This is a genomic window from Streptococcus sp. 3.1 (genome assembly GCF_016648915.1).
GTDB classification, from domain to species: domain Bacteria; phylum Bacillota; class Bacilli; order Lactobacillales; family Streptococcaceae; genus Streptococcus; species Streptococcus salivarius_E.
Genome location: NZ_JACLQV010000011.1, coordinates 1 through 57,671, shown reverse-complemented (window position 1 = coordinate 57,671; position 57,671 = coordinate 1). Strand labels below are relative to the sequence as shown.

Genomic DNA, 57,671 nt, shown 5'->3' with positions numbered 1-57,671 from the left:
AAGTTTCAAGGGATATGATAGATCTACAGATAAACTTCTCCTGCCATTTATAAATGCTTTTTTGCTGTCTATGACACCCCTCTTCTAAAAAAATAAAAAGACAACGACCATTTCTAGCCTTTGTCTTTTTGTGATTCATAAGCTATCGCTTATTTTTTCAATTCCCAAATTTCTTTAGCGTATTCTGTAATCGTATCATCTGAAGTGAACTTATGAGATTTAGCAATATTTGCCAAGCTCATGCGTGCCCACTTGTCATGATCACGATAAAGCGCATCGATTTTCTCTTGAGCTTCTACATAAGCGGCGAAGTCTTCCAAGAGGAAGTACTCATCGTTGTGGGTGATGAGGGCTTCATAGATTTCAGTACCTTCAGCTTGAGCATTTGGAATCGTACCGTTAACAAAGGTATCAACGACACGACGAACGACTTGGTTATTCTCATAAACTGCACGAGAGTAGTAATCGTGACGTGCATAGTGTTCATAAACTTCGTCCTTGTCCATACCAAAGATGACAACATTCTCATCGCCTACTTCATCCTTGATTTCAATGTTGGCACCGTCAAGTGTTGCCAAGGTAATAGCACCAGTCATCATGAATTTCATGTTTGATGTACCAGATGCTTCTTTAGAAGCCAATGAGATTTGCTCAGAGACATCAGCTGCTGGAATGATAAGTTCCGCAAGACTGACACGGTAGTTTTCAAGGAAGACAACTTTAAGTTTTCCTTGAAGGCTTTCATCATTGTTAACAAGATTGGCAACTTCGTTGATGAGTTTAATAACTGATTTTGCGAAGTGATAACCAGGGGCAGCTTTGGCACCAAAGATGAATACACGAGGTACCATGTCTTTATCTGGATTATCTTTAAGATCCCAATAAAGCTTGATGATGTGAAGAAGGTTAAGCAATTGACGTTTGTAAGCGTGAAGACGTTTTACTTGAACATCAAAGATAGCATCTGTAGACACTTCTACACCTGTTGTTTCCTTGATATAGTCTGCCAAACGTTGTTTAGCAGTCTTCTTAACTTGATAGAACTGGTTCAAGACTTCCTTGTCATCCAAGTAAGTTGTAAGGTTTTCAAGCTCATGGATATCGTTACGCCAACCGTCACCAATCACGTCATCAATTGCTGCTGAAAGTTCTGGAGCTGCAATTTGTGTCCAACGACGTTGAACGATACCATTTGTCTTGTTATTGAATTTTTCAGGATAAATAGTATAGAAATCGTGAAGGGTATCTTCTTTAAGAAGTTCTGTGTGGAGTTTGGCAACCCCGTTGACTGAGTGACCACCAATAATCGCCAAGTTAGCCATATGCACTTGGTTATCCTTCACGATACGAGTGCGTTCGATAACATCTGCAGCAACACCACGTCCAGCCATTGCAGCTACATAACGGTTATCTATTTCCAAGATGATTTGGTAAACACGTGGAAGAACACGTTTGAAGAGCTGTTGATCCCATTTTTCAAGGGCTTCTTGAAGAATAGTGTGGTTAGTGTAGCTCATGGTCTTAACAGTCGCATTCCAAGCATCTTCCCATGAAAGACCGTATTCATCAAGGAGGAGACGCATGAATTCAGCTGGTGCAACCGCAGGGTGAGTATCATTGATGTGAACAGATACCTTTTCGTGGATATCTTTCAATGGCAAGCCCATCTTGAGGTATGATTTGATAATGGTTTGGAGACCTGCACTTGTCATGAAGTATTCCTGAACCAAACGCAATTCTTTACCTTCAATCGTTGTATCATCTGGATAAAGAATGGCTGTAATATCTTTCACACGACGTCGAGCTTCAAGAGTAGGGTAATCCAATTCGTATTCTTCAGGAATTTCAACATCCCAAAGACGAAGGTTGTTAATCACACCATTTTGATAACCGATTTGTGGCACATCGTAAGGCACAGCACGAAGAACTTGAGCATTCTTATAAGTTGGAACAAAACGACCATCTTCGTCACTTTCAAGGACAACATCACCAAAGAGTTTTACATAGACAATATCATGGTCTTTACGCGTTTCCCAAACATTTCCTGTTGAACCAAACCAACCATCTGGTAGCTCTACTTGGTAACCGTCAACAATACGTTGTTTGAACAGTCCATAACGGTAACGAAGACCATTACCAAAACCTGGATAACCAGTAGTTGCAAGCGAATCCATGAAGGCAGCAGCCAAACGACCAAGACCGCCGTTACCAAGTGCCATATCATGCTCAGCTTCTACTACTTCACGGAAGTCGATGTCAAGTTCTGCGAAACCTTCTTTAACAAGGTCAAGAATACCAAGGTTGAGGAGGTTAGTTTCCAACATACGACCTGGAAGGAATTCGATTGAGAAGTAGAAAGCAATCTTTTCTTGATTGTCTGAAAGCGCATGGTTACGTTCAATCCATGTGTCAGTGTAATACTTACGAATCAAACCAGCCAAGGCTGTGAAAATTTCAGTTGGTGTAGCCTTAGCCACTTTAATCAACTGCTCATGATGGAGCGTGTCTTTAAAATCACGGATAAATTGTTCTTTTGTTAAATTTTCGACTTGCATAGAAATCCTTTCTTATACTTCTATACCTTTGATACACATCTTATAGAGTGAATATTCAGATAAGAGGGAATTGGAAATTTTCCTCAAACTTCCAAACCTTGCCAATCAAGATTCGAAACAGATATTTCAAAATCTTTATTTACAAAACTGTCAAAACAGTCAGGTTTATTATAACATGATTAGAGTTAGTCTTCTATTCAGATTTTTAGATATCTTCTCTTTCATTGCTTTATCAGCAAGATTGAGAGATGCTATCCTGACTTTTGTCAAGATTATATAGAAGCGTTTTCAAACGCTTTACACGAAGATAACTTTTCCCTTGCGAGAAAAGTTATCTTTGCAATTATACTAATTGTTTGTACAAATCAACATATGCCAAACTTGCTGTATCCCATGAGAAGTCACGTGTCATAGCATTGTGCTGGAGTTGTTTCCAAGCATCAGCATTCTTTTCGTAAACATCGAGAGCTTTTTCAAGGGTTTGAACCATCCAGTAACCTGAGAAGTTACCAAATGAGAATCCTGTACCTGAGCCTGTCACAGGGTTGTATGGTTCAACAGTATCACGAAGACCACCAACCTCGCTAACCACTGGCAAGGTACCATAACGCATAGACATCATTTGAGAGAGGCCACATGGTTCAAAGGCTGAAGGCATAAGGAAAATGTCACAACCAGCATAAATTTGTTGAGCCAACTCTAGGTTGAAAGTAATGTTGGCAGACATTTTTTCTGGGTAAGCGTGACCGAACCAAGAGAAAGAATTCTCATAGTCGCTGTAACCAGTACCCAAAAGAACAATCTGAACATCATGTTGCAAGATGTTGTGAAGTTCGTTGACAACCAAATCGAAACCTTTTTGGTCAGTCAAACGTGACACAATACCAATCAATGGAACGTCTTCACGAACTGGGAGACCAACACGTTCTTGAAGAGCTGCCTTGTCTTTGGCTTTACCTGACAAATCATCCACTGAGAAATGATAAGGAATGTGAGCATCTGTTTCTGGATCAAGGAGGTCCGTATCGATACCATTAACAATACCAGACAACTTACCAGATTCCATGCGCATGATTTGATCAAGACCTTTACCAAATTCAGGTGTTTGAATTTCACTAGCGTATGATGGAGAAACTGTTGTTACACGGTCTGCGTAAAGAACAGCTGCTTTCATCCAGTTGAGGCAGTCATTCCAACGGAGAGTACCATCAGCATAACGCTCGTAACCAACACCAAAGATTTCCCAAAGCATACCACTGTCAAATTGACCTTGGAACTCAATATTATGGATAGTGAAGACTGTCTTAATACCTTGGTAAGCTTGAATCCAATGGTATTTTTCCTTAAGAAGGAATGGAATCATGGCTGTGTGGTAGTCATGAACATGGAGAATATCTGGAATAAAGTCCACTTTTTCCATCAACTCAAGGGCAGCCATTTGGAAGAAGCCAAAACGCTCACCATCATCCCACTCACCGTATACCGTACCACGGTTGAAATACTGTTCATTATCAATGAAGAAGAAGGTCACACCATCACGTACAATTTTCTTGATGCCGACATATTGACGACGCCAACCAACATTTGTATAGAAGAAGCCAAGGTCTTCAACCTGATCGCCAAACTTAGCCGATACCACATCATAATATGGGAGAATGACGGCAACTTCGTGACCATTTTTGACTAGAGATTTAGGAAGAGCACCGATAACGTCACCCAAACCACCAGTCTTAGCGAAAGGTGCACCTTCAGCAGCTACAAATAAAATTTTCATCGTACAATATCCTCTGTTACAACGCTACCTTTTTTGATGACAACTGGGTTGTTTTCTGTACCGCGAATAGTAACACCTTCAGCGATTTCAACACCTTTATCCACAATCGCATACTCAACTGTAGCGCCTTTACCAACTGTAACACGTGGGAAGAGAACTGAGTAGCTCACGCTTGAACCCTCTGCCAAATCTACATTACGTGAAACCACTGAGTGTTCCACTTTACCACGTACAATAGAACCTGATGCAAACTGAGACACTTTAACTTCAGAAGAAGCTGCATAGTATGTTGGCTCTTCATTTTTAACTTTTGTATAAACTTTTTGGTTTGGTGCAAAAAGTTTATAGAATTTTTCTGATTCCAACATATCCAAGTTAGCATCAAAGTATGCTTTAACTGAGTGAATATTTGAAAGGTAACCAGTGTATTCGTAGGCAAAACCATTTTCAGAAACTGCCAAATCACGAAGCACATAACGAAGTTTACGTGGTTCTTCTTTAGCTGCTTCTTCTTCCAATTTTTCAATCAAATATGGAGTATCCACAACGAAGATGTCTGTTGACATGTTGTAGGCTTCTTTGTCTCCACCTTGGAAGAGCTCATGGCTAAGCACTTTGTCAGATTCATCAATTTCTAAAACACTGTTTACATCTGAGATTTGTTCTTTAGGAAGTTTTTTGTAGACAACAGTAATTTTTTGTCTTGTTGAATTGTGAAGGTGCAAGACTTGGTTAAGATCAATGTTGACCAAAACATCACTGTTAAGCGCTACCGTTTGGTCTGACCCTGAACGTTTAAGGTAAGTCAAGATTTGACTATAGTATTCTTTATCAACCGTTGAACTTTCAACTGGGGTGTTGTAAATACCAAGGTAGTAGTGGCTGAGGAGTGTTGACAAGCCCCACTCACGACCTGAACGAATGTGGTCGAAGACAGAACTGATGTTTTCGTTTTGGAAGATACCGAAGACGCTACGGATACCAGCGTTAGCCAAGTTAGACAATGGGAAGTCGATGAGGCGATATTTTCCACCAAATGGTAGGCTGGCAATAGGACGGTGTTCAGTCAAACCATCCATGTCATGGAACCCTACGGTATTTCCTAGAATTGCAGAATATTTATCAATCTTCATCTTTTGGTACCCCCACTACTTCATTGTATCCTACGACTTGCACTTCTTCTGTACCGTCAATTTCCACACCATCGGAAACGTGTGCCCCTTCACCGATAATAGCACGTTTAATTTTTGCGCCTTTACCAATAACTGCACCACTCATAATCACTGAATCTTCAACGACTGCCCCCTCACGAATTTGTGTATTTGTTGCAAGCACAGAATGTTTAACAGTTCCATCAACCAAACAACCATCAACAACAAGTGAATCTTCAACATGAGCATGCTCACCCAAGAAGTTTGGTGGAGCAATCATGTTACGTGAATAAATTTTCCATTGACGGTTACGGCTATCCAAAGCATTTTCAGGAGAGATATACTCCATATTTGCTTCCCAAAGGGATTCGATAGTACCTACGTCTTTCCAATAGCCTTCAAATTCATAAGCAAAGACGCTTTCACCTGTTTCAAGATAAGCTGGGATAACGTTCTTACCAAAGTCTGACATATCAACTGCGCTCTTTTCAGCTGAAACTAACATATTGCGAAGACGTTTCCAGTCAAAGATGTAAATACCCATTGATGCTTTCGTAGATTTAGGATTTTCAGGTTTTTCTTCGAACTCAACAATACGGTTATTAGCATCAGTGTTCATGATACCGAAACGGCTAGCTTCTTTAAGTGGCACATCAAGAACGGCGACAGTAAGACTTGCGTTGTTGTCCTTGTGAGATTGGAGCATATCGTCATAGTCCATCTTGTAAATATGGTCACCAGATAAAATCAAAACATATTCAGGATTGATGCTATCGATATAGTCAATGTTTTGATAAATAGCGTGGCTAGTACCTTCAAACCAACGATTACCTTCACTAGCTGAGTAAGGTTGAAGAATTGATACACCAGAGTTAACACCATCCAAGCCCCAACTTGAACCATTACCGATATGATTGTTCAAAGCAAGTGGCTGATACTGTGTAATGACACCTACATTGTTAATTCCTGAATTGGCACAATTTGACAAACCAAAATCAATAATACGATAGCGTCCACCAAATTGAACAGCTGGTTTGGCAATACTTTGGGTCAATTTTCCAAGACGAGTTCCTTGCCCACCAGCAAGGATCAAAGCCAACATTTCATTTTTCATGAATAGTCCCCCTCATGATTTTTAGTTCCATCCTCAAAAGGATGTGAAACAATCAGTCGAAACTGATTATGACAATTAAAGTAAGTTCCTCAGTGTGGCAATAGTTTGGGCATCAAACAGCTTCTTTCAACCGTGATTTCCTTGCTATCACCACTGAAAAACAAATCGTGTACACGTTTAAGTCTACCCTTTATTTCAAGCGACGTTTAACACGCCAGATACTTGCTCCAAGAGCTGGCAATGTGAAGCTAAGGGTATTTTCATAATCCTTCCATTTCGCCTTTTGGGTACGAGTTTCAGGATTTCCTTTTTTCCAGACACCACCGAATTCTTCCATCTCAGTGTTAAGCACTTCTTGATAAATACCAGCGACTGGCAATCCAATAGTGAAGTCTTGACGTTCCACTGGAGCTAGGTTGAAGACACAGACAAGAAAGTCACCCTTATCGCCTTTGTCATCCTTACGAATGAAGGAAAGCACACTTTCAGCACGGTTATCCGCGTCAATGATTTCAATACCATCGTAAGAATCATCAATCTGCCAGAGAGATTTATGGTCCTTGTAGAAACCATTCATATGGCTAGTGAAAGCCTGCATCTTCTGGTTCATCTCATCTTCAAGATTATTCCATTCAAGTTGGTAATCAAATTTCCACTCTAAGAACTGACCAAATTCAGATCCCATGAAGAGCAATTTCTTACCTGGGTGACAGAGTTGATAAGTATAGAGGTTACGTAGGCCAGCAAACTGATTGTAGCGATCCCCCCACATCTTATGCATCATACTCTTCTTACCATGAACTACTTCATCATGTGAGAATGGCAGAACATAGTTTTCATTGAAGCAATACATGAAACTAAAGGTCATCAGATTGAAATCATACTGACGGTAAACTGGATCTTCTTCGTAGAATTTGAGGATATCGTTCATCCAACCCATATTCCATTTGAAGTCGAAACCTAGTCCACCCTCTTCAATCGGTTGTGTAATTGGTGTTGCTGCAGTTGATTCTTCCGCAACCATCATGACATCTGGATAGCGTTTTTTAATCTCACGATTGAGTTTTTGAAGGAAGCCATAGCCTTCCAAGTTACGGTTACCACCGTCCTTGTTTGGCATCCATGGACCCTCATCATAGTCCAAATAGAGCATGTTTGAAACTGCATCCACTCGGATACCATCGATATGATAATTTTCAATCCAGTAAAGAGCACTTGAAATAAGGAAAGACTGTACTTGATTTTTTCCTAAGTCAAAGTTCAACGCTCCCCAACGATAGTTATGAGCTCGATCGTGATCCTGATATTCGAAAGTTGGTGTACCATCAAAGTAGGCTAAAGCATCGTCATTCTGTGTATAGTGACCTGGGACCCAGTCTACCAAGACACCGATATTATTCTGGTGACATGCTTCAACAAAATCTTGAAAATCTTCTGGTGTACCATAGGTATGCTCAAAAGCAAAGTAACCCATGAGCTGGTAACCCCAACTCATCCCAAGAGGGTGAGCCATGAGTGGCATGAATTCCACGTGGGTATAGTTCATCTCAACCAAATATGGAATCAACTCTTCTTTCAATTCTTTGAAAGTATAAGGTTGACCATCCTCTTTTAGTTTCCAAGATGATGCATGAGCTTCATAGATATTAACCGGACGTTTTTGGAAACCAAAGCGTTTACGACGACCCATCCAAAGGCCATCCTTCCACTTCTTAGTTTTCTTCTTACGAATCACAGCTCCTGTTCCTGGACGTGGTTCCAAGTAAGTAGCGAAAGGATCCATCTTTTCGACGACTTGACCTCCCTTACGTTTCACCAAGAACTTATAGAGTTGTCCTTCTTGAGGGAGGGCTGAACTTACCTCCCAAACACCGATATGGTTTTTGGTCATATCCAGAGGTTCATCAAACCAACCTGTGAAATCTCCAATTACCTGAATCTGCTCAGCATGAGGGGCCCACACACGGAAGACAAATCCTTCTTCTCCCTCCAATTCATGCACACCCAGATAATTCTGAAGGTGGAAGTTCTCACCTGTTCCAAACGTGTACATGGCTTCATCGAGATTCATACCATCACTCCTTTCTAAAACTAGCCTTGATAGATCTAACTATCAAGAAATTAAAACATTGAAATATATGTAAATACACTAGAAAACCCTTCAGATTGATAGGGCTCACAAGCGAATAAAACTGCTTGTGTAAGCGTTTCCTGTATTATAACATTTTTTGACTGCCTTGTCAGTAAATCTCCAAATCTTTTTTCATATTATTGAACACAAAAGTCTTACGTAATTTTCCAGAAATGTGCAATTCAACAATACCTGAATCGTACTCCGCTTTTGCGACATAGAGATTATCGTAAATATCTGCATATGAACGATATGACAATTCTGGTACGGTTTGCTTACGCTCAATTAATTTGGCAACTTTAGCAACCAAGTCTTTCTTAAGGGTCACTTGATTCCAATCCACCTGATTAACGGCATCAGGAGCATTGTAGCTATTCATGGCACGCTTAACATCCGATTCCGTGTAGTTTCCGTCTTCACCTGTTGCAACCATCTTACTACGCTGGAATTCTTGTCCCAACTGCATGAAACACATCCCTTGCATACTTAGATTAAGAGCATTTGCCAAGTAGATACGTTTTTCAATATCTTCTGGCGAATCATGTGGATGCAAATGATGCATAAGATCATTCAAATTGTAATTGTCATGAGCTTCAATATAGTTGAGAACCTGACCCGGCATGAGGTAGTTTACAAAACCACGGCTACCAAGCAGACTCTTGGCGATCTGGTCTTCCAATGGGGCTCCAGACACATAACCGTTACTGATGTGTCCATAGACTTCTGCCCCTTTAACGGCGTCACGCGCATTGTCATTGAAAAATCCGATTCTAGGCATCAAGGCTGCATTATCCTTCTTGCCCTTTTGATCCACAGGAAGACCAATTCCCATATCCCATCCTTCACCATATAGAAGAATCCTAGGATCAATATCATCCATGGCCGAACGAATGGCATTCATAGTAGCAACATCATGCAAACCCATAAGGTCAAAACGGAAACCATCCACTCCAAATTCTTCTGCCCAATAGGTCAAAGAATCAATCATATACTTACGGTACATTTCCTTTTCACTGGCTGTTTCATTTCCACATCCTGACCCGTCTTGGAAAGACCCATTGTCATGCATACGGTAGTAATAGGCCGGCACAGACAGTTGGAAGGGAGAGCTGTAAGAAGAGTAAGTATGGTTATAAACCACATCCATGATGACCCCAATGCCTGCCTCATGGTAGGCCTGAATCATCTTCTTAAGCTCTAAAATTGGTGCCACGGGATTCTTTTGATCAGCAGCAAATTGACGATCTGGGACATTATAATTCTCAGGATCATACCCCCAGTTATAGAGAAGCTTCCCATCTTTATCGTAGGTTTTATGGTGATCAAAGACCGGTTGCAACTGGACATAATTGTAACCCATGCGTTTGAGGTAATCAAAACCAGTCACATCTCCTTGGGCATTTTTAGTCCCTTTCTGACAGGCACCCAGGTATGTCCCTCTATAGGACTTCTTAACACCAGACGTCTCTGAGATTGAGAAATCACGGAGGTGCATTTCACAGATAACGGATGAGCAAGCATTTTCATTACGCCAGCTCGCTTTTTGCTTCGTAACCTTTTCATACCCTCTTGGTACAAGTCGCTTAGGATCGACCACTAAACTTTTTTTATTATCTAAGCTAAGGGCGATGCTATAAGGGTCTCTCGTATCCTGATAGAAGCTTTCCTCATGATAAACACGAAACTGGTAGGCTACCCCATCCAAATCCTTTTTGACAGTGGTACTCCAAACACCGTGAGTATTCATCTCATGACGATCCTTATTGACACTGGTTCCTCGGCTCATCTTAATGACCTTAGGATTTTTACTGCCCTTTTTAAAAAGTAAGAGCTGCACACGACGAGCTAGTGGTGACCAAAGGCGAAACTCTGTAGCCCCTTTTTCATACTTATGCCCTAACCAACCTTGAAAACCCCACTTTTGATCAAATTCCTGTCTACGAAGAGCCATATCAAAGGCATGCTGGTCGCGACCTTCAAAACTATGGCTAGTCAAGGCTGCCTGTTTAGAATAATAAACCGTTGGATCACCTTCAACTATCCAAATAGCATTGGGAGCATCCCCTAGGAAGCGTCGGACACGATAATCATGTGTTTGCCTCGACCAGTCTTCCGTTTTGACCAAAAGATTGACAGAATCAATAAAACGATTGGAGGGAGAAGTAACCTGACCAACAAGGCCAAAATCATCCTCACGTGAAAAATGGGCCTCTTCGCCCCAATAACCATCTAGCCACTTCCACATACTATATCGGGAATAGTCGCCATGCATACTATGAAAATGAACGGTTAATAAATTGTCCATTTTTTAACTCCTTAGTTTTTATTACTCACTTTTTCTCCTATTATAGCAGAAAAAGTTCGTTTTGTAAGCGTTCTTATGGAATATTTTGCAATTTTTTGGTCTATTTTGAACATAAAAAAGAATGAGAAAACAAATAGCAAAATACTCATTTTTCTCATTTCTTTTGTCTGTTCTAATTCCTTTCAAAACCAGTCTTATGACTCTTTTCAGTTCATTATTCTTGAGTCATCAAAACCTTACGGGGTTTGGTGCCTTCAGCCGGTCCGATAACACCGGCTTCTTCCAATTCTTCCATTAAACGAGTGGCACGGTTGAAACCAACTGACAGACGTCGCTGAATCATGGAAGCACTGGCTTTTTGTGTTTCAAGGACCAAAGCCTTAGCTTCTTCAAAGAGAGGGTCTCCTTCTGAGCTACCACCATTGGCAGACGAACCTCCACCAAAATCATTCTCAGAAACTTCACCAGGGTCAAAGCTCTCATCGTAGTCAGCAGAAGCCTGATCCTTGATAAAGGTCACAATACGTTCCACGTCATCATCAGAAATAAAGGAACCTTGTAGACGAACAGGGTGGTTCTCATCAATCGGTTTGAAAAGCATATCCCCACGTCCGAGTAGCTTTTCTGCCCCATTTTCATCTAAAATGGTACGACTATCTGTTCCCGAAGACACCGCAAAGGCCACACGAGAAGGCACATTGGCCTTAATTAAACCAGAGATAACATCAACCGACGGACGTTGAGTGGCGAGAATCATGTGAATTCCCGCAGCACGCGCTTTTTGTCCCAGACGAATGATGGCATCTTCCACTTCCTTACTGGCTACCATCATCAAGTCAGCCAGCTCATCAACGATAACCACAATTAAAGGCAGGGGAATCTGTTTTTCTTGGGATTGGGCATTCCAATCTTCAACCTTGGCATTGTAGCCAGCAATGTTACGTACGCCAAACTTACTAAAGAGTTCGTAACGATTTTCCATCTCATCTACCACTTTTTGAAGAGCCTTGGCAGCCTTACGTGGGTTAGTTACCACAGGGATAAGGAGATGAGGAATATCATTGTAAACAGAGAGCTCAACCATCTTAGGATCGACCATGAGGAACTTAACCTGGTCAGGACGAGCCTTCATAAGAATACTAGAGATAATTCCGTTAACCGCAACCGATTTACCAGAACCTGTTGACCCAGCCACCAACAAGTGAGGCATCCGTCCCAAATCAAAGCTACGAGCCGAGCCATCAACTGCCTTACCGAGAGGAACTTCCAAGAGCTTATTAGGATCCGTCTTGGACTGTTCCCAAAGTTCACGGAAAGAAACCGTCGCAATCTCAGAGTTAGGCACTTCGATCCCAACCAAAGATTTTCCAGGAATAGGGGCCTCAATACGGACATCTTTCGCAGCTAGAGCCAGAGCCAAGTCATCCGCTAGATTTGAAATGCGGTTAACACGAACCCCGACAGCAGGCTTGACCTCGTACTTGGTCACTGACGGTCCAATTTCGGCTCGCTCAACCTTGACGTCAATATTGAAACTCTTGAAAGTATCCTCTAAGATTCGAATATTCTTACGAACGATGTTTTTCTCTTTAGATTGACTCTTAGGCTTATCAGGTGCAAAGAGGTCTATCTGAGGTAATTTATACTGTAAGAGCTCCTTCGGTGTGAAATCAACCTCGACAGGTGCATCATCTCCCTCAACAACCATAGATGGCGGAAACTCCTCGGTTGGCACATCCTCTGGATAAGGTGCATAATCTTCTTGGAAATCCTCATAATCCTCTGGAGGGAGATTATCATAGTAGTCCTCAGAGGCATAATCACTGATTTCAGGTTCAGGTGCAAAAATCTCAGTTTCTTGTGGTAACTCCTCTGCGGCATCATCTAAGATTTCTCCCGTCTCCTCGTCAACAGTTAAATCAGCCAGACGCTCAGCTTCGGCACGTTCTTCCGCCTCACGTTCTTTCTGAGCCTGACGTTCTGCCTTCTTTTCCTGACGTTGAGCCGTCCGTTCCAAACGCTTCTCAGCCCCTTTCTGCCAAGCTTCCTTAGTATACTCCATGATATCCAAGACATCCCAAGGGCTAAGAATGAAAGCACCCAAGAGAATGATCAATACGCCAATCATGAAGCTACCGATATTTGAAAAGAGGAAGGAAATCGGTTGGTATAGGAGAGCCCCTAACATACCACCACCCGCAAAACGAGCTACTTGCACACTGACCAGTTCCCCAAAAAGCAAGTCCTTGGTACCAGGGAAAATATCCAAACCACTCATGCGTTCTAGACTAAAGAGATAGGCGTGAAACTCCAACAAGAGACCCGCGAAGATCATCCAAAATCCTGTTACGTAGTTACTATGTTTACGTAACCATTTAAAGCCAAAGAGATAAACATAGATAGCAAAAATTAAAGGATAAGCCATACTCCCCACAAATACTCGAAAGAGATTATAGAGGGTAACCCCAAAGAAACCCAATCGAAAGACTGGGAAAATTAAAACAAAGGCAAAAAAGAAGGTCCATAGCATTCGCTTAATCGCCTTCTGTCTGTCTAATTCTGCTTTTGTAAGCCGCTTCTTACTGTTCTTAGAAGCAGTCCCTTTTTTCGTTTTTTTCGTTGTAGCCATAGGTGTATTATACCACGTTTTTAGACATGAAAAAAGAGAGACAGGTCTCTCCTTAGTTTGAAGACAAAGTATTCTTTTGAGACTTTCCTTCTTTTGACATTATTCTTCAATTAATGATGTTGAGTGAACCGGACGATTCTTACCATCCGGATCAATATATTGGATAGCTTGGTTGATAGCGATAGGAGCTTCACCCATTCCCACAGCAATCAAATCAATCTTACCCTCATATTCTGCCGCATCACCAATAGCATAAACACCTTCTTGTGAGGTTTCAAACTGCGCATTAACAGTAACGCTAGAGCGTTTGTAATCAACATTCCAGTTACGAAGGTTTTTATTGTTGGTTGAGAAGCCAAAGCTAACAATAAGGGCATCAAGTGGTAATTCCACAAACTCATCTGACTTAACTTTTTGAACGGTCAAACTTTGGGCAAGACCATTTTCACCCTTAATTTCAAGTGGCACATAAGGCGTCATCACATTAACTGACGATTGATGAAGAAGCTCTACACTATGCTCATGGGCACGAAAGGCATCACGACGGTGAATCAAAGTCACGCTCTCAGCAATCCCATCCAAGTGATTAGCCCAGTCAACAGCTGAATCTCCACCACCAGCAATCACAACCTTCTTGCCGGCAAATTGGTCAAGACTATGCACATTATAGAACAAGTTATTGTCCGCATAATCTTCTTCATTGTCCACACCCAAAGGACGGGGAGCGAAGGCACCATTCCCACAAGCAATGACGATAGCCTTAGACAAGTGTTGGCCCTTACTAGTAGCAATTGTGAAGATGCCTTCTTTCTTTTCAAAGGTTTGCACTTCTTCTTTCAAATGAATGCTGACACGATCTTCAAAACGCTTAAGTTGAGTCAAGAGATTTTCTGTCAATTCCGCACCTGTCGTTTGCGGAAAGGCTGGAATATCGTAGATCTTCTTCTCTGGATAGAGAACGGCAGGTTGTCCACCAAGCTCTGACAGACTCTCAATAATATTAACAGTCATACCACGTAGACCGGCGTAAAAGGCAGCCCAAAGTCCTACTGGCCCACCACCGATAATGGTAATATCGTAAATCTTTTCTTCTGACATTTTATTTCCCTTCTGCTTTTATATCTTCTAAAATCTGACGTTCTTCATCCGTAAAGTCATAGTTTTCCAAGAGGTCTGGTCGACGCTCCCAGGTCTTACGCAAACTCTGTTCCATACGCCAACGTCGAATATTGACGTGGTGCCCTGACAAGAGAACATCTGGCACCTTCATGCCACGAAACTCAGCTGGGCGCGTGTACTGTGGAAATTCCAAAAGCCCTGATGAGAAACTATCATCCTTATGACTAGCTTCCTTACCTAAAACTTCAGGAATCAAGCGGACAGTCGCATCTACAATAGTCATTGCAGCCAACTCTCCCCCAGTTAAGACAAAATCTCCCAAGGAAATCTCATCCGTCACTAAGGTTTTGATGCGCTCATCATAGCCCTCATAGTGACCACAGATAAAGACCAATTCCTCTTCTTGCGCCAATTCTTCTGCATAGGCCTGATCAAAGGTACGACCCGCAGGATCTAAGAGAATAACGCGAGGTTTTGTGACGTCTAACTTGTCAAAGGTATCAAAAATTGGCTGGGCACGTAGCAACATACCTTGACCGCCACCGTAAGGTTCATCATCTACGTGACGAGCCTTCTCAGCATTTTCACGAAAATTGTGATAGTTGATTTCTAGAAGGCCCTTATCCTTTGCCTTACCAACAATGGAATGCTCTAAGGGAGCAAACATATCTGGAAATAGGGTCAAGATATCAATCTTCATCGTCTAATCCTTCCATGAGCTCAACCTCAATACGACCAGCTGCAACATCAACATCGAGAACTACAGGTGGGATGTATGGCAAGAGCAAATCTTTCTTACCTTTACGTTTTACTACCCAAACATCATTAGCACCCGGTTGGAGAATCTCTTTGACCTGACCAATCAAAGTATCACCTTCGTAAACATCAAGGCCAATGATTTCATGGTAGTAAAATTCCCCATCATCAAGGTCTGTTAGGTTTTCCTCAGCAATCTTGAGGTTACAACCCTTATACTTCTCCACATCATTGATATGGTAAAGCCCCTTAAACTTAACGATATCAAAGTTTTTATGTTTACGGTGACTCGCAATCTCAACATCCATGATGTAATTGTCTTTGTCATCAAAAAGGGCTAAGACACTCTTCTTCTTAAAACGCTCATCCGCAAAATCTGTTACAGACAAAACACGAAGTTCCCCCTGCAAGCCCTGTGTATTCACAATCTTTCCAACGTTATAGTATGTCATTGAATTTCCTTATTATATGTTTTCTTATTCAAATGAAACCACGACTCGACCAACTGCTTGGCATCGTCTGATAACCATCACAAAACAAACATTTTACATCAGGTCAAGGTCTTGTCATTTATGATTTTAAAGTGGTATAAAATGTCTGGCCTAGGCCAGTCAACCCCTCTATTTTATCAAAAAGGACACAAAAAAACCAGCTTTCTCTAGCTGGCACTTATAGTCCGTACGGGATTCGAACCCGTGTTACCGCCGTGAAAAGGCGGTGTCTTAACCCCTTGACCAACGGACCATAATCTGTGTCTCTACCCTCAAGTAGAACTGGGGTAGCTGGATTCGAACCAACGCATGAGGGAGTCAAAGTCCCTTGCCTTACCGCTTGGCTATACCCCAAAAGACTCTTATTATTCTACAGAAAAACTAGTTGGCTGTCAACACTTTTTTTAACTTTTTTCAAAAAAAGCAACCGGAAATACCGATTGCTAGGAGTTAGGAGATTTCATCATCTAAGCGAACTTAGATAGATGATATGAGGTCGCTTCAACCTCATATGAAAAAAGAAAAGTTTTAGGATGATTTCATTATATGTTTTGCTAGAAATAAAGTCAAAAGATTTGACTTGCAAAATCCGAGTTAGGGGTAAGAATTATGATAATCCTCCCTAGCCTCTAAATAACAAGGTTAGTTGATAACTTTATTCATCATCCTGTGAAACCAAATGATGTCTAAAGGCATAAACGACAGCCTGAGTACGGTCATCAACATTGAGTTTTCCTAGGATATTAGACACGTGCGTTTTAACGGTTTTCAATGAAATGAATAGCTCGTTAGCAATGGTCTGATTGTCATAACCCTTAGCCAAAAGCGCCAGGATATCACGTTCACGTGCCGTCAAGTCGTCGTGTAGGTCCGGATGGCTATCGTGGTATTTAATCTTATTGTCCACCTCAGTTTCGATAGCTTCTTCACCACGGTAAACCTTACGGATACTATTAAGAATCTCTGCCGCACTGCTAGTTTTAAGCATATAACCTTTAGCACCAGCTTCAATGACTGGATAAATTTTTTCATTGTCCAAATAGCTAGTCAAAACCAAAATCTTGGCCTCTGGCCATTCTTTGAGCAATTCCAAAGTCGCTTGAACACCATCTAATTCAGGCATGACAAGGTCCATTACGACGACATCTGGACGAAGTTCCAGGGCAAGGTCAACACCTTCTCGGCCATTGCTCGCTTCTCCAACCACTTCGACATCTCCTTGGAGATTCAGGAAACTCTTAAGGCCCAAACGGACCATCTCATGGTCATCGACCAAAATCACATTTATCTTATTCGACATTGTCTTCTCCTCTTAATATCGGCACACGAACATCAATAGATGTTCCTTTACCTTTAGCAGATAGGAACTGCACAGTTCCCGCCATTTCATCGACACGCTCCTGGATATTTTTCAGTCCATAACTCATCTCGTCAGTCGACGCATTTAAATCATAACCAACACCATTATCCAACATTTTCAATTGAATTTCCTGACTATTTTGATAGAGATAAACCTCTATCTGGCTAGCCTTGGCGTGTTTAAGAGTATTAGAGATAAACTCTTGGGCAATCCTAAAGAGATTATTTTCAATACGCTTAGGCACTTTCTTAACCATATCCTTGTAGACGACATGGATATTGGATTTATCGGTTAATTCCTTAAGAATCATCTGCAAGCCTTCTTGCAAGGTCTTGTTCTCAAGCTCTGTCGGACGAAGATGCAAAAGCAAGACACGCATATCATTTTGAGCATCCGTCAGCATGGCCTCAACCGCCTGAATTTGATTATGCAAATCTTCTTTACTTAGCTGGTCCGCCATCTGAGAGACACCAGAAAGAATCATACTAGCCGCAAAAAGTTCCTGACTAACGGTATCGTGAAGGTCACGAGCAATACGTCCTCGCTCCTTCTTAATAATATCACGGCTTTGAAGAGCCTGGGCATTCTCAGTTTTCTGCAAGTCCTTAGTCAATTTACGCATCTTATGAGATAAGCGCATCATATTCTTGTCTAACTCAATATCTCCTTGACGTTTGACTGGTTGATTATTGATAATGCGGCGCAAATCCTGATTGACTGATCGCATACTGTTATCATTGGCAATGGCCCAAAGAATATAAAGCAAAATGAGCAAACTCAGAACCACAAAAAACATGTTAAAAAGGAAATGGAAGACCTGAGACAGATTACCAAAAACCAATGAAAAGTTAAGGTTAAAGCTATCCATAACCACTAGGGTAACGCCAACCAGAACAACAACTGAATAAATCAGAATCAAAAATAGGTACTGTTTCTTCATTTGCGACGTACCTCCACTGGTCCAGCTCCCACATTGAGAATCAATTTCACTGTTCGATGAGCATGTTCATACTCCGCCCCCTGCAAGGTCAATCTTTCGTAACGGAGGTCGTACTCATCTTCATTGAAGAAGGTGACAGAGCTATAAATCGCTGATATATTGAGCTTGACGGAAACATCAATTGGTACCAAGATAGTCGTCGGACCATAAAGTTTCTGCAAAATCACAACATTATCTCGCCCCGAGACGATAACCTGGGTCAAATCAATCACATCTGTCCCAAAGAAACGGATGATATTGATATCATCAAAGTCATAACGATCACTGACAGGTTCCATCCGAGTTCCAATCCACTGATTTCGCACAGCCTGAGGATCCAAGTCGTCTTCCTTGAATTGAATAAGAGCGTAGCGATTCTTTTTCTTAACCTGTGAAAAATGGTTAATCATGACATAGGCCACACCCACCAAAATCGCAAGCACCACATAGATATTCCACATGGAAACCAGAAAAAGTGAGATTAAACAGATGGTCAAGACAAAGTCACTTTTGGATTCCTTATTAAAAAAGCGAACTGCCAACAAGGTTAAAACCAGTATGAAAATAAAACTGGTAATATCATTATTAAAAATGGTAATCAGGCCCAGAGTCAAAAGCAGGGCTTCCACCACTAAGAAAAAATTAAATTTGGTCATAAGGACCTCTCAAATAAAAGTATACAGGCTTCATTCTATCAAATTTTAAGGCAATTGACAAAAAGACCCAGTTTGAGCATTGAGTAATCAAGATAGAAAAGGGGCAGAAGAAAGCAAAAAAGTGCCTCCATTACAGGAAACACAGTCTTTCATTCAAAAATCTTAATCGTCAGTATCGTCCATTTTGCTTCTTATCATTAGCACTGTACTTCTGATTTCCTCCAGTATGACACGCTGCTCTGCTAATTCTTTCTTAAGCTCGGCTAATTTTCGTTCAGTCTGACGACCTGACCGCACAAAAATATTATTAAGAGAGCTAGTTAACAACCCTAGAGTGGCAATCCCACTAAACATGAGAATAACAGCGACTGCCTTACCTACAAGCGTTTTAGGGACGATATCTCCATAACCAACCGTAGTCACCGTTGCTACAGACCACCAAATAGCATCTATAAAATTATGGTGTTCTACTCGGGCAATAACAGCACTACTGATAAGAATAATAATACTATTAACCGAAAGTAGAAAATAAAAGCCATTTCTGCGATTGATACGATTGGAAATATGCTTGAGCTTGCTACTCAAACCAATTAAACGTGAGAGTTTGGCCAACCTGGCAAAGCGTCCCACTCTTGAAAAGCGGAGGAAGGTAAAGACTTCATTATAGGGAATAATAGCCAACAAGTCCAACACATGTGTTTTCACAAAGATTCGCTTACGAGGTGCTAAGGAGAAACGAATCGCATAATCAATGGCAAATATGAGCGTTATAGACTGATCTATCACTCTAAAAGGTCGCCTTCCAATTGAAATTAAGCCAACTAAATCAAAGATAACCAAGCCAATGGAAATCAGGGCCAGGACCGTTATGACAATATCGTAGGTAATGATATACCTTCTCAGTTTTCTACGGTTTCTCATAGCATCTCTCCTATATGTAATGTCTTCATTATAAAAGAATCTCTGACCTCTGGCAAGCAGGCTTTTTAGGCTATCGACAAGATCTCTAGGTAGCAAAAAAAGAGAGATTAAATAACCTCTCTTCATTATGTCTAAGTTTTTTAATCTATTGTAGTTCTGTGTGAGTAGCCTCTGTCGAGGTTTCAGTGCTTGAAGTTGTACTGTCAGTACTTGAGCTTGTTGATGACGAATGTGTCGTACTACTTGAGCTTGACTGAAGGTTTGAACTTGCTGTTGCAACCGAAACATAGAGAATCACTGTACCATCAACACTTGTACCAGCTTGTGGATCTTGATAAAGGACCTCCGTACTGCTAGGAACCTTATCCTTATCTAATTTGGCACCAGTATTATAGTCGTGGTACTCGATGCTACTACTTGAGATATTCTTACGATTCAAGGTTTGAATCGCTGTTGAAACCGTCAAACCAGTCACATCAGGCATGGTAACTGTCTTAGGAGTTGCCACACGGAACTTAATCTTAGCCTTACTATCCTTAGGATTGAAAGACTTGTTTTTCCCTGGACTTTGAGATAGGATTTCTCCCTCTTCAGCACTGTCATCTTCGACATGCTGAATATCAATTTGGTCCTCAGAAACACCATAATTCGAAGTCAAGTCCTCAATGGCATCCTTATAGTTTTTACCCTTGTAGTCTTTCAAAGCGAAACCTTTACTACCAGAAGAAACATAGACATCAATGCTTGATCCTTCTTTTCGTGTGGTTCCAGCTGTAGGATCGGTCTTGATGACCTTACCCGTATCGACAGAGTCATCTTCCACTTCTTTGACTTCTCCTACCTTAAATCCAGCACCCTCAATTTTAGTCTGAGCTGTGGACAACTCCTGACCGACCACATTAGGTACTTGGACATTATCAGGATTGGTAAAGACTAAATAGGCAAAGATGATAATACCAATAAAAACAAGTCCTAGGAAAACCTTGAGTAAGGTTGAGAAGAAGTTCTTCTTCTTTTTCTTCTTAGCTGGTGTCGTTTTTTTCCTTGGTTGTTTACTTGGAGCGGGTGTAGGCTCTGATGGTTCAGCAGCAACGGCTTTTTTCTCAAGACTTGCTGATGGAACTGGATCAACCTTCGGCAAGGTCTTGGTATCCGTCATATCATCAAAGACTACCTTGGCATCACGTCGATGACTAGGATGCAGACTCGTTACCAAGTCACGGCTCATTTCCAAAGTACTATTGTAACGATTTTCTAGTTTTTTGGCTGTTGCTCGAATAACCACGTTTTCCAAAGCTTGGGGAACGTTACGGTTCTCTGCCAAAATCGATGGTAGTGGTTTTTGGAAATGTTGGAGTGCAATGGTTACTGCACTATCGCCATCATAAGGAATATGACCTGTCAACATTTCAAAAAGCATAATACCCATAGCATAGATGTCACTTTGGATAGTCGCTTTAGATCCACGAGCCTGCTCTGGTGAGAGGTAGTGGACAGAACCCAACATAGAGTTCGTTTGAGTTAGACTAGTCTCTGCAAAGGCAACCGCAATTCCGAAGTCTGTGACCTTGGCTGTACCGTCCTTAGTTAAAAGAACGTTTTGCGGCTTAAGGTCACGGTGGATAATGCCCTTTTGATGGGCAAGAGTCATGGCGGAAAGGACCTCCCCCATGATACGCACAACATCTTGGTTAGAAAGTGGCGCATGGTCTTGAATGTATTTCTTCAAGTCCGAACCGTCCACATACTCCATCACCAAGAACTGCTGGCCGTCTTCTTCGCCAATATCTCGGATAGCAACGATATTAGGATGACTGAGTTCTGCCATGGCACGCGCTTCACGTTGGAAACGGGCCACAGCCACCTGATCAGTTTGGTAATTGGTACGAAGTACCTTAATAGCCACTTTTTCATTATCCAGAATCAGGTCATTAGCCAGATAAACATCCGCCATACCACCACGTCCGATAGATTTAAGGATTCGATAACGTCCAGCAAACAATTTGCCAACTTGGATCATTATCCTTCCTCACTTTCTACCTTAATGAGAGCAACGGTAATATTATCAAGACCACCTGCCTCATTGGCTGCAGCTACCAAACGACTCGTTTTTTCTTCGACGAAACCAGGGCTGTTGACAATATGAACAATCTGTTCGACTGAAATCATGTTGGTCAAACCATCTGAATTGGCCAAAATATAGTCCCCTGGTTCTAATTGTTGGACACCAAGGTCAGCTTCAATCGGAGCAGCTTGCCCAATAGATTGCGTAATGATATTACGTTGTGGGTGAACTGCTGCTTCTTCTTCGGTCAACTGACCAGCCTTGATAAGAGCATTGACCAAAGAATGGTCATTCGTCAATTGCTTATACTCACCATTACGGATAAGGGCAATACGTGAATCCCCAACATGGGCGAAAATCACAGCATTATCAACAAAGGCAAGAACCTCGATAGTTGTTCCCATGCCCTTATATTCTTCGTTTTGGCCAAGTTCATAAATTTTACGATTTTCTGCATCAATGGCAGCAATCATCCAATCACGAATCTGACTCAACTCACGAAAATCAGTGTTAATCCAGTCACGACCAAGGTCAGTCACTGACATCTCACTGGCAATATTTCCAGCACGGTGTCCGCCCATCCCGTCTGCAACAACGACAAGGGTAACACCAGCTTGGTTGACAAATTTATTAACAAAATCTTGGTTATTTGACCGTTTTTGGCCAATGTCCGTTAATAATGATATTTCCATAGTTTTCTTTCTGACTTGCGTCAGCATTTCCTCCTCTGTAACCCTAAGCTTTTTTACGCAACTGTGCGATGAAAAAACCATCAGTTAGATACTGTTCGGGGGTAATTGCCAAACAGCCATTGACCACGATGTCTTTACATGGATGGTCTAAGGCAACTTGCTCAAAATCAGGATGGCTCTCAAGAAAGGCTTGAATCACCTCTTGATTTTCTTCTGCTATGATGGTGCAAGTACTATATGTTATTATACCACCTTTTCGTAGGGTTTGACAAACGCTGGATAGGATATCCAACTGCACAGCCTTAAGGGACTCAAAGTCTTGGAGATCCTTGTTATATTTGATATCGGGTTTCCGACGAATGAGCCCAATTCCTGAACAAGGTGCATCCACTAAAATCTTGTCAAAACTATCAGCTGGAAAGACTTGATGTACCTGACTAGCATCCAGTTTCTGAGTCTTAACCTTATCAGCTAATCCAAGACGTTGTGCATTTTCTTCGATAAGAGCAAGCTTATGATCATAGAGGTCAAGCGCCGTCACATGTCCACTCGTCAAATAAGAGGCCATATGGACAGTCTTACCTCCAGGCGCCGCACAGGCATCCAGGATTTCTTCTTCACCTTGAATCCCTAAAGTTGGTGCAACCAGTTGACTGGTCTCATCCTGAATGGTCAACAAGCCCTCTTTAAAATAATCTGTCCCAGCAAAGTAACCTGAAGACTTAACAAGCCCGACTGGGGATAATACTGAACACTCAGCCCCAGTGGCCTCCGCAATCTCTTCCAAACGTGACGCATCCGTTACACGCACACTAGCCTTGTTTCTCACAAAAAGGCTTTGGAAAATAGCAAGGGCACGATCTTCTCCATACTGGTCGATAAGTTTTTTAACCAACCATACAGGTAGAGAATACTGAACAGAATAGCGTTTATTGACACGTTTGATTGTGCTTGGAGCTGGCAAAGGCTGGCTAGATAGTTTACGAAGAACCGCATTGACCAGCTTCTCAGCCCCCTTTTTATTGCCACGATTTTTGGCAATAGAAACGGCATCATTAACCACCGCATGAGCTGGAATCTTATCTAAATAGGCCAACTGATAGAGACTCAAAAGTAATAAGTCATAGACCCAAGGTTCAAGCTTGTCACGGTCCTCGATGACATGGGCTAGGACCCACTCCAACGTAATCTTACGAGCAACAGTTCCATAAACAATTTCCGTCACCAAGGCCTTGTCCTTATCTGTCAGATGCGACTTGCTCAGATGGGCATTGAGAGCAATATTTGAGTAAGCTCCTTCCTGGAAGACTTCTTCTAAGACTTCAAGTGCCTGTCCACGGGCTGTTTTTTTCCAATCATTGGCCAAATGCATCACCTACTTCAAGATTGCGTCCGACCCCATTAAGGAAATCAGCAATAGCCATACGGGGCTTTCCTGCAGGCTGAACTGTCTTAAGTGAAATGGCTCCCTGACCAGTCGCAACTACCAAACTCTTCTTGGTCTTTTCAATGATATGACCAGCCTGTCCTTGTCCTTCTGCCAAGTCTGCTTCATAAATCTTGAAACGTTTGCCGTCAAGCAAGGTATGTGCCACAGGCCATGGATACATGCCACGGATTTGATTGAAGATGTCACGAGCCGACTTATTCCAATCAAGTCTCTCCTCTTCTGGACTAATATTTGGCGAAAACGTTACCTGACTGGCATCTTGAGGAACAGGTTTGATTTCTCCAGCAATATAGGCAGGCAAGGTCTCAAGCAAAAGGTCACGACCCAAGACTGCCAATTTTTCAAACATGGTACCAACATTATCCTCGTCAAGAATTGGCAAGGCCTTTTGGCTAACCATGTCACCAGCGTCCATCTCCTTGACCATTTCCATAATTGTCACACCTGCTTCTGCATCCCCATTGATAATGGCATAATGAATAGGTGCCCCACCACGGTATTTTGGCAAGAGAGAAGCGTGGACATTCACCGCAAAATCCATGCTATTAAGCAACTTGCTTGGTAAAAATTGCCCATAAGCTGCAGTAACAATCCCATCAGCACCAAGCGCCATCAATTGCGCCATTTCTTCTGACCCTGACAATTTTTCCGGTTGATAAATTGGCAAGTCATGCGCCAAGGCTACTTCCTTGACCGGTGTCATGCGAATTTCTTTTTTACGGCCGACAGCACGGTCTGGTTGCGTCACCACAGCAACAATATCGTAACGCTCATCTGTCAAAAGTCCTTCCAGCACAGTCGCTGAAAAGGCAGGCGTTCCCATAAATACTAATTTTGTCATATTCTTCCTTTTCTAGATTAGGTAAAATTCTGAGGTTCGTGATCGATAATCAAACGCAGGTCCTTGTTTTCAGGTTCCTGAGTCATGTCAAGGACCCTATTAAGCGTTTCTTCCAAGTTATCCTCAAAACGGTATTTGATAATAATCTGATAATGATAAAGGTTATGTGTTCGAGCAATAGGCTTAGGCGTTGGCCCTAGGAAGGTCACCTTGTCTGACAAGTACTCTCTTAAATAAGCCATAACCTCATAGCTCTTGCGGACGACAAACTCTTCATCCTTGTGAGAAAGCGTGATTCCTACCGTATAAAAATATGGCGGATAGGCCAACTGACGTCGAATCCCCATCTCATAGGCATAGAAAGCTTCATAATCCTGTTGTTGCGCAAACCGAATGGCATAATGATTAGGATTATAGGTTTGAATAATAACTTCCCCTTCCTTGTCAGCACGACCAGCACGACCAGCCACCTGTGTCAAAAGCTGGAAGGTACGCTCAGCCGAACGAAAATCTGGTAAATTAAGCGATGTATCTGCATTCAAGACCCCTACCAAGGTAACATTTGGGAAATCCAAGCCCTTGGCAATCATCTGAGTCCCAAGCAAAATGTCAGCCTTACCATTTCCAAAAGTCTCTAAGAGTTTCTCGTGAGCACCTTTCTTACGTGTCGTATCAACATCCATACGAATCACTCTGGCTTCTGGCAAAAGTTCCGTTAACTGGTCATAAGCCTTCTGTGTCCCAGTCCCATAATAGCGAACCTGACGACTCTGACAGTTGGGACAGACATGTGGTATTGCTTTTTGAAAATCACAATAGTGACAATTCATGGTCTTAGTATCCATGTGCAAGGTCAGTGAAATATCACAATTCGGACAATCATCCACATAGCCACAGTCACGACACATGACAAAAGAGGAATACCCACGACGGTTCAACATCAATACGACTTGTTCCTTACGTGCCAAACGTTCCCTGATTTTTTCCAAAAGAGGTGGCGTAAAATCACTCGCCTCTTGACGGCCCACAAAATCCTTGAAGTCCACCACTTCCACCTGCGGAATTTTAGCATGAGGATTAGCCCTTTGTGTCAACTCAAGAAAATGGTAAACCCCTTTCTGAGCTCTCGCCCGTGTCTCAATAGAGGGTGTTGCTGACCCAAGGACAAGCACAGCTCCATGACTCTTAGCCCTAAGCAAGGCAACATCTCTTGCATGATAGCGAGGATTGGACTCTTGTTTATAAGTAGCCTCATGTTCCTCATCGATAATGATTGCCCCGATATTGTCCAAAGGAGCAAAGATAGCCGAACGCGCTCCTACCACAACCTTGGCCTGACCAGATTTAACCTTACGCCACTCGTCAAATTTCTCACCGTCTGACAAGCCTGAATGCATAATCGCCACCAAGTCCCCAAAACGCGAAATGAAACGATTGGTCATTTGGGGTGTTAGGGAAATCTCTGGCACTAAGACAATGGCGGTTTTTCCCATAGCCAGGGTCCTCTCGATAAGATGCAGGTAAACCTCTGTCTTACCTGATCCCGTCACTCCTTCCAATAAGAAAGGTTTGCCACCTTGTCCGATTTGGCGCGTCATTTCTTCAACCGCATGCGCCTGTTGAACATTAAGCTCAAGAAAATCCGTCTTCTCTACCTTTTCAAAGTAGCTGTCGGCACGATTGACCTCAACTTCAGTGATGACCAAGGCACCAGCTTCGATGAAAAACTTAACCACATCTCGTGAAAAAAGCTTGTGGAGGTCTGCCAACTTCCCTGCCTCACTCTTCTCTAACAAGAAGTCACGCATCTCCAAACGTCTCTTAGCCCGTTGTGAAATTGCCAAAGTCTCGAGAGTGCCCTTTTGAACACTATAGTGCTTCTCAGTCTTAATGTTCTGCTTATCCTTAGCAAGGTAATCAACCGTTACACGCCCAGACTGGACCAGACGAGGAATGGCTTGACGCTGCTCCTCTGACAACTGCGAGAAAAGAACATGATCCTGCCCCTGAAGAAAAGTCTGTTTATCTTCTTCACCTAGTTTATCAGTCGCCATGATAACCTTATCGTACTGAGAATTAAGGAGACCAGGTAGCATTGATTTCAAGATAGAAATCTTATAGGAAAAGACCGTATGTCGCATCTGATCAGCCAAGTCCAGTTGATCCTGATTAAGGACTGGCTCATAATCTAAAAGCTCAGCAATAGGTTTTAATTCAGGAAAGTCTCTTAAATCCTCCTGCTCCTCGAAGCCAATAACAAAGCCTTGCAATAGACGATTTCCTTTACCAAAAGGCACATGCACTCGCATACCAATGGCAATTTGACCTTGCATAGCTTCAGGGATAAGGTAACTATAAGGCCTGTCCGTCTGCATCAGAGGAACGTCTACAATAATTTGTGCTACTAAAACCATAAATTTCCTCCTGTCACTTCCTTAAGACCAGTATCTTTCAAGCTCAAGAAAAGCTGAGTTCTTGATTATCATCATAAAGAAGGAAGCTGAGACACTATGCCTCAGCTCCCCTCTCCTCATAAACCAAAGCATGACTTTGATTTTAGATTTTATCGCCTTCTTCTTTTTCTTTAGCGATTTGTTCTTTGATTTTACGTTCTTCTTCCTCAGCAGCAAGACGTGCTTGGATCACTTTCAAACGTGCTAATTCACGTTTAGATTCTGGATCTGGGTGAATAGTCACATTTCCAGTTTCAATTTCTTCAAGGGCTTGAAGGGTTGGTTTTACTGACGTAAACTCTTGAGTTGGTTCAGCACCAGCAGCCAATTCATGGGCACGTTTGGCTTGCAAAATAACCAATGAATATTTTGAAGGCACTTTATCCAAAAGTTTGTCAATAGAGGGTTTCAACATCATAATTCTATACCTATTTCTAATTTATTTGTCTGATAATTTCTTTTCTGAAATCATATTACGATAGCGGCCAATCACACGGTCAACGCGGAAGTGTTCTGCTTCAATAACACGTTTAACACGCTCAGCAGCTAGAGGCACTTCGTCATTAACAATGGCATAATCGTATTCGCTCATAAGAGCAATTTCTTCACGCGCACGCTCGATACGTTGAGCAATAACTTCCTCAGAATCTGTCCCACGACCAACCAAACGTTCTTGAAGCTCGTTTAAATCCGGTGGTGTCAAAAAGATGAAGACAGCATCTGGGACCTTTTTCTTAACCTGAAGGGCACCTTGAACCTCGATTTCAAGGAAAACATCAATACCTTTATCCAAGGTTTCATTGACATAAGTCAAAGGTGTTCCGTAGTAGTTACCTACATACTCAGCATATTCCAACATTTGACCATTACGAATAAGCTCTTCAAATTCCTCACGTGAACGGAAGAAATAATCCTTCCCATCAACTTCACCAGGACGCTGGGCACGTGTGGTCATTGACACTGAGTATTCAAATTTATGGTCAGGTGTTGAAAAAATTTCCTGACGAACAGTTCCTTTTCCGACACCAGAAGGTCCTGAAAAAACAATCAAAAGTCCACGTTCAGACATGTCTTCTCCTTAAACTAAGATTAAAAATCTTCTTATAACTCACCGTAAAAACAGGAACTAGGAGTTTCTTTCCACGGCTTAGGGGTTGTTCAGTGATTAAGTTACAGCTCACTTTTCAAAGCATGCGTTTTTCCTTACTATTTTACCAATAAAAGTGACTTTTTTCAAGGTGAGGACACCATTAAAAAGAGTGAATCCCTTTTCCCAGTACTCACTCTTTTTAAACACTCTTTTAAACCAAACCAGTCAAGAGACCTTGCATGAATTCTTCTGAATGGAACTCACCAATATCATCAATTTTCTCACCAAAACCAATTAACTTCACTGGAATATCCAACTCTTGGCGAATGGCTAGAACCACACCACCCTTGGCACTACCGTCCAACTTAGTCAAGACAAGGCCTGTAAGAGGTGTGATTTTTGAAAATTCCTTAGCCTGACTAAGGGCATTTTGACCTGTTGATGCATCCAAGGCCAAGAGGGTTTCATGAGGTGCTTCTGGAACCACACGTTTGATAATACGACCAATCTTTTCAAGCTCTGCCATAAGGTTGTCTTTATTTTGCAAACGACCCGCAGTATCAATCATAAGGACATCAACTCCTTCAGCAAGAGCCTTTTCCATACCGTCAAAGACCACTGAAGCTGGGTCAGCCTTCTCAGCACCAGTCACTACTGGCACATCAACACGACGTCCCCACTCAACCAACTGAGCAACCGCTCCTGCACGGAAGGTATCGGCAGCTACCAACATGACTTTTTTGCCTTCTTGTTTGTATTTATGCGCTAACTTACCGATAGACGTTGTCTTACCAACCCCGTTGACACCAACGAAAAGCATGACTGTCAAACCATCTTGGAAATTAATCTGCTCCTTATAGACGTCATCCTTCTCGTAAATGTCCACAAGTTTTTCGATAATCAAGCGTTGCAAATCTTCAGTCTTTTTGACATTTTCAAGGCGGGCTTCATAACGTAAGTCTTCCGTTAATTGCGTTGCAACATTAACACCAACATCGGAAAGAATCAGCATTTCTTCCAATTCTTCGAAGAACTCCTCATCAACACGACGGAAATTCGCAAAGAATTCATTCAAGCGAGCAGCAAAACCTGTACGCGTCTTCTTAAGGGTACGATTGTATTTTTCTTGTTCTGTTTCAGTTTTTGAAGCCTGAACTTCTTCAGGTTTTTCCTCAACTTTACGAGTTTGAACAGCCTCAAAAGTAACCGTTTCACCTTTTTCTGCAGCAGCAGCTACCTGAGCCTTTTTAGCATAGTAATCAGCCATGACATCTGCGAAGTGGTTATCCACAGCGACTTGGCTTTCTTCTGACTCTGATACGCCCTCTGATTCACTTGATGCCTGATTATCAACAGAAAGGTCTTCATCAGACGCTACTTCGCTTTCTTCAACAGATTCTGTAGACGAAATCTCTTCTACTTGAGTCTCTGACTCACTGAGCTGTTCTGCTTGACTTTCACTTGTTTCTTCACTTGTTGACAAGTCTTGATTATCAAGAGCCTCAGTTTCTGAAATTTCCTGTTTTGCTACAGTTTCCTGTGACTGGTTCTCCTCTTGTCCAAATAATCGATCAAATAGACCCATTTGGTTCTCCTTATTTCTCTAGAATATATTTGTGGATGGCCTCAGCCACTCCAGATTCCTCATTAGTTTTTGTCGTTACTGCCTTGGCAACAGCCTTAACCTTAGGAACAGCATTTGCCATAGCTACACCAAGACCAGCCCACTCCAACATGGTCAAGTCATTTTCCTCATCTCCCATAGCCATAACCTGACTTTTATCAAGGGCAAGATAATCAGACAAAAGTTTCAAGCCTACAGCTTTATGAACCCCTTTCGGCATGACTTCAAGGATAATCTCACGAGACTTAAAAACTTCAAAATTCTGGTATAGCTGTTTAGGTAGTTTTTGAATTTGGGCATTCAAAAATGCCTCCTCACAGACCGTAACTACCTTATTATAGACGATATTTTCAGGAATGTCATCAATACTCTCCACATCAACGAAGGTCAAGGTAGGGTTAGCCTGACGATAGAGAGAATGATTGCCTTTACTTGGCACACCATAGACAATGCCATCACTGATGACATCCATAGGGAGCCCTAGAGGTTCGAAGACAGCATAAATCTGCTTTAAATCTTCTCGACTCATCTCTTTCTTTATGAGAATATCCCCATTATTACGCTGAACCAAGCCACCATTGAAGGTCACACTATAGTGCTTATCATCCAACAAGCCCAAATCTTCCAAGATATGAGTAATAGCTGGCAGAGGACGACCAGTCGTAATGACCACATGAACTCCCTTAGCTTCTGCCGCCTTCAGAGCAGCTCTATTTTCAGCTGTTACTTGCTTATCCTTAGTAAAGAGGGTTCCATCTAGGTCCAAGGCTAGTAATTTAATCTCAGACATCTGAGCCCACCAATCCTTCCATGTAGTCAAAGACTGCACCATCTTTATGGTGACCAATCACCTCATCTGCTACTGCCTTAATCTCATCACGCGCATTTTCCGTAGCAACCGCACGACCCGCAAAGGTCAACATCTCCATATCATTGAGATTATCACCAAAGGCTACAACATCTGAAGCCTGACGCCCCAACTCTTGGCAAAGATGGTAAAGACCAAAGCCCTTGTCCACACCTTTAAGGATGATATCCATAGAATCAAAGCCAGTTGTCACAGCTGTCATATCCTCAAAAATCGTGTTGAGGTAGTCACCACGTTCCATGATGGTATCTCCTTGGAACTTAGCAGTTACCTTGAAAATATCATCTGTGACCGCTTCAAGGTCCGTTGCCATGACATTTTCATAGTAACGTTCCATGGCCTTAAGATAGGCTGGATCTGCATCATTTGGTGCATAGGCACCACGACGGCCTGACAAAAGAATTCCCTCACAAGTTGGCAGGGATAAAGTTGTATCTGCAATTTGCAAATAATCCTTAGGTTCTAGCTTGGACTCGAACAAGACCTCACCCTTGTACTGAACCAAGGCCCCATTTTCCGCAATAATCGCAATACGGTCCACAAACCCATCAAAAAGCTCCTCCAAGGCCAAGAGGGCTCGGCCAGAAGCTACGGTAAAAACATAATCTTTAGCTTCACAAGCATCCAAAAGGTTATCCAAACGTGCTTTGTCATAGGCACCAAGATGGTCTAGAAAGGTACCATCCATATCTGTTGCTAAAATTTTCAAAATAATCTCCCTTCAGGTCGAATATACTTGCCCCTATTGTACCAAAAATAGGAATATAAGTTTGGGAAAAGCCAAAGAAATTAGAGAAAATATGGTATTTTACTTGCAAATTCATCATTTTAGTTGTATCATTACGATAGTACAAGAATAATACTATTATACTTTTAGAAAGGAGTCTCTTATGGCTTGGACATTTGATGAAAAATCGCCAATCTATCTCCAAATCGCCTATCGCGTCAAACTGAAGATAGCTTCCAAGGAATTGAGTATGGGACAACAACTCCTACCTGTAAGGGAATTTGCTCAGGAAGCCGGGGTCAATCCCAACACCGTACAAAGAGCCTTCCAAGAACTTGAAAAAGAGGGGCTGGTCTATTCTGCCCGTACCTCTGGTCGCTTTGTTACTGAAGATGAAAAACTTATTGATCAAAAACGACATGAGATTGCCCAAAGTCTCATGAAAAACTTTGTCACTGAGATGGCAGCCATTGGTTTTAGCTCACCTGAAATCAAAGCCATCATTACTGACTACATCGAACAAACAGGAAAGGACTTATAGACCGATGACTGATATTGTAACTCTAACAAATCTCACCAAGACCTATAATGGTATTCCAGCCCTTAGAGATGTAACCATGTCCATCCCGTCTGGTAAAATCATTGGTCTCTTAGGACCAAACGGTAGTGGTAAAACAACTCTCATCAAGATTTTGAATGGCCTCCTTCAACCAACTTCTGGTTTAGTAACTATTAATGGATTTCAGCCATCACCTATCACCAAAGCTCAAGTAGCATATCTACCTGATACAACTTATTTAGATGAGAGTAAGACTATCCAATACTACTTGGACTTCTTCCAAGATTTCTATGCTGACTTCCGCTATCCTCTTGCCTTGCAACTCTTGCAGGATTTAAAGCTCCAGCCTGATTTGCGCCTTAAAGACCTTTCAAAAGGTAACAAAGAAAAAGTTCAGTTGATTTTGGTTATGAGTCGTGAGGCTAAACTCTATCTCCTTGATGAACCTATCGGTGGGGTCGATCCTGCGTCACGTGACTACATCCTTAAAACCATCATCAACCAATACTCTGAAGATGCTTCTGTTATCATTTCAACTCATTTGATTGCAGACATTGAATCCGTCCTAGATGAAGTTATCTTCTTAAAATACGGTCAGATTGAACTTCAAGGGGACGCTGATAATATTCGTCAAGCCCATGGCAAATCAATCGACAAACTCTTTAGAGAGATGTTCCACAACTAGGAGGTATGAGCATGTTTTGGAAATTAGTTAAGTATGAATTACAATCGGTCCGTAAATGGTATCTCGGCATCTATGGTATTGCCATCCTACTCTCAATCCCCTTGGGTTTAATGCTTCAAAAATTTATTTTTGTAACTGAACAGAGCCACCAAGAACCTAGTCTACTCTTTTTTGCTTTCTTCACACTGATGGTTTTTGCCACTATTATTGTTTGGGGAACTATTTATATAGCGACAATAGTCCTTATTATTAGACGCTTTGCAAAGACTGTCTTTGGAAGAGAAGGCTATCTAACCAATACGCTCCCAGTTTCTGCCCACCAATTAATCTTGTCTAAACTCTTGGTAGCCTTTATTTTAGATATCATTTCATCACTCGTTATACTTCTTTCGATTGGAATTATAGCTGCTTTCTGCCTTGATATGAAAGATATCCTCCTAGCTACCAGCTACTTTGGCCAAATCCTAAAAGAGATAGGCGCTTTCTACCTATTCATCCCTTCTACAATCTTGTCAATGATTGCTGGTATCCTTTTCTATTACCTCTGTATTAGTATCGGAAACCTCTTCAACACTAACAAAGTTCTTATGGGATTTGTCGCCTTTTTCGCCATTCAGGCTATCCTATTCTTTATTGGTTTCTTCTTTGGACTCGGTGCAGCCTTGACCGGAGATGCAACATATACTGCAATTAATAACTCGTCATATATCATTAGTCTAGTTCAGTCTCTCATTCTCATCGCGGCAAGTTACTTTGGTACCTACTATATCATGACCAAACGCTTAAATTTGGACTAAAGAAAAACCGTGTTCCTTTTGGAACACGATTTTTTTTTGCATTGAAAAGACTTATTTACTTTGTTCTTTACGATAAGTCTCAATCTCGGCCTTGTTACCCCAAACGAAGTGTCCTGGACGTACTTCAACCATCTCTGGTTTATCAACAGAATAGTCGTGTTGGTTTGGATCATAAACCTTCAAGACTTTCTTACGTTCCAAGATTGGGTCTGGAATAGGAACAGCAGACAAGAGTGACTTGGTGTAAGGGTGGATAGGATTGTTGTAGAGTTCTTCTGTCTCAGCAACTTCCACGATTGTCCCCTTGTAAATAACAGCGATACGGTCAGAAATGAAACGGACCACTGACAAGTCGTGAGCGATAAAGAGGTAAGTCAATCCCAACTCTTTTTGGAATTTCTTAAGCAGGTTCAAAACTTGGGCACGGACTGACACGTCAAGGGCTGAGATTGGTTCATCAGCGATAACCAAGTCAGGTTGCATAACCAAGGAACGTGCAATCCCGATACGTTGACGTTGTCCCCCAGAAAATTCGTGAGGGTAACGTGTCAAGTGTTCCTCAAGAAGCCCCACTTCTTTGATGATTTTCTTGATTTTGGCTTTACGATCTTCCTCATCTTTATAGAGATGGAAGTTATACAAACCTTCTGACAAGATGTAATCAACCGTTGCACGTTCATTCAAACTAGCCGCAGGGTCTTGGAAAATCATCTGAATACGACGGATAAGGTCGTTTTTCTCAGAGTGAGATAAGTGTCCATTGATTTTCTTACCGTCAAAAATAATCTCACCATTACTTGTATCATTTAGACCAATAATGGCACGCCCGATAGTGGTTTTACCACTACCAGACTCACCAACGAGGGAAAAGGTTTCACCCTTGTTGATGAAAAAATTAGCATTGTGGACAGCAACGAATTTCTTGCTTCCTTCACCGAAGGAAATCTCCACATCTTTTACTTCAACTAACTTCTCAGGCATTGCCTTCCTCCTCATCTCCTAAATGTGCAAATCCCATATTAGTACGGATTTTTTCATGTAGATTTTGGATAACCTCAGGTTTTTCAACTTTTGGTGCATCCTCATGTAAGAGCCAGGTCTTAGCCCAGTGAGTATCTGAAACTTGGAATTGTGGTGCTTTTTCCTCGAAGTCAATTTGCATGGCATAGTCTGAACGCAAGGCAAAGGCATCTCCAACAACTGGTGTATAAAGTGATGGTGGTGTCCCTGGAATAGAGAAAAGCTCACCCTTATCGTCAGCCAACTGTGGCAAGCTTGAAAGCAAGCTCCAAGTGTATGGGTGACAAGGCTCATAGAAAATTTCCTCAACAGTTGCGTACTCGATGATTTCACCAGCATACATAACAGCAACCTTGTCAGCGATACTTGCTACCACACCAAGGTCATGGGTAATGAAAATCACTGAGAAACCGTACTCTTCTTTAAGTGATTTCAAGAGGTCAATGATTTGAGCTTGAATGGTTACGTCAAGGGCAGTTGTTGGCTCGTCACAGATAAGGACATCAGGACGACAAGCCAAGGCAATGGCAATGACGATACGTTGACGCATCCCACCAGAGTATTGGAAAGGATATTCGTTGAAACGTTTTTCAGCATCAGGAATACCAACCTTGTCCATGTAATCAATGGCCATTTTTTTAGCTTCTTTAGCTGATTTTCCTTGGTGTTTGACAATGACTTCAACAATTTGGCTACCGATAGTCTTAATTGGGTCAAGACTGGTCATAGGATCTTGGAAGATAGTCGCGATCTTAGCTCCACGAATAGGTGCCCAATCTTGGTGACTCTTAAGTTTGGTCAAATCTTGGCCACGATAATCAATAGAACCGCTAGCTACACGACCATTTTCTTCAAGCATCCCTGTGAAAGTCTTAGTCAAAACTGATTTACCTGAACCAGACTCACCAACCAAGGCTAAAACTTCACCTTCAACCAGATCAAGGGAAACTCCTCGAATGGCTGTCAAAACACGGTCACGAACGTCAAATTCCACGACGATATCGCGAGCCGATAATATTACATTTTTATTTTCTGTCATATTGGACTCCTATCTATGCGTACGTGGGTCACTGGCATCCGCCAAGTTTTGACCGACAATAAAGAGAGAGAGGGAAACGAGGATCAAGGTAGTCAATGGAATCCAGAAGAGATAAGCATTGACTGTAACGTTCTGTGCATAGTCTGAAATCAAACGACCAAGACTAGGCGTTGTAACAGGAAGCCCCAAACCAAAGTAAGAAAGGAAGGCTTCGTAAGAGATAAATCCTGGCAAGAGCTGACTAGCCATAGTCACGATAACTGATACAAGTTGTGGCATGATATTTTTAACCACAATCTTAGGAGTTGGTGTTCCCAAAGTACGAGAAGCCAAGTTGTACTCCAAATCACGGTAACGCATGATTTGAATACGGATAGTATAAGCAATACCAATCCAACCTGTGACAGTCATGGCAAAAATCATGTTCCAGAAACCTGCACCCAATGAGTAAGTCAAGACGATAACGACAAGGAGGGCAGGAATGTTTGAGATGATGTTGTAGATTTCCATCATAATCATATCAAAGGTCTTAGAAATCCCCCAAACAGCACCAACGACTAAACCAATAACAACGTTAATGAAGGTAGCGATAACAGCAATAAGGATAGAATTACGAGCTCCAAACCAAACACTGTCAAAGAGAGACTTACCATTACTGTCCGTACCGAACCAGTATTGAGCATTTGGATGCACATAACGTACACTAAAGTCATTAACCTTAGACACGTCATTAAAGTCAAATTTTGAAAACATTGGGTAGATAAAGCTCATCAAAATGATAGCAATCAAGATTCCCAACATGACAGTTGTTGACTTTTTCTTGAAGAACTGACGCATCACCGATTTCCAGTATGAATAGGCCGGCGCATCAATTGTTTCAGAGGCAAAATCATCGCGCTTTACAAATTGGAACTTACTTTTATCAATTGAAGCCATTATTTACCTCCTTTAGATGTCAATTTGATACGTGGGTCAATCATAGTCATAAGGATATCACCCACAAGCAATGAGAAGATGGTGAGGGCTGTGAAAATAAATACAAGACCCACAACCATAGCGTTATTTGAAGCACGGACAGAGTCAATCAACATTTTACCCATACCAGGGTAGGCAAAGATTGTTTCTGTCAAGGTTGCCCCTGTGATAACACTAACGATAGATGCTGGGATCCCTGAAACCAAGGAAACCATAGCATTTTTGAAAATGTGTTTATTCGAAATTTCTTGTTCTGACAACCCTTTGGCACGTGCAAAACGAACGAAGTCTTGTGATTGCAAGTCAATCATATAACGACGAATCCAAATAGCAAGACCTGGTGTTGACAAGAGACCGAGAATAACAGATGGCAAGACGTATGAACGCCAGTCACCTGCACCCAAGATAGGGAAGGAGTCTGGAAGACCAATCTCAGAACCAATCAAACGGATGATATAAACCAAGGCGATGGTTGGTAGTGAAAGCAAGAAAGTCAAGACACCTGTTGACACACTATCAAAGAGTGTGTTTTTAAAGCGTGCCATGTATGATCCCAATGGAATTGCCAAGGCATAAGACAAGACCAAACCAATCAAACCTGCAATAGCAGAACTTGTCACCATTGATGGGTATTGGTAGCGACTCTTGGTAGCTGTGTATGGGTCATTTCCATAGTAAGAACGATCTCTCGCATCAGCCTGACTTGGTGATTTATAAGTACGAGAGTAGATATCTACTGAAGATATCTTCTTACCAGTAGGGAAGTTGACCTCAGAGCTTTGTGTTTGCCCTTGGCCTTGCGTAATAACATCAAGAACACCTTGCTCAGCATAAGTTGGATAAGAGGTACCAAGGTTCATCTTCACAAAGTTTTGGTGAACAAATGGGAACTGACCGTTAAAGTAAAGCAAATATTTATGCTTAGTTCCTGAACCGACAACTGACCAACCGATAGCTGGATCATTTTCAATACGGATGTAACGCTTCAAGTTTGGATTTGTTTTATCTTTAACCCATCCAGTATTGTCAAATTCAAAGAGGTGCGTATAGAAGCCAAACACACGTTCAAGCACTGGCACATCACGTGTTGCATAGAATTGTTTACTTTGCTTGAATTGATGCAAACGCCAGCCATGTCCTAAACTATCCACATATTTTTGGTAAATAGCTTTATTTTCTTTTGTTGGCTTAGTGGTTACCGACTTATCAAGGGAGCTAGCTTTCTCCTGCAACTCCTTGGTGTCATAGTAATCAATGTAACCCATACGTTCATAGATTGTATTTTCATAGTTAGCCTTAGAATCAGCTGTCTTAGCAATCTTGTTGTAGTTAGGGTCCTGTCTGAAAATCAGACGCCTCGGCACCATGGTATAGATAATCGTGTAGGTCAAGGCCGTCACGACAAATATTGACAATAGAGAACGGAGGGTTCTCAATAAAATGTATTTTTTCATGTCTCTTCCTTTAATTCCAAAAGAACTTTCCCAATCTAATGAGAAAGTTCCATCGTCCTTTTATTTAACGTGTTTCTCAAGGTCTTTTTGAGCTTTTTCGTTGGACTTAGACTTTTCTTTAAGCCAGCTTTCACGGGCTTTATCATAGTTTTTCTTAGTGACAACATCTTTTTGAGGCTCAAGGTACTTAAAGTATCTGTCAGAACCCTTAGGTCCCACTTGAGAGTAAGCACCTGAGAATGGTGTCAAACGAGCTACCATTGGAGCAGCACCCTTGTTAACCATAAGTGGCATGAAGAGTGAGCTATCTTCCAACCAAGCTTGTGCCTCTGCATAACGTTCATAACGTACGTTGAGGTCGCTTGTTTCTTTAGCTGCATTATCAACCAAAGCATCAAAGTCTTTAAGACCTACTTGAGCTGCTGCTGCATTGTTAGGATCGTCGAATCCCATGTAAGTTTTTGTGTTCTCACTAGCTGTTGTCTTGAAGATATCAAGGAATGTTGATGGGTCTTCGTAGTCAGGTGCCCAAGCAACTGAAATATTGATATCCCAGTCTTCTGCTGCTGCGTTAGCTGCATACAAAGTACTGTTAAGAAGATCATCTTGAGACATTTGATGAACGTCTACAACCACATTTTCTTTTCCGAGTGTCTTTTCAACAGATTGTTTCAAAGATTGTGCACGTGCTACAGTTGGTTTTGCAGCTTGGTCAACTGGAAGGTCCAAGTGAATTGGGAATTGAACACCTTGTGCTTGGAGAGCTTCCTTAGCTTTATTAAATTCAGTCTTAGCCTTATCAGCGTTGAAGAGACCATCTTGGCTGTCTTTAAGGTTAACACCTGACCACTCGTCACCATATGAAGGCATCTTTTCAGTTACCAAATCACCGAATGACTTGTCACCAGCATAAACAAAATCAGGTTTCACAAGAAGGTTACGAACAGCAAGTGCTGCACCTTTTTCACCATTAAGTTGTGCTGAATAAGCTGTACGGTCAATAGCAAAGTTAACTGATTGACGGAAATCCTTGTTAAGAAGAGCTTTCTTAGTTGAATCTTTTTCAGCATCAGTCTTCTTAGATGTATGGTTGTAAGACTGACGGTCAATATTAACACCAACCCCACCAATATCTGCAGATGGTTGTGTATAGAAGATATTATCTTTATATTGTTTTTCTACTGAATTAAAGTTTGAGCTTGTTGGATATAGACGTGCTTGGCTATAAGCGCCATCAGTGAAATTACGAACAAGCGATTCTTGGTCTGATGCATCATAGAAAGAAAGTTTAATGCCATCGAAGTGGACATTTTTCTTATCCCAGTAGTTTTCATTTTTAGCCAACTCAATAGATGATTTAGCTGTCAACGACTTAAGGATGTATGGACCATTATAAAGGATAGATGATGGATCTGTTGATTTACCAAAGCTATCCCCTTTTGACTTAAGGAACTCTTCATTTACAGGCCAGAAGAGAGAATAAGTCATCTTAGAATTCCAGTAAGGTTCTGGTTGTTTAAGTGTGTACTGAAGAGTGTAATCATCAAGTGCTTTAACGCCAACTTTAGAGAAGTCTTTATCAGTACCATTGAAATAATCAGCAAGACCTACTACAGAATCTTTTGCCAAGTAAATTGACTCTGTCTTTTTATCAGCAGCATGCTTAAGACCTGTTACGAAGTCTTTAGCTGTTACTTCTGCATACTCTTCACCGTCTGAAGTATACCATTTAACTCCTTTACGAAGTTTGTAAGTATAAGTCAAACCATCAGCTGAAACAGTCCAGTCCTTGGCAATAGAAGGTACCAAGTTACCATATTTATCGTTTTCCAAAAGGCCATCGACACCATTTGTCACAGCGTCAGTCGTTGAACCTTTATTGGAAATAAGGTAATCCAATGTCTCAGGATCAGCAGTATAAATATAGTTATAAGTATTGCTTGAAGTGTTTGATTTTGATGAGCAAGCCACTAAAACCCCAACACTTAGAAGGGAAACACCCGCAAGGGCCAACCATTTACTTTTTTTCATAAGCATTCTCCAAAAAATCTTTTTTATATGCCTACATTATACCATAAAAAATAAGATGAGTACAATTTTCAGAATATTTTGTCTTATACTGACTTTCTCACAATTTTACCCCTTACGAACACTATGGATTAGCCCTTTTTGGACAAAAGAAAAAGGCTAACTGCCTTTTTCTCAAGAATATTATTTAACGTGTTTCTCAAGATCTTTTTGAGCTTTTTCGTTAGATGCTTTCTTTTCTTTAAGCCATTTTTCACGACTTTGTTCATATTCTTTCTTAGTAACTACTTTTTCTTGTGGTTTCACATATTTGAAGTAGTCTGATGAGTTCTTATCACCCACTTGCATGCTAGCACCCGTAAATGGTGTCAAGCGTGAAATAACTGGTGCTGCACCGTTACCAACAGTCAATGGAATGACAAGCGAGCTATCTTCCAACCATGCTTGAGCTTGGGCATAGCGATCGTAACGAGCGTTGAGGTCTGTTGTTTCTGAAGCTGCTGAATCAAGCAAGGCATCATAATCTTTAAGACCTACTTGAGCTGCGGCCGCATTGTTTGGATCATCATAACCCATGAAAGTCTTGGTATTTTCACTTGAAGTTGTCTTAAAGATATCAAGGTAAGTTGATGGATCTTGATAGTCTGGACCCCAAACCACACCGTTTGAAATATCCCAGTCTTCTGCTGCCGCATTTGCCGCATTAAGGGTTGCATTTTGCATATCATCAGATGACAACTGGTTGATATCGATAACGACATTTTCACTGCCCAATGATTTTTCAATCGTTTGTTTCAATGATTGAGCTTGAGCAACATTAAGTTTAGAACTTTGATCAACTGGAAGGTCCAAGTGAATTGGGAATTGAACACCTTCACCTTGAAGAGCTTCTTTGGCTTTGGCAAACTCAGTCTTAGCTTTTTCCGCATTGTAGAGACCATCTTGACCATCCGCAAAATTGACACCAGACCATTCATCACCGTAAGTGCTCATCTTGTCTGTCACAAGGTCACCGAAGGTCTTATCACCTGCACTGACAAAATCAGAAGGAACAAAGAGGTTACGTAGAGCAAGAGCTGCCCCATCTTTACCATTTACTTGAGATTGATAAGCTGTACGATCAATAGCGAAGTTGATTGATTGACGGAAGTCTTTGTTTAGAAGAGCCTTCTTAGTTGATGTCTTTTCAGCATCTGTCTTCTTAGCTGAGAATTTATAGCTTTGACGATCAATATTCACACCAATAGCTGCTGTAGACGCACCTGGTGCTGTGTAATAAATATTATCTTTATATTTCTTTTCTACTGACGCATAGTTAGAGCTCATAGGGAAGACACGTGCAATGCTGAGAGCACCATCTGAGAAGCTACGCTCTTGAGCCTCCTGGTCAGAACCATCATAATATGACAATTTGATAGCGTCGAAATGCACGTTCTTCTTATCCCAATAATTCTCATTCTTAGTCAACTCGATAGATGATTTAGCTGTCAAAGATTTAAGAAGGAAAGGACCGTTATAAAGGATAGAGGTTGGGTCTGTTGACTTACCAAAATCTTTTCCTTTATTCTTAAGAAAGTCTTCGTTAACCGGGAAGAGCAAACCATAGGTTGTCTTAGAATTCCAGTATGGTTCTGGTTTTTTAAGGGTATATTGCAATGTGTGATCGTCGATTGCTTTGACACCTACATTTGAGAAATCTTTATTGGCACCAGAGAGGTAGTCAGACAAGCCTGCAATAGAATCTTGTACCAAATAGAGGGCTCCAGCTTTGGAATCAGCCGCATGCTTAAGACCAGTCACAAAGTCCTTAGCAGTCACATCAGCATACTCTTCACCATCTGAAGTGTACCATTTAACACCCTTACGGATTTTATAAGTATAAGTCAGACCATCTTGAGAGACAGACCAATCTTCAGCTACTGAAGGGACAAGATTTCCATATTTATCTGCTTCCATAAGACCATCTACACCGTTTGTCACAGCTGTCTTAGTAGGTCCTGTATTTGAAGTGATGTAATCCAATGATTCTGGATCTGAATTATAAACATAACCATAAGTCGTTCCACTAGTACTTGACTTAGAAGAACAAGCCGCTAAGGCACCTACACTGAGGAGTGCCACACCCGCAAGGGCTAACCATTTGCTTTTTTTCATAAGATTTCTCCAAAAAATAAAATTTTACTCTTTCATTATAGCATAAATAATCAAGAAAAGGAGTCATTATCAGACTATTTTGCACAATTATTGCACCTGATGAAATACGAAAAATTCAGCAGTCCCTTGTGTTTTCTGGATTTCTAGCTACTTTAATCGATTTATTTTTAATCACCAGTCATGCATAAAACAAAAAGGCCTAACACCTTGGTTAAACCTCTGTTTCTAAGTTAAAATTAGCTATTAAGAGCTTGAGCAGCTGTAATAATCGCCAAATTGTAAATATCTTCAGCACTAGCCCCACGAGAAAGGTCGTTAACAGGTTTATTAAGACCTTGTAAGATTGGTCCGATAGCTTCGAACATTCCCAAACGTTGGGCAATCTTATATCCAATGTTACCTGCTTGCAAGCCAGGGAAGACAAAGACATTAGCATGTCCTGCTACGTCACTATCTGGAGCCTTAATAGCTGCTGTTGCTGGAACAAATGCTGCATCGAACTGCAACTCCCCATCAATAGCCAAGTCAGGACGCATTTCTTTAGCAATATTTGTTGCTTGAACAACCCTGTCAACTTTTGGCGATTTAGCAGAACCTTTTGTTGAGAAGCTAAGCATGGCCACTTTAGGATCAATACCAAAAACTTGAGCTGTTTCAGCAGTATTAATTGCAATTTCTGCCAACTCTTGAGCATTTGGTTCAATATTGATAGCACAGTCAGCAAACATCAAGCGATGATCGGTATTTTCACGGTTCATAAGGAAGACACCTGATGTACGAGAAATACCAGGTTTTGTTTTGATAATTTGAAGGGCCGGACGTACCGTATCCGCTGTTGAGTGAATAGCACCTGAAACCATCCCATCAGCAAGACCAAGTTTAACTAGCATAACACCGAAATAGTTGACATCATGAAGCAACTTTTCCGCATCTTCCATTGTCGCTTTCCCTTTACGGATTTCAACAAATTTTTCCTTCATTTCCTCGAAATCTTCATAGGTTTCAGGATTAACAATTGTATAGTTAAAGTCTGCAAAACCAAGATCGTTCAAGATTTTGTGAACCTCTGCTGGGTCTCCCAAAATAATAGGATCAACCAATCCTTCAAATTTCAAACGGGCTGCTGCACGAACCACACGGTCGTCGTTACCCTCAGGGAAAACAATCTTAACACCTTTCCCTAAAATATGTTCACGAAGTTCACCAAATAGACTACGCATAAAAAAATTCCTCAATCAATCTTTTTTAGTTTGTAAATTCATGATAACGATTTCAAAATCATCTGTCAAGGAAGATGCATGGACCATCTCTTTTTTGGTGAAAGGATCAACAAATGCAAGACGGTGACAATGCAAGGCTTGACGCTTAATACCATAGTCTAGGGACCCGCCATAAAGGTCGTCTCCCAAAAGAGGCAAACCTAGGTGGGCAAAGTGCACACGAATCTGGTGCGTACGTCCGGTATGAAGATTGATATCAACCAGTTTAACCCTACCATAATCAGCTACCAAGCGATAGCTAGTGTGGGCATATTTCCCCGATTTATGAACCCGACGTGTAATAATAGAATCTACATCACGCGCAATCGGTGCAATGATTTCACCCTGCTCCTCAAGTTTTGTATCACCTTCAACCAAGGCATAGTAATGCTTCTTAATAGACTTCTGCTGCAACTGTTTATCCATACGCGCGTGGGCATAACCATGCTTAGCAAACAGCATGAGACCAGACGTGTCCTTATCCAGACGTGTCACAATATGCACACGCTGGTTAGGATAATTGTTGCTAACGAAGTGATGTTTAACGAAATTAGCCATGGTATTATCATGGTTAACACTTGGAATACTGGCATAGCCATAAGGTTTATTGATCACCAAGAAGTTATCATCCTCATAGACAATATCCAAGTCAAAAGGGATAGGTTTCAAGGTCTCGTGCGGTGCCTCATCAGGGATTTCAATGGCAACCACATCTCCTTCATGGACAGGATAAGTCGCAAACTGCTCCTCACCATTGACCCAAATATGACCGCCCTCAAACTTAATCTTGGCCAGTAGCCCTTTAGAAATATCGTGCTCCTTCAAAAAGGTCTTAACCCGACAAGAACGCCCTACTGTAAACTCATATCTCATTCTTCCATGTCTCCAATAAAGGAATCACGTACACGTTCCCAGAAACTTGTATGGCTGGCACTAGCCACAAAGGAAATCTTACGTTGGTCAATTGAGAATTCTACCTTTTTCACATTACGGTTGGTATAGGTTTTATTATCAACGGATAGAGTGTAGCTTCCCATTCGGGTAGGATAAACCGTAATCTTCTCATGCTTAGGTACAATAAGGGGACTTCCTAGGGTACGATAAACACGATTATTAAGACTGGCAATCTCAGTCAGTTGCAAGGCTTCAATGGTGGGATGAAGGACCGCACCACCCAAGGATTTATTGTAGGCCGTTGATCCTGTAGGCGTTGACACCGACAGCCCGTCACCACGGAAGCTCTCAAACAAGACATCATTAAGGCAAACATCTGCTGCCATGGTTTTCTCATTACGCTTGATGGCTGCTTCATTGAGGGCAATCGACGTAAAAGAACGACCATCAGCCAGGGTCAATTTGACATTCAAAAGAGGGTAAGAAATCTTTGCACCACTATCTTTTCGAAGCGTCTCGATTAATTGATCCACTTCACTATCCAAATAATCCGTATAAAAGCCTAGATGACCCGTGTGAATCCCTACAAAACGCACACGCGCAAGCTCTTTTTCATACATATGAAAGGCCGATAGCAACATGCCATCACCACCAATTGAGATGACCACATCTGGGTTTTTCTTGGTCAAATAAAAATCAGGATCATCTCGAAAGGCATTAAAAAGTTTCGAGGCAACACGCCTACTTTGGGGTTTGCCATTGGCAATAATAGCTACCTTCATCTCATCCGAAGAGGTCTTCATCTGTGTCATCACTATTTCCTACACTATCCTTCAAAGTTCTATTAATTGGATCAAAAAGCAACTGGGCTTCTCTAATATCATCACGTATCTTCCGCATTTCTTCGTCAAGCTCATAAGCCATGCGGGCCGTAGTTTCCAAGCGAAGTTTAATCTCCTCAGGAAAATTCCCCTGATACTTGTAATTAAGGGAATGTTCAATGGTGGCCCAAAAGTTCATGGCCAAAGTCCTAATCTGAATCTCTGCAAGAATCTCCTTACGACCATCAATGGTGTCAACGGGATAAGAGATAATAACATGATAAGAGCGATAACCCGAATTTTTACGGTTTCTGATATAGTCTCGCTCTGAAACAATAGTCATATCACTACGATGACGAAGCAAAGCCAAAACCTCATCCACATCATCGACAAATTGGACCATGACTCGGAGACCAGCGATATCCTGCATATCTTGAGCCAAATTTTCAATCGAAAGGCCACGAAGGGCGATCTTCTCTTCAATGGAAGCCACTGACTTCACACGTCCCGTCACAAACTCAATGGGCGAGTGACGATTTTGCTTACGAAATTGTTTACGAATGCCTCGGAGCTTGATTTTGAGCTCACCTACGGCCTGAATATAGGGGTCTAGAAATTCTTCCCAATCCATGGTCAAGATAGGACTCCTCCTTGTCAAAAGCTTTAGTTTTTTATAAAATAAATACAATCTGTTATATTATACCACATTTGAAAGCACAAGGGAGGACACACATGAACCATTTAGAGATAGAGTACAAGACTCTACTCACCAAAGACGAGTACAATCGTTTAGCGATGCTTTTCTCCCATGTGACACCTGTTACGCAAACAAACTACTACATCGACACTCCTCAGAGTGACATGAGAAATAAAAAGTTGTCTTTGCGTATTAGGACACTTCCCACTCATGGTGAGCTGACCTTGAAAATCCCTGAAAAAGTCGGGAACATGGAGTACAACGTTACCATGGATTGTGCGGATGCTAAGGCTTTGACTAAGTCGCTGGACTTTCCTGATTGTCAAATCAAATCCATTCTTTTAGAACGTGGGGTTAAACTAGAGGACCTAACCATCCTCGGACATTTGACCACAACTCGTCGCGAGTACCAGACCAACATCGGCCTCATGGCTCTTGATGTCAATGTCTATGCTGATAAGAAAGATTACGAGCTTGAACTAGAAGTTTCGGATGCTGAGAAAGGTAAAGACGACTTTGATGCCTTTCTTAAAGAAAATAACATTGACTTTAAGTACGCCAAGAGTAAGGTTGCACGCTTTGTAGCTACCCTCAAACGAGACAAAGACTAAAATTTAGACAAGGAGTTGGCTCCTTGTTTTTTTATTTTAAACACATGCAGCTTCAAATACCACAAGTATTTAGAACTTCAGAGGATAATAGATTTCTCTAAAAACGCATACAAAGGAATTTTATCTAACAAAGGTTCGGTATTTTTCACTAATATCACACTTTGAAGGCTGAAATTTCTGCTTCTTTTTGCTAAAATAGAACTATCTGTAGTTTTATTACAATAGCCCTAACTGGGCTTAGCATCTTATTTTTTTAAAGGAGTCACCATCGTCATGGTACATCAAAAAGCAAACCCACAATTGAAATTGTTCTCGCTCAGCTCAAACCCAGAAATTGCTGAAAAAATTGCTGAGGCTACTGGATTGCCACTTGGTAAAGTATCTTCACGTCAATTTTCTGACGGTGAAATCATGATCAACATTGAAGAGTCTGTTCGTGGGGACGATATCTATATCATCCAATCTACTAGCAACCCTGTTAACGACCACCTTTGGGAATTGCTCATCATGATTGATGCCTGCAAACGTGCCAGTGCTAACTCTGTCAACGTTGTTATGCCTTACTTTGGTTATGCACGTCAAGACCGTATCGCTGCGTCACGTGAACCAATCACTGCTAAATTGATTGCCAATATGCTAGTTAAAGCTGGTGTCAATCGTCTCTTGACGCTTGACCTTCACGCTGTCCAAGTTCAAGGATTCTTCGATATCCCAGTAGATAACCTCTTCACAATGCCTTTGTTTGCTGAATACTACAACAAAAAAGGATTCACAGGAAGTGATGTTGTCGTTGTTAGCCCTAAAAACTCGGGTGTTAAACGTGCTCGTAGCTTGGCGGACTACCTTGATGCACCAATCGCTATCATTGACTACGCCCAAGATGATTCAGAACGTGAAGAAGGCTACATCATCGGTGAGGTTGAAGGAAAAACAGCAATCTTGGTTGATGATATCCTTAATACTGGTAAAACGTTTGCTGAAGCTGCTAAAATCCTTGAACGTGGTGGCGTTAAAGACATCTATGCAGTAGCTAGTCACGGTCTCTTTGCAGGAGGTGCTGCAGAAGTCCTCAACGCTGCCCCAATTAAAGAAATCTTGGTGACAGATTCAGTTGCAACTAAAGAAAAAGTTCCTACAAACGTTAAATACATTTCAGCAAGTAAGCTAATCGCTAACGCTACTACTCGTATTTTCGAACGTCAACCACTTAGCCCACTCTTTGCTTACACTGCAAACGAGGACTAAGCTATGGTTTATTTGGACAATGCAGCAACAACTCCTTTAAATACTGCTGCTATTTCAGCTATGACACATGTCATGACTGAAACCTTTGGAAATCCATCCAGCCTCCATGCTTACGGTCGACAGGCTTCTAAGGAACTTCGTGAAGCCCGTGAAGAAATGGCCAAATACTTTGAAGTCCCTGCTCGTAAGCTTATTTTCACTTCTGGTGGGACTGAAGGAAACAATACAGCTATCAAAGGTTACGCCCTAGCCAATCAATCTAAAGGTAAGCACCTGATTACAACTGCTATTGAACACCACTCTGTCCTTCACACCATGGCCTACTTGGAAGAGCGTTTTGGTTTTGAAGTAACCTATATTCAACCAAAAAATCAAGTCATTACTGCCCAACAAATCGCTGATGCCTTACGTGACGATACCATTCTAGTTTCTGTTATGTATGCCAATAATGAGACTGGCCAATTACTTCCTATTAAGGAAATTGGTGACTTGCTTGCCAATCACCAAGCTGCCTTTCACGTCGATGCCGTTCAGGTAGCAGGAAAGCTTCCTATTCACCCAGAGGAACTTGGAGCCGATTTTCTCTCTATTAGTGCCCATAAATTCCACGGACCTAAAGGTGTCGGCTTGCTCTACCATAACGATTTGCATTTTGACAACCTACTTCACGGTGGTGAGCAAGAAGAAAAACGCCGTGCCAGTACTGAAAACCTGGTCGGGATTGCAGGTATGACCGCAGCTTACAAACAAGCTAGCGACCACTACCAAGACAATTACCAGCATGTTGAAAAGATTCGTCAGGCCTTTCTAGATTCCCTTACCATTCCTTATGAAATCAATGGTGGAGGACCTAGCCTACCTCACGTTATCAATATTAGCTTTACTGGTAAGGAAAATGGGCCTCTCTTAACCTTGTTAGACCTAGCAGGCTTTGCTGTCTCAACAGGTTCTGCTTGTACTGCTGGAACTGTTGACCCTAGCCATGTCATCCAGGCCCTCTATGGCAAGGATTCTGACAAGCTAAAAACAGCCATTCGCATTAGTTTATCAGAGGAAAATACCGCTGAAGAACTCCAGGCCCTAGCAGAAAAACTTAATCAAATCATAGGAGACTAACATGGCATTTGAAAAAAGCATTCATTTGACTGACTGTAAGTACCGTTACACCATCAGTCCTAATGTCAAAAAATTCACTCTACGTGATACGACTTTTGTGCAAAATAAAATCGGAAACTACGAGTTGCACCGCCTTCTCGAAAAAGTGCCTAACTCAGGCGAAGGTTTCCCACTCAAAATCACTATTAACAAAGACTTGACCGGCTTCAAATTGTCTATCACAGACAAATCTGGCCTTCGTAACGTTAATATCTTTAAAAATGAAGATCACCACATCTTGCAAGAAAAATTCTACTTCTTGATGCAGAGTTTGGTTGATCGTAACGTTTTCGAGCAAGAAGAAGTCTAAACTTCTTTCTTAATACATAGAAATAGCCTATCCATGTGATAGGTTTTTTATATCGCCTCATCTACACTATTTTGTTGCAATCTTCACAAACTTTTCTTAAAATATAGGAGAATCATACTAATTAAAGAAAGGAAAGCGATCAATGACATTTGAGAAAAACATCCCAAACGCCACTGCCAAACGTCTCTCTCTCTACTATCGTATTTTCAAACGATTCCATCGTGAAAATATCGATAAAGCAAGCTCTAAACAAATTGCTGAAGCGATTGGGATTGACCCTGCTACTGTTCGTCGTGACTTCTCCTATTTTGGTGAGCTAGGTCGCCGTGGTTTTGGTTATGACGTAAACAAGCTGATGACATTTTTCGCTGAACTCCTAAATGACAATGCGACTACCAAGGTACTCCTCGTAGGTGTTGGGAATGTTGGGCGTGCCCTCCTCCACTACCGTTTTCAAGAGCGTAACCGCATGCAGCTGGTCATGGCTTTTGATACAGACGATAACGAATTGGTTGGAACTCAAACCGAGGACAAGATTCCTATCTATGGGATTTCCCAAATTAAGGACAAGATTGCCCAAGAAGATATCAAAACAGCCATCCTGACAGTGCCATCAGTTAAGGCCCAGGAGGTGGCTGATCTTTTGGTTGATGCCGGAATTGAAGGCATTCTCTGTTTCTCTCCGGTCAACCTCAATCTTCCACGCCATGTGGTAGTCCAATACGTAGACTTGACTAGCGAACTACAAACCCTACTCTATTTCATGAAAGAAGAAGAAAAATCAAGGAGAAACAATGACTAAACCAATTATCGGAATCACTGCCAATGTAAGGCCTAATCCAGCCCATGAAGACATCAACTGGTCCTATGCCCCATCTGGCTTTGTAGAAGGAGTTCAAAGAGCCGGTGGCCTAGCAATCCTACTACCAGTATCCGATCCTTCGGAAGCCAAGAACTACATCTCCATGATTGATAAGCTTATCCTGATCGGTGGGCAAAACGTTGACCCTAAATTCTACAACGAAGAGAACCATGCCAGTGAAGATGACTTCTTCCTCGAACGGGATATCTTTGAAATGGCACTCATCGAGGAAGCCACTAAGCAGAAGAAACCCATCTTTTCAATCTGTCGTGGAACCCAACTCATGAATGTCGCACTAGGTGGTAGCCTCCATCAAGATATTGAGCATCACTGGCAGGACAAGCCGTCTGATTACCTCTACCATGAGATGATTGTTGATGAGAACAGCAAGTTGGCAGAAATCTACGGATGTGGAACCTCTATCAACTCCTTCCACCATCAAAGTATCAAACACTTGGCCTCTGACCTTCGTGTCATTGCGCGTGATCCTGAGGACAACACAGTCGAAGCTGTTGAGTCAAATAGTCCAGACCTTCGCTTTCTTGGTGTACAGTGGCACCCAGAGCTTCTCCTAGACAAACGTGAAGAAGACCTCAAACTCTTTGAATACGTCGTTAACGAACTTTAAAAGCAACTGAGACTGCACTCAGTTGCTTTTTCTTGTCTTTATTCCATCGGCTCAATCTAAAGCTCAAAATCCTCCCTCTCCTCACGAAAGGAATAATAGGTCGATTTGCCAACAATCAGATGATCAAGCAGACAAATCCCTAAATCATCACAGGACCGCTTAATCTTTTGAGTAAAATCAATATCATTACGACTAGGATAGGCTTCCCCCGAAGGATGATTGTGAACCACAATCAAGGAAGTTGCCATCAGATGACAGGCATAATGTAAAATCTCACGTGGCTCAGCAATCGAACGACGGACCCCACCAATAAAAACCGTCTTTTGCTGAATAATACGATTCTGCGTATCCAAATAGATAGCCACCAGATGCTCCTGAGGCTTGTCCCCAATATCCAACATCATACGACGGGCCACCTGCTGACTGGACATAATCTGCTCGGAACGAGCCAACTCAGCCTTCTCAATCCGCTTAGCCAACTCCACCATAGCCTTGAGCTCAATGGATTTCACACGCCCAATACCAGAAATCTCCTGAAGCTCATTCAAGGACAAACGAGACAAATCCGCCAAACTCGTCATCCCTTTCAAAATACGATTGGCCATAGATAGAACCGACTCAGACTTAGTCCCCGTCCGCAGTACTATCGCCAACAGCTCTTGGTCAGACAACACCTCTGCTCCCTTCTGTAAGAGTCGTTCACGAGGCAAAAGCCCCGACTCCTCAGCTACAATACTATACATAAGAAAAAACCTCCTACTTACCTATTCGTAAGTGGGAGGGGAAGTTAAACAGCTGAAGATTCTTTTAAACCTAATTTCTTTAACAAGGCTTTTCGATATGCTGAAAATTTTTTCTTTAATGTCAGTGGTTCTGCTACCTGCGACATTTCAATAAGATGGAGCTTATAACGTTCTGCAAAAGATATTTTTTCAGAAGAAATAATGCGATAATCAATTCCTAGATCCCAGGCTTTTCGATAGAAAAGATAAGAAAGGGTATCCTCATCAAAGTCATAGAAAGCTTGCTTATACTTAAGAATAATTTTTTCTAGAAAATCTTTTGATAACCACATAGAACCTTGAAAAATATGAAGCGAATGATTGATTACTTTTTGACATTCGTCAGTTAGTTTAACAGTTTGTTCTTGATTTAAGGCACCAATTGCATCTGTCCAATAGAGTTCTTTTGATAAATCAGCAAAAACCAGACCAACCTCTGGAAAATGGTCAAAGATTGATGCCACTTTCTCTTCATCTAATAACATATCCACTAAAGCAAGTCTTGTAGCTTCATCAACAAGTTTGCCCTCATTTCCAAAGTCTTCTGTGTGAAAATGCCCAACAAAGTCATACTCGCTAAGCTGAGATGCCAAGGATACTAAGGCATGGTAATGATTATCAAATCTTTGAGAGACTAGCTGAAATCTATCTTTATCAAAGCTATTTAATAAGGTGTTCTCAACGATATTTTTATCCAAATGGCTTGATAAAGTGAAATAATAAAAGGCAGATAACTTTTTATCAGAGAAAACTTTTAGTCTCTCAAGGTCACTAATATGTACATGGATAGCCGAATGATAGCCTTTCCCACTTACCGAATGAAATAAGGGTTCGATGATTTTTTCATCTAAAATGACTAAGCTATCTGGCGAATGGTAGCTGTTAAGATGGGACTTAATTAGTGCTACTGGATATGCCGATAGCTTAGTAATATAGTCTAAAAGTAGTCTTCCCTTTTTTTCATTGTCAGTAAATGCTTTTAGTTTAATGAACGGTACCTTATGTTCAAGTGTACTTATCGGTCTATAGTAAGAAAAATCAGGGTGAATTAAGTCTTCTGCCTCTGCATCAATAGTATTAAAGACAGCATCATAACGATACCCCGCCTCAGTAAGAACACTAGTAACCCTAGTTTCATAATTATCAATAACATCTTGAACATCGGTAAAAGTCTTTATAGAAGTCCAAAATTGTTGAAAGGTTTCTGAATCGACAACATGTTTTTTGAAAGATATAAAATAACTTTGCAGATGCTCATCGAAATATTTGGTCTTTCTAAAATTCGTCATCCCCCAAAAATCAACATTCTGGCGTTGTTCAAAACTTTCAACTAGGTCAGATATATCCCATATAGGACCAAAGCAAGTATCATTCATGAGTGTAACCGAATCGAAGTCTGTTAAATGTTCGAATCCAATATGAGCCATACCATCTCTCCAAGCTGCAAAATCAAAGCCCAGATTCTCTCTCTGGATAACTTCATCTATGCCAAGCTCTTTGAGAGTTAATGTTGCCGATTCCGTTAGTTGACTATTTGAAATCACAATAAGTTTAGAAAAAAGTGGTCGAAGTTGCTCCAATTGGTAGAGCACATGACCACTTAATTCGTCGTACTTATTATAATGAACATACAATAAGAGACGTTTCATTTATTCTTGAATCTCCCATTTTCCATTTCTCTGAACCATACCAGTTGCAGAATCTTTAGCAGACTTATCATCATCTTCAATATCAGTTCGATTCAAGAGAATAACTGGTGAGTTATCTGAATCAGCAAAAGCAATCATCTGATCCTCCTTATCTCGAACAGAAACCTGAAGCTTAAGCTTAATGTTATTAAGATGGGCAAGACTACATTTATATGTGAGTGTTTTTCTTCCAGAACCACTCGTTTTATTGTCCATGGAATTGTCATTATAAATCCAGATACCACGGTCAATATCTGTCAATGAAAAGGCAATATAGGTCTCAATATCCTCATTGACATCATATGAAATCTCAAATGAAATATCTTGGTCAGGACTGATAATATTGTCATTCAAGAGTTTTACTTGTAAATCAGTGATTTTAGGATTTTCAACAACAACGTCGTCGTTTGAAACCTTTTGACCAGCAGCATTATCAAAACTATATTGGTTAGCAACTTCGTCTGGATCACCTACAACTTTGACTAAACCATGTTCAATTAAAACTGCTTTATTACAGTATTTTTTAACTGCTGACATGTCATGGGTAACTAAGATAGTTGTCTTTCCAGATTGCTTACGTTCCATGAAATAGTCATTACACTTACGTTGGAAGGCCTCGTCACCTACGGCTAAGACTTCATCCAAGATAAGAATATCACCTTGAGCCTTGATAGCAACTGAAAAGGCTAGACGAACCTGCATACCACTTGAGTAGTTCTTCAACTTTTGATTCATGAAATCATGAAGTTCAGCAAAGTCTACAATGTCATCATACATGGCATCTACTTCTTCTGTTGAAAAACCAAGCATGGCACCATTCATATAGACATTCTCACGACCAGTTAATTCCGGATTAAACCCAACCCCAAGCTCAATGAAAGATACCAGCTTACCATCAATGGTAACCTTACCTTTTTCTGGGACATAAATCTCAGAAATAATTTTTAGAAGTGTTGATTTACCAGAACCATTACGTCCAACAATTCCATAGAAATCACCCTTTTCAACTTCAAATGAAATATCTTTTAAGACATGTTGTTCAGTATACCCTTTAATTCCTTTAAAGCGATTGACTAGAGTCGTTCTCAAACTCTGACTCGCCTCAGTTGGTAATTTAAAATACTTACTTACATGATCTACTTTTACAGCAATATTATTTGACATTATAGAATCTCCGCAAATCGTTTCGCATTTCGATTAAAGACAAGGAAACCAATGATAAAAATCACTACAGGAATCGCATAAGGAACAAAAGCAATCAACTTATTGTTAATAATATCCCATCCTCTTGGGTTAACTGGGTCAATGATAAAATGACGCATATCCTGTAAAATCTGGGCAATCGGATTAAGCATCATAATCTTTGCAACAAACTCTTGATTTCTTTGAAGAAGGTAAGTGATGGAATAGATAATTGGGCTCGCATACATACCAGCTTGAAGTACTACTTCCCAAACTGGACCAATATCACGGTATTTAACAAAGAGTGCTGATAGAATAAAAGCAACTCCCATTGCCATCAATAGCACCTCAATAAAGAGAGGAATGATAACCAAAGTATTGAAACCAATCGGAACATGGTTAATCAAGGCAAATACGAAAACAACCACTAGGTTAATCAAGAAATTAATCGCTGCTCCTAGCACAGATGAGATAACGATTGTTTGCTTTGGAAAGTTAAGCTTACGTAAGAGATCCCCTCGTGAAACAATGGAAAGCATCCCCATATTGGTAGCCTCTGTAAAGAAGCCCCAAAAGATCATAGCCAAAAGCAAGCCTACTGCATAGTGTGGTGTCCCATCATCAAATCTCAAGAAACGAACAAAGACAAGGTACATAATTGTAAACATCATCAAAGGTTTCAAAATAGACCAAAGATAACCAATGAAAGAACCTTGATAACGCAATTTAAAATCCGTTTTAATCAGTTCCTTAAGTAAAATCCTATTTTTCTGACTAAAGAAATTCATTTAGTCCTCCTTATACATGAATTTTGTCAAAATCAAACTCGTAAATACAAAGGTATGAAAAGCCCTGTTTTTACGATAACCATATGTTTTCAAACGATGATAACGCTCTCTTAACCCTTGATCCATAATAGTCACAAAGTTTTCAACCAACTCCCTACTTTTAGTATCCAGTGGCAAAGAAAGAAGGTTTTCTGCCTGACTCTGACTAGCCTTGATCAACTTCCAGTATTTATTAAATAAAGTCTGAGGTCGAATCCAATTCTGCATACGTTTCCGAAGAGTTCTAGCACCTAAAACATTATCTGCGTGCTGACGGTAAAGCTCTGTTGGCTGATCAATATAGACCAGATGACCAAATGCTGAAGCAAGCAAACCTAAATACCAGTCATGCATCAGAAGCTCATTAGGTTCCTCGCCAGTCCATAATTCGGCTAGAGCATGATTAATTAGCGACACACCTCCAGTAACGGTGTTTTCTGTCATTTCTTGAACCAACTTAGTATTAGCATGGTCAGATTGAGTACGAATCATACTCTCATGAAGCACCTCTAAATCTTGGTTCACAACCTTTAAATCCGTGTATACCAAAAGTGGTTTATCAGATGGGTATCTACTCGCTTCCTCAAGCTGAAGAGATAGCTTCTCAGGTAACCAAGTATCATCCTGGTCCGAGAAAAGATAGTAGTCAGATTCTTGATACTTCAAAAGCGTAAAGAAACTCTTTATTACACCTAAATTTTCAGTTTGATCAGGATTGATAAAAGTAATGCGATCATCTTGTAAAGCGAAACGTTTGATAATCTCTCTCGTTTTATCTTTAGATCCATCATCACGAATTAACAAGGTCCAATCCGTATAAGTCTGTTGCTGAATACTCTCTATTTGCTCTGCTAAAAAATTCTCGCCATTATAAGTAGACATGAGAATAGTTACTTTCATGATAAAAATAGCTCCTCGTATTCACCCACGATTTTTTCCCAGGTGTAATTTTCTTTCATATTTGCTTTAGCAGCATTTCCCAAGTCCTCAAATGACACTTGACCATCTACAGAATCGATAAGCTGAGACAAATTCCCATCCTCTTTATTCCAATACAAGGCAGTCTCTTGAGCAACCTGATGGTTAAAGTCTACATTATAGATAAGGTTGAGGTCCGTTTGAGCCAAGGCCTCTAATAAGCCCGGATTCGTTCCACCTACTTCGTGTCCATGAATATAAGCAAAGGCTTGGTTGCGAATATACTTAAGCAAATCCTGATCATAGACAGTACCCACAAACTTCACACGTTTATCTTTATCAAATCCTGTAATCTGTCGTAGTTCATCAAAGTAAGCATTTCCTTCATGATTACAGATAATAACAAGATCACGCTCTGTAGAGGACTTCATAAATTCACGAATCGCAGTTTCGTAATTGTTTTCAGGAACAAATCGACCCAATATCAAATAGTAATCTTTTTCTTGAGTCTGCCATTTCTGATACCAATCTCGAACAGGGTCATCCTCAGTAGTCAAAGTCGTCTTAGATAAATCAGTTCCATAAGCAATGAAAGTCGTGCTAGCCCACGGATAGGTATTTTGAATATAGGTCTCAATACCTCGGTTATCAGAAATAATTAAGTTCGCATACTTTGTCATCTCTTTTTCAGAGTATTTGAGATAGCTTTGAACAGGTTTAGACCACTTAGCACGTTTCCATTCCAAACCGTCAGGATTGACTAGCAAAATCCCACCAACGGACTGAATTTTCTTGGCAAAATGAACAATGAAGGCACCAATGGTGTTTCCTAAAATATAGAAAATTGGGGATTGAATTCCCTCTTTTTTAATAAGTTTCAAGCTATAATTGATAGCCATCATATCGTAAGCTATGACACGCGCAGGACCTAGCTTTGGAGGATTGACCGTAAAACAATCCGCACCCTTATAGTCAAAATGGTTGCCAGTACTTTCGTCAGATAAGCAAGCCACGTGATAACGTATAGCAGGTGATACCTTATGAGAAATCAATTTTTCAACAAATGTCTCGAAACCACCATATTGAGCAGGCAAACCTCTACTACCTATGATAAAAATATCCTTCAAAGTTTACCTCCATTCGTCACATCTCTCAAATACACAGAATTATACATAGTAGCTTTTATTATACCATTTTGGAAGGTATTTTGCATGATTGGACAGAAAGAGTAAAGCAAAAAGGCCCTTCGAAAATGAACTGCACCCCAAAAGTTAGACAGAAAAAATCTAACTTTTGGGGTGTTTTTATTATGAAATTGACTTATGAAGAT

Annotated in this window: 49 protein-coding genes and 2 tRNA genes; 9 read left to right on the top strand and 42 right to left on the bottom strand. The window is 41.2% G+C overall.

All coding sequences use genetic code 11. From position 1 onward, the window contains the following. Positions 1-149 precede the first annotated feature (149 nt). From H7U02_RS07560 to H7U02_RS07435, 26 genes are all read right to left on the bottom strand, one after another. Positions 150-2,555 carry a glycogen/starch/alpha-glucan phosphorylase gene (locus H7U02_RS07560; protein WP_060972859.1) on the bottom strand — a complete coding sequence of 802 codons (2,406 nt, stop codon included), beginning with the start codon at positions 2,553-2,555 and terminating at the stop codon, positions 150-152. Positions 2,556-2,898: 343 nt separating this feature from the next. After that, positions 2,899-4,329, bottom strand: coding sequence for a glycogen synthase GlgA (gene glgA, locus H7U02_RS07555; RefSeq protein ID WP_060972858.1), 1,431 nt, complete (start codon positions 4,327-4,329; stop codon positions 2,899-2,901). Beyond that, positions 4,326-5,462: a glucose-1-phosphate adenylyltransferase subunit GlgD gene (glgD, locus tag H7U02_RS07550; RefSeq protein ID WP_060972857.1), complete on the bottom strand. Its 1,137-nt coding sequence runs from the start codon at positions 5,460-5,462 to the stop codon at positions 4,326-4,328. Before glgD ends, glgA begins: the two co-directional genes overlap by 4 nt. After that, the gene (locus H7U02_RS07545) at positions 5,452-6,594 is read right to left on the bottom strand and encodes a glucose-1-phosphate adenylyltransferase (protein ID WP_060972856.1); all 1,143 of its coding nucleotides are present in this window, start codon (positions 6,592-6,594) and stop codon (positions 5,452-5,454) included. Before H7U02_RS07545 ends, glgD begins: the two co-directional genes overlap by 11 nt. A gap of 190 nt (positions 6,595-6,784) precedes the next feature. After that, the gene (gene glgB, locus H7U02_RS07540; RefSeq protein WP_049545333.1) at positions 6,785-8,665 is read right to left on the bottom strand and encodes a 1,4-alpha-glucan branching protein GlgB; all 1,881 of its coding nucleotides are present in this window, start codon (positions 8,663-8,665) and stop codon (positions 6,785-6,787) included. Between the two features lie 169 nt (positions 8,666-8,834). Further along, positions 8,835-11,030: a type I pullulanase gene (gene pulA / locus H7U02_RS07535; RefSeq protein WP_110981102.1), complete on the bottom strand. Its 2,196-nt coding sequence runs from the start codon at positions 11,028-11,030 to the stop codon at positions 8,835-8,837. A gap of 214 nt (positions 11,031-11,244) precedes the next feature. After that, on the bottom strand, positions 11,245-13,659 hold the full coding sequence (locus H7U02_RS07530) for a DNA translocase FtsK (RefSeq protein ID WP_064524101.1): 2,415 nt from the start codon (positions 13,657-13,659) through the stop codon (positions 11,245-11,247). A 99-nt stretch (positions 13,660-13,758) separates the two neighbouring features. Continuing rightward, positions 13,759-14,757 carry an NAD(P)/FAD-dependent oxidoreductase gene (locus tag H7U02_RS07525; protein ID WP_064524103.1) on the bottom strand — a complete coding sequence of 333 codons (999 nt, stop codon included), beginning with the start codon at positions 14,755-14,757 and terminating at the stop codon, positions 13,759-13,761. A 1-nt stretch (position 14,758) separates the two neighbouring features. Next, complete coding sequence (gene trmD, locus H7U02_RS07520; protein WP_064524105.1) at positions 14,759-15,478, bottom strand: tRNA (guanosine(37)-N1)-methyltransferase TrmD; 720 nt, start codon at positions 15,476-15,478, stop codon at positions 14,759-14,761. Beyond that, positions 15,468-15,986 (bottom strand): ribosome maturation factor RimM, encoded by a 519-nt coding sequence (gene rimM, locus H7U02_RS07515; protein WP_060972851.1) that lies wholly within the window; start codon positions 15,984-15,986, stop codon positions 15,468-15,470. Before rimM ends, trmD begins: the two co-directional genes overlap by 11 nt. A 220-nt stretch (positions 15,987-16,206) precedes the next feature. Next, positions 16,207-16,278, bottom strand: a tRNA-Glu gene (locus H7U02_RS07510). Positions 16,279-16,307: 29 nt separating this feature from the next. Continuing rightward, positions 16,308-16,379: transfer RNA gene (locus tag H7U02_RS07505), tRNA-Gln, on the bottom strand. 301 nt (positions 16,380-16,680) lie between these two features. Beyond that, on the bottom strand, positions 16,681-17,325 hold the full coding sequence (locus H7U02_RS07500; RefSeq protein ID WP_002891417.1) for a response regulator transcription factor: 645 nt from the start codon (positions 17,323-17,325) through the stop codon (positions 16,681-16,683). Next, entirely contained in the window at positions 17,315-18,325 is a 1,011-nt protein-coding gene (locus H7U02_RS07495) for a sensor histidine kinase (protein WP_064524107.1), read from the bottom strand. The genes H7U02_RS07500 and H7U02_RS07495 overlap by 11 nt, the downstream gene beginning before the upstream one ends. Further along, positions 18,322-19,020 carry a cell wall-active antibiotics response protein LiaF gene (gene liaF, locus H7U02_RS07490; protein WP_037603001.1) on the bottom strand — a complete coding sequence of 233 codons (699 nt, stop codon included), beginning with the start codon at positions 19,018-19,020 and terminating at the stop codon, positions 18,322-18,324. The genes H7U02_RS07495 and liaF overlap by 4 nt, the downstream gene beginning before the upstream one ends. A gap of 162 nt (positions 19,021-19,182) precedes the next feature. Further along, complete coding sequence (locus tag H7U02_RS07485) at positions 19,183-19,941, bottom strand: potassium channel family protein (protein ID WP_060972670.1); 759 nt, start codon at positions 19,939-19,941, stop codon at positions 19,183-19,185. A gap of 145 nt (positions 19,942-20,086) precedes the next feature. Then, on the bottom strand, positions 20,087-21,961 hold the full coding sequence (pknB, locus tag H7U02_RS07480) for a Stk1 family PASTA domain-containing Ser/Thr kinase (RefSeq protein ID WP_037601769.1): 1,875 nt from the start codon (positions 21,959-21,961) through the stop codon (positions 20,087-20,089). Then, the gene (locus H7U02_RS07475) at positions 21,961-22,698 is read right to left on the bottom strand and encodes a Stp1/IreP family PP2C-type Ser/Thr phosphatase (protein WP_037598574.1); all 738 of its coding nucleotides are present in this window, start codon (positions 22,696-22,698) and stop codon (positions 21,961-21,963) included. Before H7U02_RS07475 ends, pknB begins: the two co-directional genes overlap by 1 nt. A 43-nt stretch (positions 22,699-22,741) precedes the next feature. Next, positions 22,742-24,064, bottom strand: coding sequence for a 16S rRNA (cytosine(967)-C(5))-methyltransferase RsmB (gene rsmB, locus H7U02_RS07470; protein ID WP_064525611.1), 1,323 nt, complete (start codon positions 24,062-24,064; stop codon positions 22,742-22,744). Then, positions 24,054-24,989, bottom strand: a complete 936-nt coding sequence (gene fmt, locus H7U02_RS07465; protein ID WP_201043076.1) for a methionyl-tRNA formyltransferase — start codon at positions 24,987-24,989, stop codon at positions 24,054-24,056. Before fmt ends, rsmB begins: the two co-directional genes overlap by 11 nt. Positions 24,990-25,006: 17 nt before the next feature. Beyond that, entirely contained in the window at positions 25,007-27,403 is a 2,397-nt protein-coding gene (locus tag H7U02_RS07460; protein WP_110981104.1) for a primosomal protein N', read from the bottom strand. A 142-nt stretch (positions 27,404-27,545) separates the two neighbouring features. After that, positions 27,546-27,860, bottom strand: coding sequence for a DNA-directed RNA polymerase subunit omega (rpoZ, locus tag H7U02_RS07455; protein ID WP_013990232.1), 315 nt, complete (start codon positions 27,858-27,860; stop codon positions 27,546-27,548). 21 nt (positions 27,861-27,881) lie between these two features. Then, positions 27,882-28,511, bottom strand: coding sequence for a guanylate kinase (gene gmk / locus H7U02_RS07450; protein WP_002884259.1), 630 nt, complete (start codon positions 28,509-28,511; stop codon positions 27,882-27,884). 232 nt (positions 28,512-28,743) lie between these two features. Then, positions 28,744-30,117: a signal recognition particle-docking protein FtsY gene (gene ftsY, locus H7U02_RS07445; RefSeq protein WP_060971840.1), complete on the bottom strand. Its 1,374-nt coding sequence runs from the start codon at positions 30,115-30,117 to the stop codon at positions 28,744-28,746. Positions 30,118-30,127: 10 nt separating this feature from the next. Next, on the bottom strand, positions 30,128-30,946 hold the full coding sequence (locus H7U02_RS07440) for a Cof-type HAD-IIB family hydrolase (protein ID WP_002884514.1): 819 nt from the start codon (positions 30,944-30,946) through the stop codon (positions 30,128-30,130). After that, on the bottom strand, positions 30,939-31,733 hold the full coding sequence (locus H7U02_RS07435) for an HAD-IIB family hydrolase (RefSeq protein ID WP_002884689.1): 795 nt from the start codon (positions 31,731-31,733) through the stop codon (positions 30,939-30,941). Before H7U02_RS07435 ends, H7U02_RS07440 begins: the two co-directional genes overlap by 8 nt. 181 nt (positions 31,734-31,914) lie before the next feature. Between H7U02_RS07435 and H7U02_RS07430 the strand changes: the two genes are divergently transcribed. From H7U02_RS07430 to H7U02_RS07420, 3 genes are read left to right on the top strand one after another with little or no spacing between them, the layout of a single operon-like run. Beyond that, a complete protein-coding gene (locus H7U02_RS07430; protein WP_002884206.1) occupies positions 31,915-32,292 on the top strand; it encodes a GntR family transcriptional regulator in 378 nt (125 codons plus the stop codon). A 4-nt stretch (positions 32,293-32,296) separates the two neighbouring features. After that, positions 32,297-32,995: an ABC transporter ATP-binding protein gene (locus H7U02_RS07425; RefSeq protein WP_064519005.1), complete on the top strand. Its 699-nt coding sequence runs from the start codon at positions 32,297-32,299 to the stop codon at positions 32,993-32,995. An 11-nt stretch (positions 32,996-33,006) separates the two neighbouring features. Further along, positions 33,007-33,792, top strand: coding sequence for a hypothetical protein (locus H7U02_RS07420; protein WP_045772228.1), 786 nt, complete (start codon positions 33,007-33,009; stop codon positions 33,790-33,792). A 51-nt stretch (positions 33,793-33,843) separates the two neighbouring features. Here H7U02_RS07420 and H7U02_RS07415 read toward each other — a convergent pair whose 3' ends face one another. From H7U02_RS07415 to H7U02_RS07370, 10 genes are all read right to left on the bottom strand, one after another. Continuing rightward, entirely contained in the window at positions 33,844-34,773 is a 930-nt protein-coding gene (locus H7U02_RS07415) for an ATP-binding cassette domain-containing protein (protein WP_064519003.1), read from the bottom strand. Next, the gene (locus tag H7U02_RS07410) at positions 34,766-35,851 is read right to left on the bottom strand and encodes an ABC transporter ATP-binding protein (protein ID WP_013990226.1); all 1,086 of its coding nucleotides are present in this window, start codon (positions 35,849-35,851) and stop codon (positions 34,766-34,768) included. The genes H7U02_RS07415 and H7U02_RS07410 overlap by 8 nt, the downstream gene beginning before the upstream one ends. Positions 35,852-35,860: 9 nt before the next feature. Beyond that, positions 35,861-36,787 carry an oligopeptide ABC transporter permease OppC gene (oppC, locus tag H7U02_RS07405; protein WP_022496729.1) on the bottom strand — a complete coding sequence of 309 codons (927 nt, stop codon included), beginning with the start codon at positions 36,785-36,787 and terminating at the stop codon, positions 35,861-35,863. Further along, on the bottom strand, positions 36,787-38,280 hold the full coding sequence (locus H7U02_RS07400; RefSeq protein WP_060971834.1) for an ABC transporter permease: 1,494 nt from the start codon (positions 38,278-38,280) through the stop codon (positions 36,787-36,789). Before H7U02_RS07400 ends, oppC begins: the two co-directional genes overlap by 1 nt. A 60-nt stretch (positions 38,281-38,340) precedes the next feature. Beyond that, positions 38,341-40,311 (bottom strand): peptide ABC transporter substrate-binding protein, encoded by a 1,971-nt coding sequence (locus H7U02_RS07395; RefSeq protein ID WP_060971833.1) that lies wholly within the window; start codon positions 40,309-40,311, stop codon positions 38,341-38,343. 180 nt (positions 40,312-40,491) lie between these two features. Further along, entirely contained in the window at positions 40,492-42,462 is a 1,971-nt protein-coding gene (locus tag H7U02_RS07390) for a peptide ABC transporter substrate-binding protein (protein WP_060971832.1), read from the bottom strand. 236 nt (positions 42,463-42,698) lie between these two features. Then, complete coding sequence (gene pta, locus H7U02_RS07385; protein WP_060971831.1) at positions 42,699-43,682, bottom strand: phosphate acetyltransferase; 984 nt, start codon at positions 43,680-43,682, stop codon at positions 42,699-42,701. 15 nt (positions 43,683-43,697) lie between these two features. Next, positions 43,698-44,594, bottom strand: a complete 897-nt coding sequence (locus H7U02_RS07380; protein ID WP_060971830.1) for an RluA family pseudouridine synthase — start codon at positions 44,592-44,594, stop codon at positions 43,698-43,700. Further along, positions 44,591-45,427, bottom strand: a complete 837-nt coding sequence (locus H7U02_RS07375) for an NAD kinase (protein ID WP_002884507.1) — start codon at positions 45,425-45,427, stop codon at positions 44,591-44,593. Before H7U02_RS07375 ends, H7U02_RS07380 begins: the two co-directional genes overlap by 4 nt. Beyond that, positions 45,399-46,073 (bottom strand): GTP pyrophosphokinase family protein, encoded by a 675-nt coding sequence (locus H7U02_RS07370; RefSeq protein ID WP_014634828.1) that lies wholly within the window; start codon positions 46,071-46,073, stop codon positions 45,399-45,401. The genes H7U02_RS07375 and H7U02_RS07370 overlap by 29 nt, the downstream gene beginning before the upstream one ends. Before the next feature lie 95 nt (positions 46,074-46,168). Between H7U02_RS07370 and H7U02_RS07365 the strand changes: the two genes are divergently transcribed. The 6 genes from H7U02_RS07365 to H7U02_RS07340 all read left to right on the top strand — a co-directional run bounded on the left by H7U02_RS07365 (position 46,169) and on the right by H7U02_RS07340 (position 50,944). Beyond that, entirely contained in the window at positions 46,169-46,744 is a 576-nt protein-coding gene (locus H7U02_RS07365; RefSeq protein WP_002886838.1) for a CYTH domain-containing protein, read from the top strand. Between the two features lie 273 nt (positions 46,745-47,017). Beyond that, positions 47,018-47,989 carry a ribose-phosphate diphosphokinase gene (locus tag H7U02_RS07360; RefSeq protein WP_002886837.1) on the top strand — a complete coding sequence of 324 codons (972 nt, stop codon included), beginning with the start codon at positions 47,018-47,020 and terminating at the stop codon, positions 47,987-47,989. 3 nt (positions 47,990-47,992) lie between these two features. After that, positions 47,993-49,105 carry a cysteine desulfurase family protein gene (locus H7U02_RS07355; RefSeq protein WP_201043074.1) on the top strand — a complete coding sequence of 371 codons (1,113 nt, stop codon included), beginning with the start codon at positions 47,993-47,995 and terminating at the stop codon, positions 49,103-49,105. A gap of 1 nt (position 49,106) precedes the next feature. Then, entirely contained in the window at positions 49,107-49,454 is a 348-nt protein-coding gene (locus H7U02_RS07350; protein ID WP_002884733.1) for a DUF1831 domain-containing protein, read from the top strand. 142 nt (positions 49,455-49,596) lie between these two features. Beyond that, positions 49,597-50,256, top strand: coding sequence for a redox-sensing transcriptional repressor Rex (locus H7U02_RS07345; protein WP_002884205.1), 660 nt, complete (start codon positions 49,597-49,599; stop codon positions 50,254-50,256). Beyond that, positions 50,249-50,944 carry a gamma-glutamyl-gamma-aminobutyrate hydrolase family protein gene (locus H7U02_RS07340; protein WP_201043072.1) on the top strand — a complete coding sequence of 232 codons (696 nt, stop codon included), beginning with the start codon at positions 50,249-50,251 and terminating at the stop codon, positions 50,942-50,944. Before H7U02_RS07345 ends, H7U02_RS07340 begins: the two co-directional genes overlap by 8 nt. A 56-nt stretch (positions 50,945-51,000) precedes the next feature. Here the strand turns inward: H7U02_RS07340 and radC are convergent, their stop codons facing one another. Genes radC through cps2T form a run of 6 tightly spaced genes read right to left on the bottom strand, consistent with a single transcriptional unit; the run spans position 51,001 to position 57,468 of the window. Further along, positions 51,001-51,687: a RadC family protein gene (radC, locus tag H7U02_RS07335; protein WP_201043070.1), complete on the bottom strand. Its 687-nt coding sequence runs from the start codon at positions 51,685-51,687 to the stop codon at positions 51,001-51,003. A 44-nt stretch (positions 51,688-51,731) separates the two neighbouring features. Further along, the gene (locus H7U02_RS07330; protein ID WP_201043068.1) at positions 51,732-53,375 is read right to left on the bottom strand and encodes a rhamnan synthesis F family protein; all 1,644 of its coding nucleotides are present in this window, start codon (positions 53,373-53,375) and stop codon (positions 51,732-51,734) included. Continuing rightward, a complete protein-coding gene (locus tag H7U02_RS07325) occupies positions 53,376-54,578 on the bottom strand; it encodes a polysaccharide ABC transporter ATP-binding protein (RefSeq protein WP_002886829.1) in 1,203 nt (400 codons plus the stop codon). Then, on the bottom strand, positions 54,578-55,384 hold the full coding sequence (locus tag H7U02_RS07320) for an ABC transporter permease (protein ID WP_049554133.1): 807 nt from the start codon (positions 55,382-55,384) through the stop codon (positions 54,578-54,580). Before H7U02_RS07320 ends, H7U02_RS07325 begins: the two co-directional genes overlap by 1 nt. Further along, positions 55,385-56,323 (bottom strand): glycosyltransferase family 2 protein, encoded by a 939-nt coding sequence (locus H7U02_RS07315; RefSeq protein WP_049554132.1) that lies wholly within the window; start codon positions 56,321-56,323, stop codon positions 55,385-55,387. Continuing rightward, positions 56,320-57,468, bottom strand: a complete 1,149-nt coding sequence (gene cps2T, locus H7U02_RS07310; protein WP_060971825.1) for a beta 1-4 rhamnosyltransferase Cps2T — start codon at positions 57,466-57,468, stop codon at positions 56,320-56,322. The genes H7U02_RS07315 and cps2T overlap by 4 nt, the downstream gene beginning before the upstream one ends. Positions 57,469-57,671 lie beyond the last annotated feature (203 nt).

Bases quoted from the DNA above. Each gene is read 5' to 3' on its own strand.
- H7U02_RS07560 (WP_060972859.1), bottom strand. From the start codon at position 2,555: ATGCAAGTCGAAAATTTAACAAAAGAACAATTTATCCGTGATTTTAAA.
- glgA (WP_060972858.1), bottom strand. From the start codon at position 4,329: ATGAAAATTTTATTTGTAGCTGCTGAAGGTGCACCTTTCGCTAAGACT.
- glgD (WP_060972857.1), bottom strand. From the start codon at position 5,462: ATGAAGATTGATAAATATTCTGCAATTCTAGGAAATACCGTAGGGTTC.
- H7U02_RS07545 (WP_060972856.1), bottom strand. From the start codon at position 6,594: ATGAAAAATGAAATGTTGGCTTTGATCCTTGCTGGTGGGCAAGGAACT.
- glgB (WP_049545333.1), bottom strand. From the start codon at position 8,665: ATGAATCTCGATGAAGCCATGTACACGTTTGGAACAGGTGAGAACTTC.
- pulA (WP_110981102.1), bottom strand. From the start codon at position 11,030: ATGGACAATTTATTAACCGTTCATTTTCATAGTATGCATGGCGACTAT.
- H7U02_RS07530 (WP_064524101.1), bottom strand. From the start codon at position 13,659: ATGGCTACAACGAAAAAAACGAAAAAAGGGACTGCTTCTAAGAACAGT.
- H7U02_RS07525 (WP_064524103.1), bottom strand. From the start codon at position 14,757: ATGTCAGAAGAAAAGATTTACGATATTACCATTATCGGTGGTGGGCCA.
- trmD (WP_064524105.1), bottom strand. From the start codon at position 15,478: ATGAAGATTGATATCTTGACCCTATTTCCAGATATGTTTGCTCCCTTA.
- rimM (WP_060972851.1), bottom strand. From the start codon at position 15,986: ATGACATACTATAACGTTGGAAAGATTGTGAATACACAGGGCTTGCAG.
- H7U02_RS07500 (WP_002891417.1), bottom strand. From the start codon at position 17,325: ATGTCGAATAAGATAAATGTGATTTTGGTCGATGACCATGAGATGGTC.
- H7U02_RS07495 (WP_064524107.1), bottom strand. From the start codon at position 18,325: ATGAAGAAACAGTACCTATTTTTGATTCTGATTTATTCAGTTGTTGTT.
- liaF (WP_037603001.1), bottom strand. From the start codon at position 19,020: ATGACCAAATTTAATTTTTTCTTAGTGGTGGAAGCCCTGCTTTTGACT.
- H7U02_RS07485 (WP_060972670.1), bottom strand. From the start codon at position 19,941: ATGAGAAACCGTAGAAAACTGAGAAGGTATATCATTACCTACGATATT.
- pknB (WP_037601769.1), bottom strand. From the start codon at position 21,961: ATGATCCAAGTTGGCAAATTGTTTGCTGGACGTTATCGAATCCTTAAA.
- H7U02_RS07475 (WP_037598574.1), bottom strand. From the start codon at position 22,698: ATGGAAATATCATTATTAACGGACATTGGCCAAAAACGGTCAAATAAC.
- fmt (WP_201043076.1), bottom strand. From the start codon at position 24,989: ATGACAAAATTAGTATTTATGGGAACGCCTGCCTTTTCAGCGACTGTG.
- H7U02_RS07460 (WP_110981104.1), bottom strand. From the start codon at position 27,403: ATGGTTTTAGTAGCACAAATTATTGTAGACGTTCCTCTGATGCAGACG.
- rpoZ (WP_013990232.1), bottom strand. From the start codon at position 27,860: ATGATGTTGAAACCCTCTATTGACAAACTTTTGGATAAAGTGCCTTCA.
- gmk (WP_002884259.1), bottom strand. From the start codon at position 28,511: ATGTCTGAACGTGGACTTTTGATTGTTTTTTCAGGACCTTCTGGTGTC.
- ftsY (WP_060971840.1), bottom strand. From the start codon at position 30,117: ATGGGTCTATTTGATCGATTATTTGGACAAGAGGAGAACCAGTCACAG.
- H7U02_RS07440 (WP_002884514.1), bottom strand. From the start codon at position 30,946: ATGTCTGAGATTAAATTACTAGCCTTGGACCTAGATGGAACCCTCTTT.
- H7U02_RS07430 (WP_002884206.1), top strand. From the start codon at position 31,915: ATGGCTTGGACATTTGATGAAAAATCGCCAATCTATCTCCAAATCGCC.
- H7U02_RS07425 (WP_064519005.1), top strand. From the start codon at position 32,297: ATGACTGATATTGTAACTCTAACAAATCTCACCAAGACCTATAATGGT.
- H7U02_RS07420 (WP_045772228.1), top strand. From the start codon at position 33,007: ATGTTTTGGAAATTAGTTAAGTATGAATTACAATCGGTCCGTAAATGG.
- H7U02_RS07415 (WP_064519003.1), bottom strand. From the start codon at position 34,773: ATGCCTGAGAAGTTAGTTGAAGTAAAAGATGTGGAGATTTCCTTCGGT.
- H7U02_RS07410 (WP_013990226.1), bottom strand. From the start codon at position 35,851: ATGACAGAAAATAAAAATGTAATATTATCGGCTCGCGATATCGTCGTG.
- oppC (WP_022496729.1), bottom strand. From the start codon at position 36,787: ATGGCTTCAATTGATAAAAGTAAGTTCCAATTTGTAAAGCGCGATGAT.
- H7U02_RS07400 (WP_060971834.1), bottom strand. From the start codon at position 38,280: ATGAAAAAATACATTTTATTGAGAACCCTCCGTTCTCTATTGTCAATA.
- H7U02_RS07395 (WP_060971833.1), bottom strand. From the start codon at position 40,311: ATGAAAAAAAGTAAATGGTTGGCCCTTGCGGGTGTTTCCCTTCTAAGT.
- H7U02_RS07390 (WP_060971832.1), bottom strand. From the start codon at position 42,462: ATGAAAAAAAGCAAATGGTTAGCCCTTGCGGGTGTGGCACTCCTCAGT.
- pta (WP_060971831.1), bottom strand. From the start codon at position 43,682: ATGCGTAGTCTATTTGGTGAACTTCGTGAACATATTTTAGGGAAAGGT.
- H7U02_RS07380 (WP_060971830.1), bottom strand. From the start codon at position 44,594: ATGAGATATGAGTTTACAGTAGGGCGTTCTTGTCGGGTTAAGACCTTT.
- H7U02_RS07375 (WP_002884507.1), bottom strand. From the start codon at position 45,427: ATGACACAGATGAAGACCTCTTCGGATGAGATGAAGGTAGCTATTATT.
- H7U02_RS07365 (WP_002886838.1), top strand. From the start codon at position 46,169: ATGAACCATTTAGAGATAGAGTACAAGACTCTACTCACCAAAGACGAG.
- H7U02_RS07360 (WP_002886837.1), top strand. From the start codon at position 47,018: ATGGTACATCAAAAAGCAAACCCACAATTGAAATTGTTCTCGCTCAGC.
- H7U02_RS07355 (WP_201043074.1), top strand. From the start codon at position 47,993: ATGGTTTATTTGGACAATGCAGCAACAACTCCTTTAAATACTGCTGCT.
- H7U02_RS07350 (WP_002884733.1), top strand. From the start codon at position 49,107: ATGGCATTTGAAAAAAGCATTCATTTGACTGACTGTAAGTACCGTTAC.
- H7U02_RS07345 (WP_002884205.1), top strand. From the start codon at position 49,597: ATGACATTTGAGAAAAACATCCCAAACGCCACTGCCAAACGTCTCTCT.
- H7U02_RS07340 (WP_201043072.1), top strand. From the start codon at position 50,249: ATGACTAAACCAATTATCGGAATCACTGCCAATGTAAGGCCTAATCCA.
- radC (WP_201043070.1), bottom strand. From the start codon at position 51,687: ATGTATAGTATTGTAGCTGAGGAGTCGGGGCTTTTGCCTCGTGAACGA.
- H7U02_RS07330 (WP_201043068.1), bottom strand. From the start codon at position 53,375: ATGAAACGTCTCTTATTGTATGTTCATTATAATAAGTACGACGAATTA.
- H7U02_RS07325 (WP_002886829.1), bottom strand. From the start codon at position 54,578: ATGTCAAATAATATTGCTGTAAAAGTAGATCATGTAAGTAAGTATTTT.
- H7U02_RS07320 (WP_049554133.1), bottom strand. From the start codon at position 55,384: ATGAATTTCTTTAGTCAGAAAAATAGGATTTTACTTAAGGAACTGATT.
- H7U02_RS07315 (WP_049554132.1), bottom strand. From the start codon at position 56,323: ATGAAAGTAACTATTCTCATGTCTACTTATAATGGCGAGAATTTTTTA.